This window comes from Carnobacterium sp. AT7 (genome assembly GCF_000171855.1).
Lineage (GTDB): Bacteria > Bacillota > Bacilli > Lactobacillales > Carnobacteriaceae > Carnobacterium_B > Carnobacterium_B jeotgali.
In genome coordinates this window covers 1-57,671 of the sequence record NZ_ABHH01000001.1, presented here as the reverse complement: position 1 = coordinate 57,671, position 57,671 = coordinate 1, and the positions used below count along the sequence as shown (strand labels likewise).

Below are 57,671 nucleotides of genomic sequence, written 5' to 3'. Positions count from 1 at the left end.
TGAAACAATTCAATAAGAAAAACTTCGGTTGGCTCATTTTTATTGCAGCCATCTATATCCTCATTCAAGTAGGAACAGCCACTGGTATTATTAATGCTTTTTATGAAATAACATTGATGACGATTTTGATTAATGTCATTTTAGCAACGGGTTTGAATTTAATTATTGGCTTTTCAGGTCAATTTTCCTTAGGACATGCAGGATTTATGGCTATCGGTGCTTATTGTACCGGAGTTATCAGTATTAAATATCCAACTGTGTTAGGCCTTATGGGAGGACTCTTATTAGGAATCGCTATAGCCAGTCTAGTAGCTTTATTAGTTGGAATCCCTACATTAAGACTAAAAGGGGATTATTTAGCCATCGCTACTTTAGGAGTAGCCGAAATTATCCGGATCGTAATCTTGAATATGAATGATATTACAAATGGAGCGGCTGGGTTAAGCGGCATCCCATTTATTGCAAATTGGCAGATTACGTTTGCTTTTATCGTAATTTCTTTGATTGTGATCATGAATTACATCAAAAGCAGTCCTGGAAGAGCAACGATTTCTATTCGAGAAGATGAAATTGCAGCTGAATCTATGGGAATCAATACAACAAAATATAAAATCATTGCGTTTGTTTTAGGAGCAGCTTCTGCAGCAATAGCAGGTGGATTACATGCTTCTTATTTCAGCGTTATCCGTCCGGCAGATTTTACTTTTATGAAATCTGTTGATATTTTAATCATTGTTGTTTTTGGCGGATTAGGAAGTATGACCGGAAGTGTTGTTGCAGCTATCGTATTAGGCATTTTGAATGTTTATTTGCAGCCTTTTGGACAACTGAGAATGATTATTTATTCAGTTGCTCTAGTTGCAATCATGGTCTTTAGACCTTCTGGATTATTAGGAACAAAAGAATTTACGATCTCTGGATTATTAGATCGTAAAAACAAAAAGAAATCTATGAAAGAGGGTGAAGCAGAATGAGCTTATTAGAAGTTAAACAATTGACCAAAAACTTTGGTGGGCTATCTGCTGTCTCTATGGTAAATATGCAATTGGAAGATAATGAATTAGTGGGGTTGATTGGTCCTAATGGGGCAGGGAAAACCACGCTATTCAACTTATTAACAGGTGTATATGAACCAACTGAAGGAGTTATTGACCTCGAAGTAGACGGCAAGAAAACATCCTTGATCAAGCAAAAAACGTATGCCATCACTTCTATGGGATTAGGTAGAACGTTTCAAAATATTCGTTTATTTAAAGATTTGACTGTATTAGAAAATGTTTTGATTGGGATGCATGAAAAAAATAAAGTCGGCACAATTGCTAGCATCTTTAGAACGCCTGCATATTATGCAGCTGAAGAAAAAATGCGCATTGAAGCTCTTGAATTGTTAAAGCTGTTTAATTTAGAAACAAAAGTAGCTGAGTTAGCAAAAAACTTGCCGTATGGGGAACAAAGACGCTTAGAAATCGTTCGTGCATTGGCCACTAAACCAAAAATCTTATTTTTAGATGAACCGGCGGCCGGAATGAACCCTCAAGAAACAGCTAGTCTGACCTCTTTGATTCGCCAAATCCAAAAAGAATTCAAAATCACGATTTTGTTAATCGAGCACGATATGTCATTAGTTATGGATGTATGTGAACGCATTTACGTATTAGAATATGGCAGAATGATCGCTCATGGAACACCTGATGAGATCAAAACCAATGAAGCCGTTATTAAAGCATATTTAGGTGGTGAGTAGACATGTTAAAAGTAAAAGATCTATCTGTTTATTATGGAGTCATTCAAGCGACTAAAGAAATCAACTTTGAAGTGAATGAAGGTGAAATTGTTTCATTGATTGGTGCTAATGGTGCGGGGAAATCAACGGTTCTAAAAGCGATTTCTGGTTTACATCGTCCAAAATCAGGTGAAATCTTGTTTAAAGACCAACCCATCCAGAAAGAATCAACGCGTAAAATCGTTCAGCTAGGTATTTCTCAAGTTCCGGAAGGACGCCATGTCTTTAAAGGAATGACTGTCATGGAGAATTTAGAAATGGGAGCTTTCCTTAGAAAAGATAAAAGTGAAATACAAAAAGATTTGAAAATGGTATTTGACCGTTTTCCTGTTTTGGAAGAACGTAAAAAACAAGATACGGCCACTCTTTCTGGTGGGGAACAACAAATGGTTGCCATGGGCCGAGCATTGATGTCTAGGCCAAAATTATTGTTACTGGACGAGCCTTCAATGGGATTAGCACCTTTGTTCATTAAAGAAATTTTTAATATCATCCAAATGATCAATAAACAAGGAACGACGGTATTATTGATTGAGCAAAACGCAAAAGTAGCGTTAGAAATTGCGCATCGTGGATATGTTTTAGAAACTGGAAAAGTTGTACAAACCGGTACAGGAAAAGAGCTATTAGCAAGTGACGAAGTGCAAAAAGCATATTTGGGAGGTTAAGAAATGGACGTAAAAAGTTATATGACTGCAACTGTCGTGACCGTTACAGAAGAGACCAAAGTTTTAGAGGCGCTTGATATTATGAAAGAAAATGATTTTCACAGGTTGCCTGTAGTGAGAAATGGACGAATGATTGGGTTAATTACACAAGAAATTATTCAAGAAAATTCCCCTTCTACAGCAACGAGCCTGAGTATCCATGAGATGAACTATTTGTTAACTAAAACTAAAGTTGGCGATATCATGCAAAAAAAGGTTCTTACTATTCAAGCAGATGATTTATTGGAAGAAGCTGCTGCTCGTATGAGAGACCAAGAAATAGGTGTCTTGCCGGTAGTAGAAGAGGAAAATAAAATTGTCGGTATCATTACGGATAAAGATATCTTTAGTGCTTTTATTGACATTATGGGGTACAACAATAAAGGCAGCCGTATTGTGATCGATATTCCAGAAGATCAACCAGGAATTCTGGAAGATATTACTAATATTTTAGCAGAAGCTCAAATCAGTATTCATCAAATAGCTGTTTATCGAAAAGACAATTTCACACAAGTGATTATCCAAATGGATAGTCCAGATACAAGCGCAATTAAAGAAATCTTAACGACAAGTGGCTATACGGTTAGTTCAGCAATTTATAAAGAAGGAAAAAAGCTGAATAGTAGTGGAATAGCGTTGAAATAAAGTTGAAAAAAAGCCAATCAATCCCAAAAATTAGAATTAATTTTTGGGATTGATTGGCTTTTTTCTTAGTGTTAGGATAGGAGTGGACACTAATGAACAATTAAGATTCAAATAAATTTAGAATTTTCTATCCTAAAAGTTGGCTTTCGGTTATAGTAATGAAATAGTTGCTTTTTTATACATAATTGAGAACACAAAATCAAATGAAATAGATAAATAATAAAAGGGGATTTCTAAATGAAAAAAGGGTGGCTGATCGTTGGATTAGCAGTTGTTTTGATAGGTATTGGAGGAGGTGTTTTTTTTATGGGTCAACCAGGAAAAAATGTTCATATATCTGAAAATGGTCTTTCTTATGTAGCAAAGGTTGAGGGGAAAGATTTTTATATTTATCGTTTGTCAAATTAAGTTAGACAGTTCCCACTCATTAATGTAATTTAAAAATACTTCTAACGGTGTCAGATACTGTAAAGATTTTCTTGGGATCTGATTTCTTACTGAAGCGACTGCAGAGACAAAAGATTGATCAACTTGGTTAAAATCCATTTCTTTCGGTAAACCGTCTTTTCGAAGCAGTCCATTAGAATGCTCGTTTAAAGCTCGCTGGGATGGAGTTCCTGGATCAGCAAAGTAAATAGCAACATCATTTAGATTACTAATGGTTTTCCAGTTGGAAAACTCTTTTCCACAATCAAACGTAATGGATTTGAAGAGATTTCTTGGAATACATTGGAACCAGTTGTTTATGGCTTCTTCAACATCTTGTGCTTTACGCCCATTGGGCTTCAAAGTAATAATGGCTTTTGAAATCCGTTCAACCAATGTGATTACAGCACTTTTATGATGAATGCCAACAATAGTGTCTCCTTCTAGATGACCAAACTCGTCTTCAAATTGTGGATAATCCGTTAATCTTTCAGATATATTTCTTTTGAAAGCTTGTTTCCCTCGTTTTTCTTTATGACCGTTTGGTTTACGTTTTCCTTTCATAGGAAGAGTTGTTTGATCAAAGAGCCCTTGTTTGAACTGTCGGTACAAGGTGCGTGAGGAACAAGCGATGAACCTTTCTGCACGACCAATAATCACATCTGGAGTCCATCCTTGAGCAACCATCTTTTGAATATATTCTTGTTGGTCATTGGGTAAGGTAATAGGATGTCTACTGCAGCGCTTCTTATTTTCTTTGTATTGTTTAAAGTAATCAAGAGCCGTGTAACCTTTCCTTAGGAAAGTAACTACGTTATGAATCGTCTGACGTGAACGGCCAATGTAGGTGGCAATTTTCAAAACAGAAATTTTTTGATGGAAATAAGCTTCTATCATTACAAGTTCTTCAGTGGTAAGATGGGTGTAGGTCATTCGTGATCACTCCTATGTTTTCTTTGGTCGGAAATACATTTTGAGTGTACCACGAATGGCTTTTTTATTTGTCTAGCTTAATTTTACAATCGGCGATTTATAAAGATGGTGAATGGAAATCGACATTTTTAACAGGTGTCAACATGGGAGCAGCTAAACCTGGTACATTTTCGGGAGAGCTAGCTATCACAAAAGAAGAGTATCTACGTTGGTTTAAGCAGATGCCTTAAACGCAGGTATTAATACTTCTGTTTTTCCTTTGTTTTGTGCAATTGATGCAGACTGTATAATTGAAAAAGACGCATTATTACGTATTGTTTCGCCTTTTCTTAAACATGAAGAAACAGTTGCAGTTGGTGGAATGGTCCGTATTGCAAATGGAAGTGAAATAAAAAATGGGCAAATCGTTCAAACGAAGATCCCTAGAAAAATGATCGAACGATTCCAAGTGATCGAATACTTTCGAGCTTTTTTAACAAGTCGTATCGGTTGGCAACAATATAACGCATTGATAATTATTTCAGGAGCTTTCGGCTTGTTTAAAAAATCCGCTGTAGTAGATGTTGGAGGATTTGAGAAGACCATTGGTGAGGATATGGAACTGATTCTAAGACTGCATAAGGGGTTTCGTCAGTCTGGTGAACCTTATCATATTGATTTTGCTTCCGATGCGGTGTGTTGGACACAAGCGCCAGATAGTTATAAAGGATTAGAAAGTCAGCGGATAAGATGGCATAGAGGACTGTTTGATTCTTTAAATAGACATAAAGAAATGATTGGTCGACCTAAATATGGAATTATCGGTTTAGCTTCTATGCCATACTTCTTTCTGGTTGAGTTGTTAGGACCTGTTATTGAAATGATTGGCTATATTGTAATGGCTTTTGCCATTTATCTTGGTATTTTCTCTTCATCTGTTATTTTCATCTTTTTGTTAACTTGTTTAATGGGTATCTTATTTTCATACTCCGCTATTTTATTTGAAGAGATATCATATAAACGATATGGTAGTTTAAAAGATATTTTAGTGTTGTTCGCAGTAAGCATTTTGGAACAATTTTATTACCGTCAATTAACTGTATGGTGGAGAGTAAAAGCTTTCTTTAATTACAATAAAGGCAGTAAAAATTGGGGGACAATTGAACGCAAAAATTTTGATTCAGAAAAAGAAAAGCAATAAAATGGAAAAAGTATGTCATTAATGAAGTTCAACTGTTTTAAAGAAAAAGAAACTGTGCCAAGTTAAAAGTGCGGGTAAAAATTGCATTGTGACATAGAAAGCTATGAAGCGAAATTAAACACTTAATAAAGGCGGTTCACTTTAAATAAAATTTTAAAAGTGACAAAAATTTGTCCATATAGAATTTAAATTGGAATAGGTGTGAAAAGACTAAGAATAAGCTACTTATTACTGAAACTAGTCTGGAAACAAGTTGTTTTAAAAACCGTTCAGATAGCTTTTTTAGATTTTTTAAGAAAATATTAATTTTTGCTTGGACAACCTTATAAGAGTTTGTTATTCTAAAGGTACATAGTAATCACATAAGCAGTTAACCTAACAATTTTTTGAATAGCAATTATTTAATTTACATCATTTCATTAAATTGCTTTGGAGGGGTAAGGCTTGCACATAGTTTGGGGTGAATGATTTGGGATAGAAATATCCTGAGTCATTTTTTTGATAAATGGATTAATTAAAAAGCTTAGTTTTTTCTTAATAAGAATTGGGTATACTGAGGTTAAGAAAGAATGGACCAAACAATAAAAAACGTGTGATGGAGGATTTTAAAATGAATCAATTAAAAAAAATGAGTTTAACGGCTTTAACAACAATGAGTTTGATGGGAGCGACAGTAGCGGTCTTGCCGCAATCTGCCAGCGCAACCACAAGTGGAATCGATACAACAGTTGTAGATGAAAAATGGGGAAAACCTACTTTTATCTATGGCGGAGGATTATCTGAAAGCCAAATAACTGAAACAGAAGAGTTATTAAATATTAAAAATCCAGAAAATGTAGCTGTCGGAAGTGTGACAGGTCAAGACTTGATCAATTATTTAGGTGAAGGATCAGGAAATACATCTAGCATGATTTCATCCGTATTGGTACAGAAACAAGACACTGGAGAAGGTGTCGATGTTGAAATTGTCACTCCAGAAAATATCAGTCAAATTACACAAGACCAATATGCAAATGCAGCCATTACTGCAGGAGTAAATGATGTGAAAATCGAAGTAGCAAGTGTCAGCAAGGTTACGGGAGAAAGTGCCTTAACAGGTATTTATAAAGCTTTTGACGTTAATGGGGAAGAATTAGACCAAGAACGTATGGAAGTAGCGCAAGAGGAATTAGAAACAACCAATGAGATTGCACAAGAAAATAATGGAAATGAAGAATTTGATACAGCCAAATTTGATCAAGCAATCATTGATATTAAACAAAGCTTAGCTGATTTGAAAGAACAACAAGGTGAGTTGGCTACAAAGGAAGATGTTGAACGCATTATTAATGAAGCGTTAGAAAAAAATAACTTGAAAAATGCAGTTACGCAAGACCAAATTGATCAATTGATGGCTTTATTTGAAAAATACCAACAAACAAGTGCAATTGATTCTGCTGAAGTAAAAGAACAGTTGAAGAACTTGTCCAATACCGTTCAAGATAAATTTGGCGACGCTCTGCAACAAGCTGAAGATAGTGGATTAGTAGATAAAGTCGGCAACTTCTTTAGCCAAATATGGGATGCTATCGTAGGTCTGTTTAAATAGGGCGTAACAAACCTTAATTCGATGGACTCAGAACCAATTTTCATCTGAGTAAGGGCAACTAGCTTGATTCAACTAACTTAGAATAGAATTCTAATGGAGCTTGGCAAGTCTAAAAGGAAATGAGATTGTTGAACGATCCAGTAAGAGAAACAATAAAAAAATAAAAAGCTAAGGATAAGTCTCTGTAACATAGGACTTAGCCTTGGCTTTTTTTTGCAAATTTATTCGAAATCGTAATGAAGGCCCCATTTGGTTCTCAATGTATCCATAATTTCCATTACATCATGGGTAAGGGTAAGTGAAGGATCTGGGCGATTTGATAAAATTAGATTAGTAATATCGGCTATTTCATAATTCATAGCTTGTTTTGTATCGCCAGCTTCAATCGTTTCTACTGAACCATCTGGACGGGTTAACGTCGCTTTTTCTGCACGTGGGAAATCATTGACTGTGAAAAAACCATTCTCAAATGCAACGATTCCTATTTTAGGCATTTTAGCTCTAAAGGTAAGCGTAATGGCAGCTAGTTCATCATGGTCATTTTTTAATAGAATACCCGATTGCTCATCCACACCTGTTTCGTAAAAATTCATGGTCGTGTGAATTTCATGTGGTTGGCTAGTCAAGAAAAAGCGGGTAAAAGATAAGGCATAAATTCCGATATCCAGTAAAGCCCCACCAGCAAGATCTTTATTGAAAAAGCGGTTTGTTGGATCTTCTTCTTTTAAACTTCCAAAAGAGACTTGGATCATTTTTAATTTACCAAGTGATCCTTCTTGAGCGATTTCTTTTAGCTTATGGTAAAGCGGCATGTGGTAAATAACCATTGCCTCAGATACAATAAGATTTTTTTCTTCAGCTAATTTCATAGCTTGCGCTAACTGATTATTATTCATCGTAATAGCTTTTTCGGATAAAACGTGTTTGCCGTGTTCTAAACTTTTCAAGATCAAATCAGCATGATGGCTATGCGGTGTAGCAATATAAACAACATCAATGGATGGATCAGCTAATAATTCTTCGTATGAGCCATATGATTTTTTGATTCCGTGTGTTTCAGCAAATGCAGCTGCTTTTTTAATATTTCGTGAACCCGCAGCATAAAGTACGGCATTATCAACATTGAATGTTTCAGCAAATTCATTTGCAATTTGTCCTAAACCTAAAATTCCCCAATTTAACTTTTTCATGGAAAGCCTCCTGAAATTTATTTAAACGTTATCAAAGCTATTTTACCATTGAAAAACAGTTGTGGGAACGAGGAAAGTAGTTTGATTTTCTTTTTCTAATAAAAGATAAAAGTATAGGCATACAATTTGAAAGTTAACGTAATAGGTGTAAAATAAAGGTAGCACTTATTTAAAATTATTCATTAATTGGAAGGGGAATGATGAACATGCATGAAGCATTAGTAGAAATTGTTTTAGGAGCTATAAAGGAGCAATACGTTAGCGAAAAAGCTTTTTACACCGCTCAATTAGGCATCACACCACAAAGTTGGGACCGCTGGAAAAAAGGCAACCAAGGACTGAAACCTGAAAATATGGAAAAGATTTCTCGGTTGTTTACTGAATACGAATGGATGCTGGTACAAAAAGTTTGCCGAAACGCTACATTTTTTCCAGAAGTTAAAGCCAATCCCGTTAACGAATATTTAGCTATCAAATTTCATGTAGCACAAAAATGGGTGAACAGCGGTACAGCCGAGCTAGAATTTAAAAAAGAAACCGAAGATCGAATAATGGAACATCACCGCAAACAGAATACAACAATCCTTATCATTGAGAACGGGTATGATTTCTGGAGCTACAAGGACATCATTGAATTGCGTTTACCTGGAATCATCCAACAACAAATAAAAACAGACAAACCAAACCTTTTAGAGTGGTTCAATAAAAATATTCAGGATACGCAATGATCTGAAAGTAAGTTAAGATAGATAATTTATCAGATTATGCTTTAATTAGTTCACTCATGATAAAATCGGTTGGGGTAGGTTATTAGTTACATCTAGCTTGATCTTTAATATACTCTGTTTTAAGAATTCGTTGATTTTGAAACGCTTTCTTTGACCACAGCAATGAAATACTTTATTCTTAAGCTGTTAAATAGATAAAGAAAGAAGGGCTCCGTATGTTAATTGATTCTTATCCGTATTTATTATTTAATGGTAATGCAGAAGAGGCATTGAGCTTTTATGCAAAAGTTTTTAAAGCAGAGATTTTAGATATCAGCAAATTCAAGGATATGCCACAACACCCAGATAACCCCATACTGCCTGATGAAATACAAAATAAAGTGATGAATGCAACATTGCAGCTTACAAATGGAAGTTATTTGATGTTTTCTGATAACCCGCTTGAAGGCGAAGCTGGTTATCAGCAAGGCAATAACATATCTGTCACTTTAGTCTATGAAACAAAAGATGAAACTCGTGAGGTTTTCGACCAATTGAAAGTAGATGGGAAGATATCGATGCCGCTCGAAGAAACATTTTGGAGCCCATTATATGGAAAGGTTGTTGATCAGTTTGGAGTTGAATGGCAGATTTCGACTTTTGTGCCAGGCATGATGGACAAAGCTGAATAAACCGATTGGAAAAGAATTAATATGGATAAAACGTCTAGTAAATGGAAAATGATAGAAAGTTTGTTTGTTTCCTATTGTTTTTTAATACTAGCAAATGATGTAACTAAAAAAGAAGAGAGTGGGACAAAAAGCGTTTAGACCCAAATCTTCTAACGCATACCTTATCGCTAATGCGAATAAATCCGCAAGAGCTATGGCAACGGGAACGAATACGCGCAGTATGGTCATCGACCATCGAGCATTATTCGTGAAGTGGACGTCGGGTCTGTTTTTTTGGAGCACGTTTTAGAATAAACATTCGCATATAGGAAAGAGGCTGGGATTTTTGTCCCAGCCTCTTCTTTTAATTAAATCGTAATTTTTAACTCATGGGGTTTTAACAGATTTGATTTGATCAGAAATGGCTTGAACAAAAGACTCAATAAAGCCGGTAAAACAAGTACTACAAAAAGATACGAAAGTGTAGCAGCGAGTCCTTGAGAAGAGGAGATTCCAAAAATGGCTACTAAAGCACATAGCCCCATGCCCGCAATCTCAGCAGAGGCTTCTAAATTAAAGACTAGAACCCCTAAAGGAGCTAAGATTGTTCCCAACATTAAGGGGAATAACGCAACTTTGGGATGTCTAATGATATTCCCAGTTTGCAGTTTTGGGGTAATAATCAATTGACCTAAAAATGTTCCAGCATCATTATCCTTCAGACTGAGAAAGGCAAAAACAGTAAACTGGACGCTGCATCCAATTAAAGCAGCTGCACCAGCAGAGCCATCAAGTTGCAAAGCGAGAGCAATGGCAGCTGATGAAGCTGGTGACAAAATCAACATACCGAAAACTAAGCCTAAAAGCATTGAAGATAAAAGAGGATAACCAGCGACAGAAGAAGTAATCAATAATGAGACGGAATTTAACATAAAAGCTATAGGCGAAGATAACGTGAAGCCTATTAAACCGCTGATTAGTATACTTGCAAAAGGGACAAGAATCATATTGAAACGCGTTTTATTAAATAAAAAGGTACCAATGATAATTGCAATAGCAATAGCTAACAAGGCTCCAACGGGTTCCCCACTTTTTAAAGTAACTGCACCATTTGTAAAAGCATACGCGCGACCGCCAATAACTCCTGCTGCTGTGGCACTCAGCATAGTTAGAATATCTGTTTTCAAATAATAACTGATCCCAATACCCAGTCCAGGAATCAATAGTGTTTTTGTGACAGCGCCGATAGTAACGAGTGTTGAGAAGCCTATTAGCTCTCCAATGCTTTGGATTAATAGTCCAATACCTAAAGTAACCACAACTGCTGCAGCAATACCTTGAGATGCTTTGTAGAGCTGATCTGTGAATGTGTCTTTTTTCATTTGTAAACCTCCAAAAGATTTCCTGTTAACCTTATTCTCTATTAATGTTATTATAAAGGAGTGAAATCAAAAGTACACTATCTTAAGAATTAAAGATATTTTTTGATGCAATCCAAAATTAGAATGGAGTCTTTAAAATAATGAATAAAAAATTAGCCTTACTATTGATAACAACTGGTATCTTAGGAGGGTGCGAACAATTCAATCAAGAATCTGTCTCACAATCTAGTCAAGCTTCTGAAACCAGTTCTTCCATTGATACTCTAACTCCGGAAGAAAAACAAAAGTTAGCAGAAGAGGCTGAACATCAAGCTATGCTAGATGCTTTACCAGCTGTTTCAACAGAGGATTGGAATTTAGAACTAGTTAACAATTGGACAAAAATAGATGAATCGATTGAAAGACCCTTAAAGGCATTGCCAAATGGATTATTAGTGGATGAACGAATTATTGAAGATTATACGGCTATGACGAATGCTGGGAAAGAAGCTGGTCATGAGATTGTTGCTGTTTCAACTTATCGTTCAGTTGAGTTGCAAAAGACAAATTACAATAATAGGATTCAACAATATTTAGACGAAGGACATTCTCAAGAAGAAGCCGTTAAATTAACAGAAGATTACATTGCTATCCCTGGAGGAAGCGAACACCATACGGGACTTGCTATTGATGTGATGGATACAGAATGGTTGAAAACAGGAAAAGGTCTGATTGCTGAATTTGATACTCAAGAATCTCAACAGTGGTTAGTTGAGCATGCGGCTGAGTATGGTTTTGTCCTCAGATTTCCTAAAGGTAAAGAAGAAGAGACCGGCATTGAATATGAATCATGGCATTTTCGTTATGTTGGAAAAGAAAATGCAGCTTATATGAAAAAATATGATTTGTCTTTAGAAGAATACATTGCTTTATTAGAAGAAGCTGGCAAATAAACTTATTTTTTTACTCCTGTATTTTCATTGAAAGGAAGAAATGTGTGCCACTAAAAAAACAACCAAAAAATCGGTATAAAACAGTGAAACGTATTAAACATCAACGAATAACGCCTAGCTATTTCTTAATGATGCTCTTTGTCATTGTCTTTATCTTTATTGGGACTCTTTATTTCTTAGCACAAGAAACAGCTGAGGTTCAGGTATCTCAAGACGAACCTGTAGAAGAGCAGTTTATTGTCCAAATCGCTGATTACGCCCAAGTGTTGCAAAAAAAATACGGCGTTTTACCGAGTATCAGTATTGCTCAAGCGATACTTGAATCGGATTGGGGTACTAGCGAACTTTCCATAAAAAACAATAATTTTTATGGAATTAAAGGCAGCAGTTCCGAACCGATTGTTACAATGACGACCAAAGAGTTTGTCGATGGTGAATGGATTGAAGTTCACGCAGATTTCAGAAAATATACCACATGGCAAGAATCAATGGAAGACCATTCTGAATTATTCACTAAAGGAACAACTTGGAACGGAAATCAATACGCTAAGGTTTTAGCGTCAAATGATTACAAAGAAGCAGCTTATGCTTTACAAGAAAGTGGCTATGCCACGGATCCTGACTATCCAGAAAAACTAATTCGTTTGATTGAGCAGTATGACTTGAATCAGTATGATCGATAATGAGAAAGGGGTTCTTTCTTTAGAGTGAACCCCGTTTTTATTATCCAATAAGAAATCGCTTTATTTATTGCAGAATGATAGCAATTAAAGCGGACATTCGTTAAAATAAATACTATGAAACTAACTAACGAGGTGAAAATATGGAAGAAAAAAAAGGATCTCCCAGCATCACGACTGATTTAAGAAAGCACTATGTTGCTGTTCCAGAAATTATTGAGACAGCAAGCGGTATTATTATAAACGGAAAAAGATTCCGCTCACTCATCTTTACAACTGATATTGCTATTATTATGAATAACGATGCCGATGCAGTTATCGCAGTCTATCCGTTTTCACCTCATCCTGCTATCATTCAAGGGATTACGACTGTGGCAAGTATGCCTGTTTTAGCTGGAGTAGGCGGTGGCATTACTAACGGGCATCGTTCAGCCAACATTGCTTTATTTGCAGAATCACACGGCTGTATTGGAGTTGTATTAAATTCTCCTACACCAAAAGAAACCTATCAGGAAATTGATCGCTTAGTAGATATTCCAATCATATCAACAGTGGTTTCGGAGTTTTCGGACATTCAAGAAAAATTAGATGCGGGAGCAGATATCTTGAACGTCAGTGGCGCAGCTCGAACAACGCATATTGTGCGTGAAATTCGTAAGAAATTTCCCAAAGTGCCAATTATTGCAACTGGTGGGCCAACAGAGGAAAGCATTAAAGCAACAATTGCGGCTGGTGCTAATGCGATTACATATACACCGCCAAGTAATGGGAAATTATTTAGTGAGTTAATGAAAAAATACCGTAACCAAGAAGAAATGTTGTATGAAGAACAACAAGAAACTGAAGAAGAAAAATAAATTAAAAAGCGGGTGTAAAAAATGAGGAATTCAACGAACAGAAGAGATAAGAAGCTACCTTTATGGGCTATCATTAGTATTGTAGTTGCCTTACTTGCAGTGATAGGTGGAGGCATCTACGGGTATACAGCTTGGGCTGAATCTAGAGATGAAAAAGCAGCTCAAAAAACGGCAGATACATTTATTGCAGCCCTAGAAAAACAAAATTATAAAGTTATGAGTAAAGTGGTTTCTGAAGAATCCTTGACCGCTATTGATTACACAAAAGAATCAATGGCAGAACGCTATGAAACAGTGTATGGCGGTGTAGGAGCTGCAGAATTAAAGGTTTCCGAACTGTCTCTTACACAAGAAAAGGGAGCAGATCACTACACGCTCTCGTATAAGGTGAATATGGAAACAGCTTTAGGGAAACTAGAAGAGAAAAATTACGAAACGACACTCTCTAAAACTGACGATGATTATCAAGTCGATTGGAACACACACCTTATTTTTCCAGATATGGAGCCAACAGATAAAATCTCAATTACAACAACTGTAGGTGAAAGAGGCGATATTTTAGATAAAAATGGTTCACCATTGGCAACGGAAGGTACATCTTGGCAAGCAGGTCTGCAGCCTTCCGCTTTAGGTGAAGGAGAACAAAAGACAACAATTTTAAATAAAATTGCTGAAACATACGACGTTAAAGTAGAAGAACTGGAAAAACTTTTAGAACAAGGATGGGTAACCCCAGATAGTTTTGTACCATTTAAAGGACTGACTCAAGATGCAGAACTGCCACAAATTCCTGGCGTACTTTACCAAGAAACAACGGCTCGTATGTATCCTCTAAATGAAGCAGCTTCACATTTGATAGGCTATGTTGGAGAAGTTTCAGCTGAAGATATCGAAAAAGATCCAACGTTAAGAACGGGAGACGTTATTGGCAAGTCGGGTTTAGAAGCCACTTATGATGACCGGTTAAGAGGTCAAAAAGGTGGACGCATTGAAATCAAAACAAGTGATGGCGAATTAAAAACAGTCTTACAAGAAACGGAAGTTAAAAATGGAGAAGACATCACGTTAACCATTGATACTGACATCCAAAAAGCTGCTTACGACCAACTAACAGGAGAGAGCGGTTCAGCCGTTTTCATGAATCCAACGGACGGAAGTTTGCTAGCCTTAGTTAGCACACCTTCGTATGATGCAAACTTAATGTCAAGCGGCATTAGTTCGGAAGATTATCAAGCATATGTTGATGATCCGAAGAGTCCATTTTTGGCTCGATACGCATCTGGATATGCTCCAGGTTCAACGTTTAAGGTGATTACAGCAGGCATTGGCCTAGATGCTGGGACCATTATTCCTACAGAAACGCAAAAAATTGAGGGATTATCTTGGCAAAAAGATGCTTCTTGGGGAGATTACAAAGTTACCCGCGTGAAAGACAATCCTAGTGTGAATTTGGCAGATGCGTTTGCCTATTCAGATAATATTTATTTTGCACGAGAAGCACTTGAGATGGGTGCAAAAGTGTATCAAGATGGACTAAAAAACTATATATTTGGTGAAGATTTGAAATTGCCAATTGCAATGAACCCTGCGCAGATATCTAATAGTGGCACATTGGATTCAGAAGGCCTTCTGGCAGATACAGCATTTGGTCAAGGAGAATTATTGCTTAATCCTATTCAACAAGCCGCTTCATATACTCCATTTGCGAATGGTGGCAAGCTTGTTTATCCTAAACTGACAGCAGATCAAGAAACAGCCGAGTCTAAGCAAGCAGTTACACCAGAATCAGCAGCAATAATCAAAGAAGATTTAGTTCAAACAGTCGAAAAAGCGTACGGTTCTTCTCACAAATTAGCTGTTATTGATAAACAAATTGCAGCTAAAACGGGTACTGCTGAAACAAAAGAGTCTGAAATAGAAGGTGAAGATGCTGAAACAAACGGATTCTTATTGGCTTTTGATGCTGAAAATAGCAGTTATTTGATGGTAGCAATGATTGAAGGGAAATCTAGTGGTTCGGTGATTGATGCAATGCTTCCAATGCTTGAAAAAATGGACACATTCCAATAAGAATAACTGTTCTGTAAAATCACAGTTGAAAATAGTTTTAAGAAATGGTATATTATTTCTACTTTGTAAAAAATCAGAAAAATTTAAAGGAGACAATGATAAATGAATTCAGACCCCGATAGTCAGTCGATGATAGGACAGATATTAATTATCGTTATATTGACAGCTGTTAATGCATTTTTTGCATCAGCGGAAATGGCATTTGTATCAATAGATCAAGGGAAAATAAGAGAAAAGGCAGCTAAAGGCGATAAAAAGTCGTTGAATATTTTGAAACTGCTAAGCAATTCAGATAACTTTTTAGCTACAATTCAAGTAGCAATAACCTTGGCAGGATTCTTTTCAAGTGCATCAGCAGCAACCAGTTTTGCAACTCGCCTCGAACCTTATCTATCAACTATTCCAGGGGGAGCACAGATAGCAACCGTTGTTGTAACGATCGCACTATCTTATATAACCCTTGTTTTTGGGGAATTATATCCAAAACAAGTTGCTTTACAAAAAGCTGAAGAAGTTGCTCGTGCTACTTCTGGCACCATTCTAGTAGCACAAACAATAACTAAACCTTTTGTAAAATTACTTTCATTCTCAACAAATATTTTAAAGAGACTGACTCCAATCGATTTTACGGAAGAAAAAGAAAAAATGACACGTGATGAATTTCGCGCATATTTAGAACACAGTCAAATTGCGGGTGCAATAGATCCAGATGAGTTCACAATGCTAAAAGGGATCTTATCAATGGATACTAAAATGGCTAGAGAAATCATGGTCCCACGTACAGATACGTTTATGATCGACTATAAAGAAGGTAGCGCAGTGAATATTCCTCAATTATTGGATATTCCTTACTCGCGTGTTCCTGTTTATCTCGAAGATAAAGATAGCATTATAGGAATTGTACATGTGAAGAATTTGTTGAAAGCTTCTCGAACAACTAAAATTGACGATATTGACTTGAAAGATATTTTAAATGAACCTCTATATGTTCCAGAAACCATTCATATTGACGACTTATTGTATGAACTAAGACGAACACGCAATCAGTTAGCGGTATTAAACGATGAATATGGTGGAGTAGTCGGAATTGTGACATTAGAAGACTTACTGGAAGAAATTGTAGGAGATATTGATGATGAGTACGATGAAACGTATAACATGATTGAAAAAGTATCTGAAAGTATTTATTTAGTCGATGGTTCGACTCAATTATCAAAATTCAATGAATATTTCGGAACTGAGATAGAGTCAAATGATGTGGATTCAATTGCTGGTTACTTTATTACACAATACGGAAATATTCCTCAACCAGGTGATAATGCAAATGTTGAATATGAAAACTACTTGCTTAAGTCCAATAAAGTAGAAGGATCACGTCTTGTTAGTCTTTATGTTGAACGATTAAACACAACAAATGATGATGAAGAGAATGAATCTCAAGGAAATTAAAGTTGACCTCCAGAATGGGAAACCTTCTGGAGTTTTTTTGTCGGATAGGACTAGTTTTTCAGATAAGATAAATACTGGAGAACTCTTTAATAAGAAGCACAAGTTATTGTAAAATGCCTTAGATTAGATTTGTTAAAAGCAAAAAAAGGGACCTCGCCTATTTAAGACGCTGTACCTTTTTGCAGTATGAGTAATGATTCGTTATTCTTCTATAGAGAATGATTCAACTGATGGAGCTTCTTCAACCGGTGGTTCAGGTTTTGTTTCTTCCGGAATAGTAGGCTGTTCTGTTGGTATTTCAGGTTCAACAGGTTTTGTGGAGTCAACGGACTCTGGTACTTCTACTGGCGCTGGAGTTGATTCTGCTGGTTTTGGCTTTGTAGACTCTTTTATAGCATCTGTCGGTTGTTTAGGAGTAGTCGTATTGCTTTGATTCTTTTTAGGCGTGCTATTTTTCGTTGGCGATTTTGAGCTCTTGGGCGTGCTGTAACTATCATTTGAGTATGTAGGTGAGTACGTACTAGATTCATATGCAGCAGTATCTTTAGAATCGTCAGCAGCACTATCGCTTTCGACAACTTCTTCAGTTTCTGCTAATTCAGTTGTTTCTTCTTCAATTTCATTTTTTTCATGATGATCGCTTAAGAAAAATAAATCTGAGTTTTTTCGAGAAACATTCCCTTTATTCTCTATGTCAGTTATTTTTGGGCTTTCTTTTGATTCGACAACATCAGACTCAACTTCAACAATCGATGTCTTTGATTCAGTTACAGCAAGACTATTTGACCAAGGTTTCTCTTGGTTCATACCCATACCAATTACTACAATAAGAATAATAACTAAAATGCCCAAATACCAATAGTGTTTAATCAGTTCAAATAAACTTTTATTGCGCATAGTAAACTCCTTTCCTAAATCGCTTTGATTCAATAGTATAACATTCTCAATTGAAATTCTAGTTTATTCAATGAAATCAAAGCGGTTAGTATTTTTTAATGAACTAATTTCGAATGAAGCTAAACCAATTCATAGTGATTAAACGAATTATAATGATCAATGTGTATTAATTGTTCGTTCAAACTCCTTCTTATGCAAATAGCCTGCTAAAATAATTGACCTTTTTAGTCGAAAAGCGTATATTAAATTAGAATGGATGACTATTCAAGGTCTTTTTCTTTGCTTATGAATCAATAAGTAATGAAAGAGCCTTTTAATTTGTACTTAAATATTAAGAAAAAAGGGTGGATTACATGAAAGAATTAGAAGAACGAATTTTAAAGGATGGCAATGTTTTAGAAGGAGAGGTATTAAAAGTTGATAACTTTTTAAACCATCAAATTGACCCTAAACTTATGCAATCTATTGGAAATGAGTTTGCTAAACATTATGCGGATAAAGGCATCACTAGAATTGTAACCATCGAATCTTCAGGAATCGCACCAGCTGTTTTCGCAGGACTGGCTTTAGATGTTCCGGTAGTCTTTGCACGGAAACAAAAAAGTTTAACGTTGACAGATGATTTATACTCTACAGATGTGTATTCCTTTACTAAAAAATCGACAAGTACGATTGTGATTTCAAAGAAATTTCTTGAAAAAACCGATCGTATTTTGTTAATAGATGATTTTTTGGCTAATGGACAAGCCGCAAAAGGGTTAATAAAATTATGTAATGAAGCACAGGCTGAAGTAGTTGGCATCGGTATCGTGATTGAAAAATCTTTTCAAATAGGCCGTGAATTACTTGAAGAAGAAAACTACGACGTCTATTCTTTAGCGCGTATTCGTGCATTTGAAGAAGGGCAAGTAAAATTCGTAGAGGAATAATTTCAATAAAAATACGATGATAAGCTGCTTTAAAAGTAGAACGATTGCTTTTTGAGCAGCTTACAAACTAAAGTGCTGGAGTTACCAGTTGTTTTTCTTGCTATTTGAATAGATTTTGATAATGTTAGACTGAGTATGAAAAAATTAGTTAACGGTCAGGAGAGAAAAAAATGGAAGTTGATGTACCATTTCTATTGTTAATATTTGTTATAAATGTTGTTTACATTTCGTTGAATACAATTCGCTTTATGTTGACTATGAAAGGTTATCGCTTATCGGCCTCACTTGTTTCTATGGTTGAGGTAACGATTTATGTGGTTGGTTTAGGTTTAGTTTTAGATAGTCTAGATAACTATGTTAATCTTGCGGTATATGCCTTGGGATATGGAGTCGGAATCGCGTTAGGAATAAAAATTGAAGAGTTTTTAGCTCTTGGATATATTATGGTTACAGCTATTGTTCCAGATATGGAAACTAAAATGCCTGAAGAATTGCGTGAGTTGGGATACGGTGTAACAGCTAGTCTGGCATTTGGTCGTGAAGGAGATCGAATGTTCTTGGAAATCTTGACACCTAGGAAAACGGAACGCAAATTATATAAACAAATCAGTGAAATTGAACCCAAAACGTTTATTATTTCTTATGAACCTAAGTACATCAATGGCGGTTTTTGGACGAGAAAAGTAAAAAAACGCCGAAAAGAAATTAGAAATGACGAACAAAAATAAGGCTATCCAATTTGGTTGGAAATTCCAGTATAAACACCGAACGAAAGTTTCGAATGTTGTCAATGACAGATGGGCAGATAACTGCTAAACTAAGAATGAGTAGCTGAAAAAATAATACAAATCATTTTAGAAGGTAGTGATAATTTTGTCTAATCTAATTAGTCCAGGGAAAATGATTGGAATCATTGGCGGCGGAGAAATAGCACGCATGATGGCTTTATCTGCTAAAAAGATGGGCTATCGTATCGGAGTGCTGGATCCAGAAAAAGACTCTCCAGCAGCTCAAGTTTCAGATTGGCAAATGATCGCTCAATATGATAACCAAGAAGCATTGATGGATTTTGCTATGAAATGTGATGTGATCACGTACGAATATGATAACATTGATGCAGATGCGATCACAAAAATAAAAAAAACTGTCTCTGTGCCCCAGGGTGCTGAGTTATTATCGATTACGCAAGATCGATTGTTAGAAAAAGCTTACTTAGAAGCGAGCAATATCAATCTTGCTCCTTATGAGACTATCGTTACAATTGAAGATATAAAAGGTGCAATAGATGGAATTGGATTTCCCTGTGTCTTAAAAACAATTAGTGAACGGCATAATGGAAAAGATCGGTTTGTTCTGCAAAGTGAAGAGGATATATTAAAAGCGGCTTATCTGTTAAAAAGAGGAACTTGCGTATTGGAAGCTTGGATTCCATTTGAGCGTGAACTCTCTGTAATGGTCGTTCGTAACCAAGCTAATCAAGTAATCGTGTTTCCGGTAACCGAAAACATCCATCGTGATAGGACCTTACATGAAAGTATTGTACCGGCTCGCGTCAATCATTACGTTGAAGAAGAAATAGAACGAATTGCTCGGACAATGGCTGAAAAACTTGAACTGATAGGTGTTTTAGGAATTGAGATGTTTATCACTTCAAGTGGGACACTTTACGTGAATGAACTTATTCCAAGGCCTCATCACTCAGGCAATTACAGTATGGAAGCTTGTTCTTTGTCACAATATGATGCGCATATTCGTGCAATCTGTGGCTGGCCTTTGCCTGAAATGGAATTGCTTTCTCCAGCAGTTATGACAACTATTTTAACTGAACATGAGGAAGCAGCAAAAGTTCAGATCCAGTTGAAACCGAATTGGAATTTTTATTATTATGGCAAAGACAATGCAAAAAAAGGTCAAAAAATTGGACATATCACAGTATTAACTAAAGATGTAGAAAAAACATTAGCTACAATCGCAGATACTGGAATTTGGAAATAAGGAGTTTATAAAATTATGATAGAACGGTACACAAGGCCGGAAATGGCTGCTATTTGGTCGGATGAAAATCGCTATAACACTTGGTTGGAAGTAGAAATTTTAGCTGCCGAAGCATGGGTTGAACTTGGAGAATTGCCTAAAGAAGATGTGGAGAAAATCCGTGCGAATGCTTCATTTGAAGTGGATCGTATTTTAGAAATAGAAAAAGAAACTAGACATGATGTAGTAGCTTTTACGCGCGCTGTTTCTGAATCATTAGGCGAAGAACGCAAATGGGTTCACTATGGCTTAACCAGTACGGACGTTGTAGACACTGCTTATGGGTACCAATTGAAACAAGTGAATGATGTATTACGCCTAGATTTGCAAAACTTTTTAGAAATCATTGGTGAAAAAGCCAAAGAACATAAAATGACTGTTATGATGGGGCGGACTCACGGTGTACATGCCGAACCAACTACTTTTGGGTTGAAATTAGCTTTATGGTACTCAGAAATGAAACGCAACATTGAACGGTTTGAACATGCAGCAAAAGGCGTTGAAGCTGGAAAAATAAGTGGAGCTGTCGGAACATTTGCGAATGTACCAACTTTTGTTGAAAAATATGTTTGTGAACATTTGGGAACGAGAGCGCAAGAAATTTCAACACAAGTCCTTCCGCGGGATCTACACGCCGAATATGTTGCTACTATGTCTTTAATCGCAACGAGTATTGAAAAATTTGCTACTGAAATCCGGGGGTTGCAAAAATCAGAAACGCGCGAAGTTGAAGAATTTTTTGCAAAAGGTCAAAAAGGATCATCAGCTATGCCGCATAAACGCAATCCCATTGGTTCAGAAAATGTAACGGGCTTAGCTCGTGTAATTAGAGGACACATGATGACAGCTTATGAAAATGTTGCATTGTGGCATGAACGGGATATTTCACATTCATCTGCAGAACGCATAATTCTACCTGATTCAACGATTCTATTAAATTATATGTTAAACCGTTTTGGAACAATTGTTAAAAATCTAACGGTTTTTCCAGAAAATATGAAACGCAATATGGATGCGACGTATGGCTTGATTTATAGCCAACGCGTGCTGCTTAAACTGATTGATAAAGGAATGAGCCGTGAAGCTGCTTATGACCTGATACAACCAAAAACAGCTACTGCGTGGGATGAACAAGTATTGTTCCGTCCATTGCTTGAAAAAGATGAAAACGTAATGGCTGTCTTGTCAAAAGCAGAGTTAGACGATGCATTTGATTACCATTATCACTTAAGAAATGTAGATGAAATTTTCCAAAGAGTAGGCCTAGGCGACTGAAGCATTGGGCCGAATGGAGCGCATAGGTTAGTCGATAAGCCAAATTAAACAAGAAAAGTAGCAAACTAAAGTAGAAAAAGCATAGGGATTTTTATCTTCCTATGCTTTTTCTACACAATTTATTAAAAAACGCGCTCATTTGATTAATGAATTTGTATATTAGTCAAACGGTACATAACAAATGCAGAGCGCTCAGTACATCAAATAACAAAGGATGGGAGGGTGGAAAATGGGAATAGAAAAGTTGAAAGTTGTAATAGCTATGCTGTTATTTGGGTCGATTGGATTGATGGTTAAAAATATCGAACTGACTTCAAGCGAGATTGCGCTGTATCGCGGTTTATTGGGTAGTTTGTTTCTATTGTTTTTTTTGCTTCTAAAGAAAAAGAGCGTCTCGCGTATAGCACTAAAAAGTAATGCAAAAGTACTAGTTATTTCTGGAGCTGCGATTGGCTTAAATTGGATTTTATTATTTGAGGCATACAACTATACAACGATTGCGAACGCAACGTTAAGTTATTATTTTGCTCCAGTGATTGTAATGGTTATTTCGCCTTTTTTCTTAAAAGAAAAATTACTACCAAATAAAGCAATTAGTATATTAATAGCGATGCTGGGAATGTTTTTAGTCGTAGGAATAGGAACACAAACCAGTGGAGAATATACACATTCTGTAGGAATCTTATATGGTTTAGGTGCAGCTGTTTTATATGCAAGCGTCATGATGTTAAATAAATTGGTGAAAGATATGTCAAGTTTGGAAAGTACAATGATTCAATTGATGGTGGCTTCTGTGACATTGGCTCCTTATGTTTTAGTCACGCAAGGGTTCGATCTAGTAGAGATTTCTGTTACATCGATTCCTTATCTACTTGTTTTAGGAATCGTTCATACAGGACTAGCTTATGTCTTATATTTTTCGGCCATGCAATACTTGAAAAGCCAAACAGTCGCTCTTTTGAGTTACATTGATCCGGTTGCTGCAGTCGTGATGTCTGCTCTGTTTTTAGGAGAAAACATGAACGGCGTGCAAATTTTTGGAGGTATGTTAATCCTGAGTTCGACCTTCATTGGAGGATTGAACTGGCCAAATAAAACCTCTTTGGAAATAAAAGAAAAGATAGAGTAAAAAGACAAACAAAATAGTTGTTTGTCTTTTTAGTGGTCTATTCAACTATTGAAGGCCCGCTTGTTAAAGCGGACCTCAGGATGGGGTCTTTACAGTATAGAAAAGTAAAGAAAATAGTTTCTGTTTGGTACTCTTTTAGTATAACAATCTTGTATAAATTTTATGTAAATAGTGAGTAGTGGTTAAGTAAATTTTAGAGTTAATTGAAAAAAATTGGTATGGGTGCTTCAAAAACTTGAAGTCAGGTACGATAAAATCTATAATTGATACAAGTATATTAAAAAAAGTGGATTTCATTCTTCTGGTATAGACAGAAAACAAAAATAATAAAAACAGGCAGGTGAATAAAATTGTCTAAACCAAAAAAACTAGAAGATGCAGCTTACCAATACAGTAAAGATCAGATACTGACCAAACAATGGTTGCCTCAAACGCACATTACAGAAATTGGTCTATCTAAAAAGTTAGGTATCAGCCGGACGCCGATTCGACAAGCCTTTCTGAGATTAGAAGAAGAAGGATACATAGTAATTGAGCAAAACAAAGGGATAAGAATTCGCGAAAATCAAATTTCGCTACAAGGATTTCAAGAACGATTAGAATTTATGGAGTTGATTTTAATTGATTACTTGCATTTTTTGCAAATCAAAGAAATTCAATTTGATACAGACTCTTTGGAAAAGCTAGTGGATCAAATTAGACAGTTGACGGATGTAAAAGAACTAGGGAAATTTTCAGTTGTTGAATTTGAGTATTGGAAAACCTTTTATCGTTATGCTAAAAACAGCTATACAACAGCTTTGTTTTTGGACACGTTCAGAAGTATAAAAGGACAAACGAATGAAGAAATCAACGAATATATGCAACTCAGCCAGCTCACAAAAGTAAAACATTTTAATCAGATAGTCATTTTTTTGAAAAATGGTGAGTATGCTTTAGCCAGAAAAGAAGTGCGTATTTTAATTAATCAACTTAGTTTAATTACAATTCAAGGGATTTAATAACAACTGCAACCTAAGCAGGATAAAAAGAAAAGAGATTCTTTTTTTGGAGAATCTTTTTTCTTTTTTACTTTCTTAATTTGAAACTGTTCATTTACTACTCGAAGACCCTTTATTTGTGGTAATATTATCCTTGAGAAATTATGCGAAATTTAAAGAAATTTTGCTAGACTAGTGAAGTCCGTATCCTATTTTTAGAATAGAAATATAGGATGTTAGATGAGAGAGGATGTAAAAAATTGGTAGCACGAGATAATTTATTAAATGGAATGAATCCAAAACAAAAAGATGCTGTTGTCTGCACGCAAGGCCCGCTTTTGATTATGGCAGGTGCAGGAAGTGGAAAAACACGAGTCTTAACACACCGTATTGCCTACTTAATCGAAGAAAAAAACGTGAATCCATGGAATATTCTAGCGATTACTTTTACAAATAAAGCCGCTAAAGAAATGAAAGAACGGGTAACTCGTCTTATGAAAGAAGGCGGAAGCGATGTTTGGGTCTCTACTTTTCACTCAATGTGTGTCCGTATTTTACGACGCGATATCGATCGCATTGGTTACACGAAAGCCTTTACGATTAGCGATCCGAGTGAACAGCAAACATTGATGAAACGCATTCTAAAAGAACGAAATATCGATCCTAAAAAATACAATCCTAGAGCTATTTTAGGAGAAATCAGCAATGCTAAAAATGAATTGGATACACCAGAAGACTACCGCAAAAGAGCCGGAAGCTTTTTTGAAAAAATCGTGGCAGATTGTTACGATGATTACCAAAGAGAGTTACGTCGCAATCAAGCGGTCGATTTTGACGATTTGATCATGTTGGCAATTCGTTTATTCAAAGAAAGTCCTGAAACATTAGACTATTACCAAAATAAATTTCACTACATCCATGTTGATGAATACCAAGATACGAATGAAGCACAATACACTTTAGTAAATATGTTAGCTGAAAGATTTAAAAATCTTTGCGTTGTTGGGGATGCCGATCAAAGTATCTACGGCTGGCGCGGAGCGAACATGGAAAACATTTTGAATTTTGAAAAAGATTATCCTGATGCAACGACTGTTTTGTTGGAGCAAAATTACCGTTCAACTAAATTTATTTTACAAGCAGCCAATGATGTAATCGGCAATAACTCAAAACGTAAAGTCAAAAAACTTTGGACAGATAATCATGATGGTGAAAAAATTACGTATTATCGTGGACAATCGGAAGGCGACGAATCGCGGTATGTCATTTCTAAAATTCAAGAAGAAATGAAAGCCAATCATTACAATTATGGTGATTTTGCAGTTCTTTACCGGACCAATGCTCAGTCTCGTGTTATTGAGGATAGCTTGTTAAAATCAAATATACCTTATAAAATGGTTGGTGGTCACAAATTCTACGACCGTAAAGAAATTAGAGATGTTTTAGCTTATCTGCGTTTAATCGCCAATCCTGATGACAATATGAGTTTTGAGCGAGTGGTCAATGTCCCTAAACGAGGCATTGGTCCCGGAACAATTGAAAAACTTAGAACTTCTTCCAATCAATACGACTGGTCCCTTTTAGAAACAGCACTAAACGTTTCCATTACACCTATTTCTGGCAAAGCTGCTAATGAGCTTGAGGCATTTGGTTTCATGATGAAAGATTTGCGCCAAATGCAAGAATACGTTCCGGTAACGGAATTAGTCGAAGAAGTTTTAAAACGTAGTGGCTACCAAAAATCATTAGAATTAGAACGCACACTTGAATCTGAAACACGTTTAGAAAATATTCAAGAATTTTTGACGGTAACACAACAATTTGAAAAAGAAAATACGGAAGATAAATCCTTGTTGACGTTTTTAACAGATTTAGCACTGGTTTCTGATTTGGACAATTTAGAAGAAGAACCTCAAAGTGAAGTAACCTTAATGACGCTTCACGCAGCCAAAGGATTAGAGTTCCCAATTGTTTTTCTTATAGGACTAGAAGAAGGAATCTTCCCGTTGTCACGTTCAATGATGGAAGAAGATCAACTAGAAGAAGAACGCCGTTTAGCGTATGTTGGAATTACACGTGCAGAGAAAAAATTATATATTACAAATGCTTACTCACGGGTTTTATATGGCCGTACACAAAGCAACTCGGCTTCTCGTTTCATCAATGAAATTACCGATGAAGTTTTAGAATTAGGCAATCCGCAAACAATGAATACACCATTTAGCCGTTCACCATTCAGTTCAACGACTAGTTCTATGCAACGCAATCAAGCAACAAGAGCAACTAGTCAACCTTATAAGGCTCCAGTAACAAGTAAAATGTCAAGCGGAGCTGACAAATTAGGCTGGAATGTTGGCGATAAAGCTGTTCATAAAAAATGGGGTCTGGGAACAGTTGTCAAAGTTACCGGTGCAGCAAATGACCTCCAACTCGATATCGCCTTTAAAGAACAAGGCATCAAACGCCTACTAGCAGCTTTCGCACCAATCGAAAAACAGCAGGATGCGGAGTGACCCTGAAAGACACACAGTAAAAACAGGGAATCACAGAGAAGATGTTTCATCTTCGGCGGGATTCATCTTTTTTACAAAGTGTCTGGGTCACGTAGCTCAACAACAAGGTGCGGAAAACGACGCTTAGTCTCAATTATAGGATGCGTAACTTCCTGTTTAGATACGCTGTTTAACAAAAAAATGAATAAATCTAAAGTACGAAAGGAATTAGGGGTATGTCCACACAAGACTTTGAATCTGCGAAACAACGGGTTTTCGACTTGCGAACATTATTAGATAAATATAGTTATGAATATTATGTAAAGGATACACCATCTATACCTGATGCAGATTACGATAAGTTGTATCATGAATTAGTAGCTTTGGAGGAAGAATTTCCAGACTTAATCAGCAATGATTCGCCAACACAACGCGTTGGTGGAACAATTTTGCCTGGGTTTGAAAAAGTGGTTCATGAAGTACCAATGTTAAGTCTCGGAAACGCATTTAACGAAGGCGACTTGCTTGATTTTGACCGACGCATCAAAAAGCTAACTGATAAGCCTTTTAGTTACATTTGCGAATTAAAAATCGACGGTTTGGCTGTTTCGTTAAAATATGAGAAGGGCAAATTAGTTCGTGCAGCAACACGTGGAGATGGGACTGTTGGCGAAAATGTGACTCAAAATATTCGTACCGTTAAATCGGTTCCGTTGCGTTTGAAGAATGCCTATTCAATTGAAGTACGTGGCGAATGCTATATGCCCAAAGATTCGTTTATTAAATTGAATCAAGATCGAGAAGAAAATGGCGAAGCTATCTTTGCAAACCCACGCAACGCAGCAGCTGGTGGCTTGCGCAACTTGGATACTAAAGAAACAGCTAAACGAAATTTAAATACTTTTCTATACACAGTTGGCGATTTTGGTGAACTAACGGCTATCAGCCAAGAAGATGCCCTCCACCAACTAGACGAATTAGGTCTTCGTACTAATCAAGACCGCAGAGTGTTCCAAACGATTGAAGAAGTGTGGGCCTACACGCAAGAATTTCAAGAGAAAAGAACTGCTTTGCCCTATGAAATCGATGGAATTGTAATCAAAGTAAATGAATTTGACGTGCAAAAAGAAGTTGGGTTCACTGTTAAAGCGCCTAGATGGGCTATTGCTTACAAGTTTCCAGCAGAAGAAGCTCATACAGTAATACGCGATATTGAGTGGTCAGTTGGCCGTACGGGTGTTGTGACGCCAACGGCTATCATGGATCCTGTTCAATTAGCGGGTACCACTGTCCAAAGAGCAAGTCTCCATAATGAAGATTTGATTCATGAGCGAGATATTCGTTTGCTAGATACCGTTGTTGTGCATAAAGCAGGCGACATTATTCCAGAAGTCACTCGTGTTGTTTTGGATGAACGTCCGGAAGAAAGTCAGCCCTATCTGATTCCTACCCATTGTCCAGCTTGTGACAGCGAATTGATCCATTTGGAAGAAGAAGTCGCATTGCGTTGCATGAATCCAAAATGTCCAGCACAAATTACAGAAGGATTGTCTCATTTTGTTTCTCGAAATGCGATGAATATTGACGGATTAGGTATCAAAGTATTGCTGCAAATGTTTGAAAAAGAGATGGTCCATGATGTAGCCGATTTGTATACATTAACGTTTAATCAATTGGTTACTTTAGATAAAATTAAAGAGAAATCAGCTAATAATTTATTGACGGCTATTGATGCTAGTCGCAGCAATTCGTTAGAAAGACTGTTATTTGGCCTGGGAATTCGTCATGTTGGAGCCAAGGCTGCCAAATTAATTGCTGAACGCTTTGAAACGATTGAAGCTGTACAACAAGCTGAAAAAGAAGCTATCATAGCGATTGAAGGCATTGGAGAAATCATTGCTGACAGTGTGGTTGCTTACTTTAGTTTGCCAGAAGTAACGGAACTGATTCAGGAATTGAAAAACAGCCAAGTCAACATGACTTATTTGGGCAAGAAAAAAGAAGAAGTCGCAACAGTTGATTCTTATTTCAATGGGAAAACGATTGTATTAACAGGAAAACTCACTCATTTTACCCGTGAAGAAGCCAAAGAACGAATTGAGAATCTTGGTGGAAATGTGACTGGGAGCGTTTCTAAGAAAACCGATTTGGTTGTTGCGGGTGAAGAAGCTGGCAGCAAATTAGATAAAGCTGAATCGCTGAATATTCTTGTCTGGGATGAAGATCAGTTGCTGAAAGCATTAGAAGGAGAGGAATAAGTAAATGAACAAAAAAGCAATCGCCTTAATGGCTGTTTGTGCATTTCTGTTAAGTGCTTGCCAAACGGAAGACCCGAATACCAAAGAAAAAGAAACGGTTGGTAAAGAAATAGAAACAACAAGCCAATTATCAAATGATTACTACAGTGCGATCATTACGGATGGTGCCTACCAAACTAGTTTAAATAGAGGAATAACATTAGGTTTAAATTCAAACGTGAATTTAAAGGCTTTTGAAACTGGATTAATGGATTTGTCGCAAAAACACTACGCAACAGATACTTATTACTTTCAGGAAGGCCAATACATCGACGCGGATACTACCAGTAAGTGGCTAAGTCGTGTAAGTGAAGAAAATCCAGAAGGGTTAAATCCAGAAGACAATGGAGATGTGGAACCAGATGGACGAAATCCCATTTATTTAGATTCATTGTTGGAGCAAGATTATATGATTAAAAAAGGTGATGGATTTGAATTAGGTGGAATCTCTATCGGTTTGGCTATGAATAGTGTCGATTACTACACAAAAAAAGAGTTCGGATCAGAATTTGAAACAAAAATCTCAAAAGAAGAATTATTAGCTGAAGGGCAAAAAATGGCTGATAAAATAGTCCAACGATTAAGAAAAACTGAAGGCATTGGAAATATTCCAATCGTCGTGGGTATATTTGAACAATCAACGAAAGACAATTTAGCTGGCGGTGTATACATTTCAGAAGCAATTAGTGAAGAAGGGTCAACTAGTTTAAAAGATTGGAAGTCAATCAATCAAAAGAAACTTATTTTCCCGACTAGTGGAGAGGAAAGCAATGAGTTATCTAGTTTCCAAAATTTCAAAGCAGAGATTGAAAACTTCTTCCCCAACTTAAGTGGAGTAACAGCAGAAGCACTTTATACAGACAATCAAATTATGAGTATGAAAGTATCTATCAACACACAATTTTATGGAGAAAGTGAAATAATTGCCTTAACTCAACATGTTGCGGAGAAAGCCTCCTCATTCCTATTGCCAAATATTCCAATTGAAATCACGATAGATTCAATAAATGGAACCGAAGCCTTCCTATCCAGAGAAGCAGGGGAAACCGAATTTTACTCACACGTATTTGATTAGGATGCGAAACGACCTCGATAGACACGCAGTAAAAACAAGGAATCACAGAGAGGATGTCCCATCCACGAAGAGAGTACGCTTTTTCCGAAAGCCTGTCGAACGCAGCTCAACTTAAAGATACGGAGTTTGTTGAAAAAAGGCAGCGAGAAAATATTCTCGCTGCCTTTTTTTTTCAATAATAGAGCCAAATTGGTCTATCTTAAGGTGTAAAATAAGTTTCATAGTGAAATAGATTTTCTAGATTAAGGTAAGGAAAAATAAAATACTATTAGACAAACAAAAAAAGTCCTGTTATGATAACGTTATATAAGCGCTTACACAAAATGATGAATTTTGTGGAGGGATAGAAGTGAATTTAGATTGGATAAAAGTGCGTTCGTTATTGACGCCCGATAGAATAGCTTTGGTCGACCCGATAAAAAACAGCGAGTGGACATACAAAGAGGTAAATGTTCGCGCTGAGAACTTAGCACATTACTTGAAGAAAAATGGTGTGACAAAAGGAGACAGAGTCGCACTCTATGCTCCAAATGATATTAGCTACTTTGATGTTTTGCTTGCAAGTATAAAAATAGGCGCTATTTTTATTCCATTGAATTGGCGTCTTAAACCAATCGAAATTAAAAAAGTAGTGGAAGACGCACAGCCTAAAGTCATTTTACATGCTAGTCAAATTAGCAAACGCTTGTCTCTCGTAGACGCTGCTTTGCTGTCGCTTGATGTAGACAGTAAAGAGTACAATGAAATTTGTGAACATCCAAATCATGTACCATTTCTTTCTGAATCGATAGAGCTAGAGTCGCCAGTTATGCTAATTTATACTACTGGAACGACCGGTGACCCAAAAGGTGCAATCATTACACATAATGGCATGGTTAATAATTCAATGAATACAATTATCAGTTGGAATATTACGCATGAGGATATCACGATAGCTAGCGCTCCAATGTTTCACATAGCTGGAATTTCCGGTATGATTATCCCGCTGATGTTGATTGGTGGAAAGGTCATTATCGATCGGTACTTTGATGGAACAAACACAAATGAAATGATCAAACAATATAAGCCTACCATGCTGTTTATGGTCCCAACGATGTATTATGGATTGATTAGCGCAACGAATTTCCATAAAGACAACTTAGCAAGTGTGCATACATTTGTGGCTGGAGGTTCTCCACCGCTCAAAGAAGTGGTCAATTATTTTGTGAGTGAAAAATTGCCTCTGATTAACTCTTATGGATTGACAGAAGTTGGTCCTAATAATTTCAAATTAATGAGTGAGACGGCTTTGCAGCACCCATTTAGTATTGGATACCCAAGCTTCTTCGTTGAGGCGAAAATCGTAAATGATCAGGACGAAGAAGTGGAGCAAGGACAAATTGGTGAGCTGTTACTGGCTGGCCAGCATACTTTTGCGGGTTATTGGCAGAAACAAGAAGAAACAGCTAAAGCTTTTTTGGGAGACTTTGTCAGAACAGGCGACTTAGCCAAAAAGGATGAAAATGGACTTTTTTATATTGTTGATCGAAAAAAAGAAATGATCATTACTGGTGGAGAAAATGTATTGCCTTCTGAAGTGGAAAGAGTGTTAAATGCTCATCCTGCTGTGAAGGACTCTGTCGTCGTAGGATATGAACACCCAAGATACGGTCAATCTGTTGGAGCAGCAATCATTTTTAAGGATAAAGAACGAAGTGAAGCAGAGTTAGATCAATATATGACGGATAATTTAGCAGGATATAAAACACCAAAACACTATCTTTTTGTAGATGTTTTTCCAACTAATTCGGTCGGGAAAACAGACAAAAAAGAAATTATTCGGCTATTAAATGAATGGACAACAGTAAAAACGATTAACTAAAAAAAGAATGAAGAGTATCAAAGTAAGGTGCATCTAATTTTCAATAAGATGCTAACCACTAATCTTTGAGTGCTCTTTTTTTTGTGGAAAAAATTAACGTCCAACATTTTGGGTAATTCAATTTTGTTTAAAGCACTTAAATCGGTTGTCTAGTAATTTATTCAACTAAATTTAAAATTAGTTAGTGTACAGAAACCCTTGATAAGACTACCCTTTCAAGCTGTTATTAAAAATGCTAATGTTTGGTATTACGAATTGTAATTAGAAAAATCAAAGGATGGCTATTACAATAACAATGTAAGCGCTTATATAATAAATAATAGGGAGTGTCAGAAGATGGAAAATAGAGAACAAGTATTAAAGGAAATGTACCCAGAGGATATTTTGAAATTTTCAGAAAAATTGACAGATGGAGAAATTGAAGTGTTACAACGCGTACGTAAAGCGGTAAACGAACACTTGAAACCAGTCATCAATGATTACTGGAAAAGAGGCGAATTTCCAACTGAAGAATTCAAACATGTAGCAAAAACCGGACTAATAAGTGATCCTGTATTGTTTGAGAATCAACCGAACCGATTTACGTGGGGAAATACGTACTTCTTATTCTTGGCATATGATTTGTACAAGTTTGATGCTTCGATTGCCACATTCTTTGGCGTACATGCTGGACTTGGCTATTTTTCTTTCTTATTAGGCGGCAGCCCAGAACAACAAATGAGATGGTTGCCAAAACTTCAAAATTTTGAATTACAAACGTGTTTTGCTTTAACTGAACCTGAACATGGATCTGATACAGCTGCAGGATTAGCAACTACTGCACGTCGTGAAGGAGACAAATGGATCATCAATGGAGAAAAACGTTGGATTGGTGGAGCTAGTTCAGCTGATTTGATTCCAGTATATGCGAGAGATTTAGAAGACAACAAAGTGAAATGTTTCATCGTAGAAAAAGGACAAAAAGGGTTAAGCGTAGATGATATTGATGACAAAATCGCTTTAAGAATCGTTCAAAACGGAAACATTCATTTGGACAATGTGGAAGTGTTGGAAAGCAACCGTCTACAAAATATCAACGGATTCAAAGATGTAGCTAAAATATTGTATGCCACACGTGCTGGAGTAGCTTATGCTGGTGCCGGAATGATGGCTGGATCTTTAGCAGCAGCTCTTGAATACACAACAACTCGAGTTCAATTTGGTAAACCAATCGCAAGTTTCCAACTGGTTCAAGAAAAATTAGCAAGAATGCAAGGAAATGCGGTCACTGCATTAGCTTTGAGTGCTCGGATTGCTGAACTACAAGAAAGAGGCGAGTACAGTGAAATCAATGCTTCTCTTGCCAAGATGAACAACTCTTTACGCTTAAGAGAAACGGCTGCACTGGGACGTGAAGTTTGTGGTGGAAACGGGATCACTCTTGAACGAAATGTCGCAAGATTTTTCTGTGATGCAGAAGCTATCTACTCTTATGAAGGTACTCATGAAATGAATTCATTGATTATGGGACGCAAATTAACAGGGATATCTGCTTTCGTTTAATTGAACAAACTGAGAAGATTGGAAGGTGTAAAGAATGTCTTTTAAAGATGACTATCAAGCAAAAATAAAAAGCTTAGCTGAAGCTGCTGCACAAATTCAAAGCAATGAAAGAATCATGTCAAACCCAGTTGCTGCGATGCCAATTTCATTAATCACTGCTATAACAAAGCGATACAAAGAATACGAAAATGTTACTTTGTACTCGGCATTTGTGATTCACCCATTTGATTTCTTTACTAACCCAGAAGTTGCTGAAAAAATTAGATACCATTCTTTCTTTATGGGACCACTAGAACGTCAGTTGGTTTCATACGGAACCTTTTCTGTAGATCCAGTCAACTTTTCTAACTTGAACTTGTTGATTGAACAACGCATAAAACCAACGACATTTGTTACGACGGTTTCTGAAATGGATGAAGAGGGTTACTTCAACTATGGGCCAATGGGAGTTACCATTGGTGAGGTCAGCAGCAAGGTAGCTCAAAAAGTTATTATCCAAGTAAATAAAAATGTACCAAAGGTCAATGGGACTCACAATAAAATTCATATTGATGACGTGGATATCATTGTTGAACAAGATGAACAGTTACTTGAAATTCCAGAGACGCCTTCTAGCAATATTGATAAAAAAATTGCTGAATGTATCGTTCCACATGTAAAAGATGGTTCAACCATTCAAATCGGATTTGGTGGTTTGGCAAATGCTGTAAGTTATGGATTAGATAGCAAAAAAGATTTAGCTGTTCATACTGAAATGATTACAGAATCTATGGTGTATTTGACTGAAAAAGGCGTAATTACTGGACCAATCCGAGGCGGTTTTGCGATGGGGACACGTAAATTATATGATTTCAGTGGAGACAATGATCAAATTAGTATTGAACCATTGCACTTAGTCAATGATCCTTCTAGAATTGCTCAAATTGATAACTTTGTTTCAGTTAACGGATGTTTGATGGCTGATTTAACTGGGCAAGTCGTTTCAGAAGGAGCCGGTACACGATTCATCAGTTCAGTTGGAGGAGCAAATGACTTTGTACGTGGAGCAACCAAATCTAAAGGCGGTCAAAGCTTTATCTGCTTGGCTTCTACAAATAAAAATGAAAAAACCGGTGAAGTGACCTCGAATATCATGATGTCATTCCCACCAGCAACTCCGGTAACCGTTCCGCGCGCTGACGTTCAGTACATTGTGACTGAGCATGGAATCGCTGATATGTTCAATAGAAGTATTGAAGATCGTGTTGAACAAATGATTTCAATCGCAGATCCAGAATTCAGAGATGAATTAAGAACACAAGCCATTACTGCAGGATTCATTAGAAAATAAGTCGTTATCATTAACTTTAGTTTTGGAGGTATTGGAATGAATATAAAAAAAGCAACAGTCTTAGGCGCGGGAACAATGGGCGCTCAAATTGCAGCCTTACTAGTTAACGCGGGTTTGAAAGTTAAGCTTTTAGATATTGTATTGGATAAAGAAGATAAAAATAAATTGAGTAAAGGGGCATACGATAGAATTACTCACCCTAAAAAAAGTATGTTATACGATGCTAAATGGAGTAAAAATCTAACATATGGCAACTTTGAAGATGACTTAAAAGTAGGTGACAACTCAGATATCTTTATTGAAGCCGTTACTGAAAAATTGGATATTAAACATGGACTATGGCAAAAAGTATCTCAAATTGCGAAAGAAGATGCGATTCTTGCTACCAATACGTCTAGTATTCCAATCGGTGCTATTGCAAAACCACTTCCAGCAGAAGCAAAAACAAGATTTGTAGGCGTTCATTTCTTCAATCCACCGCGTTACATGAAGCTAGTTGAGATTATTCCTCATAAAGCAACTAATCCTGTTGTAGTAGAGAATTTGAAAACTTTTATTTCCACCGTTTTAGGTAAAGGGGCTGTTGATGCCAACGATGTGAGTGGATTTGTTGCTAATAGAATTGGAACTTATTCTGCTTCTGATATTGCGTATCGCGCAGAACAACTTGGTTTATCTATCACTGAGGTCGATGCTCTTACAGGACAAGTACTTGGACGTCCTAAGACAGGAACCTTCAGATTGTTAGACATGGTAGGAATCGATATTGGTTACTTTGTAACAAAAACAATGATGGCTAATCCAGAAGAAGCTGCCTACTTCAAAATGCCCAAATTGGTTGAGAAGATGGTTGCACTGGGCAATTTAGGAGATAAAACGAAACAAGGTTTCTACAAAAAAGACGGTCGAAAACGCTTGGTATTTGATGTAGAAAGTGAAACGTATGTTGAACCCAAACCAGTTGAATTAGCTATTTTAAATGAATTTGGTCGTGATTTGACAAAAAATTTAACAACAATTTTTGAATCTGAAGATAAAGTCGGCATTTTCTTATGGGAAACGCTACGTAACTTGATGTATTACTCAGCCATCAATGTTCCCAAAGCAACGAATGACTACATCAATATAGACCGTGCTATGGTCTGGGGCTACAACTGGAAAGTTGGACCGTTCCAATTGTGGGATATGATGGGGCTAGATAGAGTAAAAGACAGAATGGCAAAAGAATTAGGCGAATTGCCAGAATGGATTAAGGAGCGCAATGAACCTTTCTACCAAAAAGGTCAAAGCATCAGTCCAGCGTCTAAGCCAGAAGATTTTGCTCATAAACAAGTATGGAAAACAGAAGATTCAGAACTGTTCGCAACTGAAGACAACTTCTTAATGCTAGCAATGAGAACACCAAACAATACAATTACTATTGAATTCGAAGGCGATATTGTTAAAGCTGTTGATGTATTGGAAAACGAAGATTACAAAGGGTTACTGCTTTACTCAGATGGCCCACAATTTAGTGTTGGTGCAAATCTATATTACATGAAAATGGCTATTGACCAAAATATGGTTGACACTGAAACCCGTAATGGATCTGAACTATTCCATGAAGCCGTTAGACGCATGAAATTTGCAGCTAAGCCAATTGTGACAGCTGTAAAAGGAAGAGCACTTGGTGGCGGAGCAGAATTAGTGATGGCTTCACCATTTGTAGTGGCTGCTGCTGAATCATATATTGGATTAGTCGAACCAGGTGTTGGTTTGATTCCTGGAGGTGGAGGTTTAGCTGAACTAGCTGACCGCGTGTACCGTCAGGATGTATCAAGAGCCGATAAATTGCGTCAATTGGGCGACATTTTGACGAAAGTTTCAATGGGACATGTAACGATGAGTGCTTATGAAGCCCAAAAAATTGGATTCTTGAAAGAAACCGATATGATTATTCAAAATGAAGAGCTTGTATTTGAAGCAGCATTGCAGATGTTAAAACTGAAAGCAGCTTACAATTATATTCCAAACAACTTAGTTGAATACGAAGTGCTTGGAAGCGACTTTAAAGCTGTTGCAGCTGCACAAATTGATTCGCTCGTTGATGGACATTTTGCTTCTAAATATGATGGAGTCGTCACGGCAGCTATCGCAGATGTATTAGCAGGTGGAAATGTTCCTTTAGGGACTAAAGCCAATCAAAAATGGCTTCAAAAACTCTCAGAAGACAACTTTGTCACATTGAGTAAGAATGAAAAAACGTATGAACGCATCGTATACATGCTAGAGAAAAAGAGACCATTAAGAAATTAAACTTATACTATGGAGAAAAAGTAGGATGATTTTTCCGAGTACGCAGAAAGGATTGGAGTATAATGCAAGAAGCTTATATCGTAGCATATGGAAGATCAGCTGTAGCAAGAGGTAAAAAAGATGGGGCTTATTTTTACGATAGACCTGAAGATATTGCTGCACAAGTTTTAAAAGGCGTTATTGAAAAAGTAGAAGGTGACTTTGATCCTGCTTTGATTGAAGATGTCATTGTGGGGTGTTCAACGCCAGAAGGTCTCCAAGGAAACAATATTGCACGTACCATCGCTCTTAGAAGTGGACTTTCCACAAAAGTAGGTGGACAAACAGTAAACCGATTCTGTTCTTCAGGGCTTCAAACCATTGCTACTGCAGCAAATGCAATTATGGCAGGTCAAGCAGATGTATTGGCAGCAGGTGGGATTGAATTCATGAGTTCTACTCAAATGGGTGGAAGCGAACCGACAAATAGCCCGTATTTACAAGAAAACGGACCAAAGATCGGTATCCCAATGGGCATGACAGCTGAAAATATTGCTGAAAAATACCATGTGTCAAGAGAAGAGCAAGATCAATTTGGTGTAGAAAGTCATCAAAAAGCCTATAAAGCTCAAACAGAAGGCCGCTTTGAAGAAGAAATTATTCCAGTAGAAATTCACCGTGTGAAAACGACTGGTGATGAAGTTGAAGTGACGACTGAACTATTTGATCAAGATGAAGGCATTCGTCCAAATACAACTAAAGAAGTTTTAGGCAAATTGCGTACTGTTTTTAAAGCAGACGGTAGCGTAACAGCAGGTACGTCTTCTCAAGTTAGTGATGGAGCTGGGTTTGTGATTCTAATGTCTGGTGACAAAGTCAAAGAATTGGGCATCAAACCCATTGCGCGTTTCGTTTCCTTTAATATTGCGGGTGTTGACCCTAAATATATGGGAATTGGTCCAGTCTACGCAGTACCTAAAGCTTTAGAATTAGCGGGCTTGAAATTGGATGATATCGACTTGATTGAATTCAACGAAGCGTTCGCAGCTCAAGCGATTGCTTCAATGAATGAACTAGGCATGAACCGTGACATCGTGAATGTTAACGGCGGTGGAATTGCATTAGGACATCCATTAGGTGCAACGGGAGCGATTTTGACCGCCAAACTATTGGGTGAAATGGCAAAACGTCCTGAGACCAAATATGGTATGGTTACTATGTGTATTGGAATGGGAATGGGAGCAGCAGGAATTTTTGAATATTTGAGGTAAAATTGATTTAAATAAAAATTGAGTGTTTTTACTCCCACATTAATTAAGAATTCTTAATGTGGGAGTATTTAATTTGATGTATAATTAAGTTGTACAGGTGACTCGTTCACTCACTTATATACGAATTTTTGTGAGGAGGAGAATATGAAATTAGATATTGCACAACTTAATTATTTCATTGCTATCGTAGATGCAAATTTAAATCTGACATTAGCAGCACAAAATATTCATGTTACACAATCAGCATTGAGTCAGTTTATCATTAACTTTGAAAAAGAAGAAAGTTTGCAGCTTTTCCATCGAAAAAATGGCCGGTTGACTGGACTAACGACTAGTGGAGAAAAACTGTATGATCAAGCTTTAGAAATTGTTGGGAAACATGAAAATCTCCATGAAATGTTGCGGCAAGAAGCTCAAATTCAAGAAGGAATAGTTCGTCTTGGCATATCGACTATTATCCTGCGTCTTTTTTTCACCAAGTTTATTCCCGAATTTATGATGACGAATCCAGGAATCAAGATTGAAATTATTGAAGCAAACAACGATGAACTCGTAACAATGCTGAATGAGAATCGCATTCATGCTGCTGTTTTGGTTGACTCAACTAAATTGCATAAAGACAAATTTGAAAAACATGTATTGGCATTGTCTGAAATAACAGCTTTTATGCACCCAAATCATCCATTGGCTAAAGAAGAGAAGTTGAATTGGAGGATGTTGGACAATCAATATGTGGCCACCTTTAATAAAGGTTTTGCGACTCATACAATGGTGATGGATAAATTGAAAAAAATGAAGTCTCATGCAAAAGTATTGATTACCTCTGATTCATGGGATTATATGGTCGAAGCGACGACGCGCACGACTCTGATAGCGTTACTCCCGACTGCCAGTTTTAAAAAGTATTACAATTACTTAGACAATATTGGGGTAGTAGAAAAACACTTTCATGATCCCATTGATTACACACCTGTAGTCTGTTTCCCGGTAAAGAAAAAATACAATCCAATCGAAAAATTTGTTTATGATTCTTTTACTAAGGAATTTTCAAGATGAGAACAGGAGCGTTGAATGTGAATATCATTAATTCTTGCACAGAAGATCTCAAAGGGTACCTCGGTCAAGAAATAGCGAAAGACACGATTGCTCGTCCATATACCTCTGAGGATTTTCGAAAATGGGAACATTATTTTAAAGAAAAAGGATTGTATAAAGAAATTGCTGAAAAGGAAATCGCTGAAGAAACAATACCAGCATTAGGCGAATTTATTTACACTCTTTCACAGTACTTTCCTACTTTAGCGTGCTATTTTATGAGTAAAATTTTATTTGGAATCCTAACCTTAAAATTTTCTACGACGGATAGACAAAAAGAAATGTACTTAGCTAAACTAATAGAAGGAAATTTATTTGCGACTTTTGCCAGTAAAGAACTAGAATCGGGTTTTGAACTCAAAAGAATGCAAACGGTTGCACGTAGGAAAAAGGAGCGTTGGGTAATTAATGGAGTAAAAGAAGACGTTGTCTGTACTGAGGACGCTGATCTTTTTCTTATGCTTGGGAAGATTGATGTTCCTTTTCAAGCAGAAGACCAGTATGGGCTGTTTTTATTAGAAAAGAATATGCGCGGTATTACGGTTAATTATGATGAAAGTAAAAAAAGCGAAAGTCCTTTACGTACGGCTACTCTTACGATGAAAAATTTAACGGTGGGAGAAGATCAATTTTTAGGCAGTCTACAAAACCAATACAAAGTATTCAATCAAGTTCTTGATTTTTGGAATCTTTTATTAGCCTCATTGTTGTTGGGTAGTACACGAGCTGTATTTGATCAAGGACTTGAGCACGCGCTAGAAACGAATCGTTTCGGACAACGTTTCATGGATGCACCTTACATCCGACAACAATTTGCTCAATATAAAACGGAATTAGAAGTCACTGAACATTATTTTTTCTTCATACTTCAGCAAGCAGAACTTCAAACAATAGAAGTAACCCAATTAAAATTTAAAGCTATGGCAGTGTCAGAAGAAATAATTAACGGTATCCTTGGTATCTTTGGATTTGCCACACTACCAACTGATAATGTTTTGAGGAGATACAAGAGTATTTCTGAAGCAGCAAATTCCGTGGGTGAATCACCTGATTTTTATTTGAAAAAAATTAGTAAGCAATGGACAAAATTACCATCATGAAAGTAGGTTATTTTTATGGATCAAACTTATGAAAAAAGAAAAAATGAAAACCAATCCTTTTTAAAGGCACTTGGCGGAAAGTTGGAACATATTGAGACAGGAAAAGCTGTCCTTTCTTTGAAGAGAGAAGAATGGTTGACGCAACATTTAGGATACTTTCACGGCGGAGTGGTTACGACGTTGGCTGATTCGGCCGGAGGAGCAGCAGCAGTCACGATTGTACCGGAAAATTACCAAGTTGTGACTTCTGAGTTGACCATGCATTTCCTTCGACCAGCAGTTGCAGATGAACTAATTGCCACAGCCCAAGTAATCAAGCCTGGAAAGCAGTTAATTATTGTCGAAGCATCTGTCACAGACAAAGCAACTGGAAAGCTCATTGCTAAAGCAACCGGTACATGGGTTCCAGTCAAAATAGAAGACGCTATGTTTAAGAAATAGAGGTACATGCGAGATTAAAAAATTAACACAATAAAACAAAAAATGCGGCTAGGATAATATTCCCTAGCCACATTTTTTTTACATCAATTCATGAACAAAAAATGACGTTACTTCTCGCATTGTGTTTGTTTTTACCAAATGAACTTCGTCTTCGTCTGTAAAGTAGATATTTGACAGATTTTTTTGTTCCTCTGCAAAATCAGCAACATGTTGGTACGGTACAATTTGGTCTTGTTTTCCATGCCAAATGAATAAAGGTCGGCCTTGCAAAGTTTCAGGGCGTAGCGATAAATCATAATTTGGGATCCAGTTCAATAAGTCATAATAGTCTTGTGGCAAGTAGCGCTTTAATTTTGCAGCATGCTCCACAATTCGTTCTTGGTAAGCCAGTAATTTGGGCGAACCCATCACACAAGCTGCTGCTTTAATTTCAGGATGATGGGTCAATAAGGCACATGTCGTAATGCCGCCCATCGATGTTCCACCAACCCCAATCACGTCATCCACAAATCCGATTTTACGAAAATAATCAATAATAAAACCGAATTCAAATAAATTCGTTTGAATACTTTGCCAAAAAGTTAAAGAAGGAATTTTTGAAACGGGCTGTTTTCTCGCTCCGTGATTCATAGCATCAGGCAACAAAACGCGGAATCCTTGCTGGGCTAAATAGCGTGCTTGCGTCAAATTTAATTCTTTTGATGATTGCCAGCCATGATAATAAACAATCAGCGGCAATAGATCATTTCGCTTCTTCCTTGGGACGACTTCCAATAACGGTATAGTTCCTAGTGTTCTTTTACGAATGGTTATTTCCAATTTATCCACCTCGCAGCTATCATATCAAACTAGTAGGATTAAGTGAATAGATTAGCACAGGTCATATTTTTTTGTTTTTTAATAAATAGACTTTCATTTATTTTTAAGCAAAGTAAATTCAACGTACAGCAGATAAGTGGTTTATGGTATTATAGTAAGGGAGTTTGAACTAAGATAAATTATTCAAAGAAAGCGAGTGAACAAACCGATGGCTATTACTGAAGAGGACGTAAAACACGTCGCAAAATTAGCAAAACTAGAAATTAGCGATAAAGGCATTGCTCAGTTTACAAAACAAATGGATGCAATCATAGATATGGTTGAACAATTAGATGAACTAGATACTGAAAATGTACCGGTAACAGTTCATGGTTTACGTACTTACAACGTGATGCGTGAGGACAAAGCCGTTCCAGGAACAGACCGCGAATTGCTGTTTAAAAACGTTAAAACTGAAAAAGATGGCTTAATTAAAGTTCCTGCAATAATGGAAAATGGGGAGGCAGGCGCATAATATGAATATCACTAACTATACAGTCGAAGAATTGCATGACATGCTTGTCAAAAAAGAAGTGACAGCTCAAGAAGTAGTTAAAGCTGTATTTGCTCGCATTAATGAAACAGAAGAAAAAATTGGTGCGTTTATTACATTAACAGAAGAAGAAGCTCTTGAACAAGCACGCAAAGTAGATGAAGAAGGCATTGATTCAACAAATGTGCTTTCAGGTATACCGATTGGAATCAAAGACAACATCATCACAGATGGTACACGTACGACCGCGGCTAGTAAGATTTTGGAAGATTTTATTCCAATTTATGACGCGACGGTTACGAAAAAAATAAAAGAAGCAACTATGATTCCAGTTGGGAAATTGAATATGGATGAATTTGCGATGGGCGGAAGTACTGAAACGTCTTATTACAAAAAAACACGTAATCCTTGGAATCTTGATAAAGTCCCTGGTGGTTCTTCAGGCGGCTCTGCTGCCGCAGTTGCAGCTGGTCAAATACCAGTGTCTTTAGGTACGGATACGGGTGGATCAATCCGTCAACCAGCAGCCTTTACTGGTATCGTTGGGATGAAACCAACTTATGGCCGTGTATCACGTTTTGGATTGATTGCTTTTGGATCAAGTTTAGACCAAATTGGACCATTTACGCGTACAGTTAAAGATAACGCATTAGTTCTGAATGCTATTAGCGGACATGATGCGAATGACTCTATGAGTTATGAAGGAGCTGTTCCAGATTTCACTGCGGGTATTGAAGCAGGCGTTAAAGGAATGAAAATTGGTGTTCCAACAGAATACTTGAATGAAAAAGGCTTAGAAGTAGGCGTTAAAGAAGCGGTTCTTAAAGCTATCGAAACGTTCAAATCATTAGGGGCAATTGTTGAAGAAGTTAGCTTACCGCATTCAAAATACGGTGTGCCAGCTTACTATATCATCGCGTCTTCAGAGGCTTCGTCAAACTTGCAACGGTTTGACGGCGTTCGCTATGGGTACCGTTCAACAGAAGCTAAAACACTTGAAGAAGTTTTCGTTAAATCACGTACAGAAGGTTTTGGAATGGAAGTTAAACGCCGTATCATGCTTGGAACATTCTCATTAAGTTCAGGGTTTTATGACGCTCACTTTAAAAAAGCTGGACAAACCAGAACGTTGATCAGACAAGACTTTGATAATGTGTTTAAAGAGTATGATTTGATTTTAGGACCAACAACACCGACTACAGCCTTTGGAATCGGTGAGCAAATTGATGATCCAATTGCGATGTACCTAAGCGATATCTTAACAGTACCAGTTAATTTAGCAGGCGTACCAGCTATTTCTATTCCTTGTGGTTTTTCAAATGACCTGCCAGTTGGTTTGCAATTGATTGGGAAACATTTCGATGAACAAACAATTTATAAAGCAGCTTATGCCTTTGAACAAGCGACTGATTTCCATAAAGAAAAACCAAATTTGTAGGAGGAGAGAATCGATATGAACTTTGAAACAGTAATCGGACTTGAAGTCCACGTAGAATTAAAAACCGACTCAAAAATGTTCTCACCTGCTCCAGCTCATTTTGGTGCAGAACCGAACACAAATACAAACGTTATCGACTGGGGTTATCCAGGAGTTTTACCCGTTATCAATAAAGGCGCGATTGAATTTGGAATGAAAGCTGCTTTAGCGTTAAACTGTGAAATCTCAACGGATACCAAATTCGACCGTAAAAACTATTTTTACCCGGATAATCCAAAAGCTTATCAAATCTCGCAATTTGACCAACCGATTGGACATGACGGCTGGATTGAAGTTGAAGTTGAAGGTAAGAAAAAGAAAATCCGTATCGAACGCGTTCATTTGGAAGAAGATGCTGGGAAAAACACTCACGGGACAGATGGCTATTCTTACGTGGACTTAAACCGTCAAGGAACACCATTGATTGAAATTGTATCAGAAGCCGATATGCGCTCACCTGAAGAAGCCTACGCCTATTTAGAAGCAATCAAGCAAATTATTCAATACACAGGCGTTAGTGATGTGAAAATGGAAGAAGGTTCAATGCGTTGTGATGCAAATATTTCAATTCGTCCAATTGGGCAAGAAAAATTTGGGACAAAAACAGAATTGAAAAACTTGAATTCATTTAACTTTGTTCGTCGCGGATTAGCTTTTGAAGAAAAACGCCAAGAAAAAGTTCTTTTATCTGGCGGAGTGATTCAACAAGAAACTAGACGGTACGATGAAGCGACTGGAGACACTCTTTTGATGCGTGTCAAAGAAGGTTCAAGCGATTACCGTTATTTCCCAGAACCGGATCTACCAAATATTGTCATTGATCAAAAATGGATTGATCGTGTGAAAGAAACAATTCCAGAAATGCCGAAAGATCGCCGTATTCGGTACATCAGTGAACTGGGATTGCCGGAATATGATGCAATGGTTTTAACTGCGACAAAAGAAATGTCTGATTTCTTTGAAGGTACACTAGCCAATGGAGCAGATGCAAAACAAGCTTCTAACTGGTTAATGGGTGAAGTTTCAGCTTACTTGAACAGTGAAAAACTTGAATTGCATGATACTCAATTAACAACTGAAAACTTAGCTGGCATGATCAATTTGATTGCCGATGGAACCATCAGTTCGAAAATAGCGAAGAAAGTATTCCGCGAATTGATTCTAAAAGGTGGAGACGCTCAAGGAGTCGTTGAAGCTAATGGATGGGTACAATTAAGCGATCCAGCTAAACTGTTACCGATTATCAATGATATCTTAGATAAAAATGAACAATCCATTGAAGATTTTAAAAATGGAAAAGACCGTGCTGTCGGTTTCTTAGTTGGACAAATCATGAAAGCCACTAAAGGACAAGCTAACCCAGGAGTCGTCAACAAGTTATTGAATGATGAATTGAGCAAACGCTAAAAATTGGAGTGATAGTAAAGGAGTAATTTTATGCGAGCAAGAGTGATTTATAATCCCACTTCGGGTCGTGAAATGGTGAAAAAAAATCTAGTCGAAATCTTACAAGTTTATGAAGATGCAGGATACGAAACGAGTGCATATGCGACAACACCGAAACCGCATTCTGCTCAATTTGAAGCTGAAAGAGCTGCAAAAGCTGGCTTTGATTTGATAGTGGCAGCAGGCGGAGACGGAACAATTAATGAAGTCGTAAACGGAATAGCTGGATTGGACAAAAGACCAAAGTTGGCTATCATCCCTGCTGGAACAACAAATGATTACGCTAGAGCTTTACACATTCCGAGAAACAATTTAGTAGAAGCTGCAAAAATTATTCAAAAAGATCAATCGTTCTTCATGGATGTGGGCGAAGCTGTAATGGGAGAAAATTTGTCTTACTTCATAAACATCGGCGGCGGTGGCATGCTGACCGAATTAACGTACGATGTTCCGTCACAATTAAAATCAGTCTTTGGGTACTTAGCCTACTTTGTTAAAGGCGCGGAAATGTTGCCACGGATTAAACCAATCCCCATGCATATTGAATACGATGATGGCATATTTGAAGGAGAAGCTACCATGTTTTTAGTAGCTTTGACCAATTCCATCGGTGGATTTGAACAGATTGCCCCAGATGCTTTATTGGATGATGGGAAATTCACACTTATTATCGTAAAAACATCTAATTTGGCAGATATGATGTATTTAGTAGCTCAAGTCTTAAATGGCGGAAAGCATATTACGAATTCAAAAATCATTTACAAAAAAACAAGCAAAATAGTTGCCCGTTCCGGCGACTTCTCTAAAATGATGATCAACTTGGATGGCGAATACGGTGGCGATGCACCGGTTACGTTTACAAACTTGCATCAACACATTGAAATCATTGCATCCACAGCTGATCTCCAAAAAGCAGTGGAACAAAAAGATGCAGCTGCTGAAGATGTAGAAGATGCTTTTATCAAAGAGGTTGAAGAATTGACCAACAGCGATATTAATGGAGACGGTGAAGTTTATTCGTCAAAAAAAGAAGCAAATGAGAAATAAAGAAAAAACTTTGAATTAAAACAGCTTTTCTTGTATAATTGTAAGTCAGTACTCTATTTCGAAATTGTGAGAACTGGAAGAAACCTTTTCAGATAGCTAAAAAGGTTCTATTATTAGGTAGATTAGACTCATTAGATAACAACGTATTTTATTCCCATCCTGTTTTAGCCGGTCGAGTCAGGAACACTCCCAGTTAAGTGGATGATAGAAAGTATCAAATATCTGGCGTACTAACTGACGAAGAATAGTCAATTGCAGATTATTCAAACATAAGACACTAAACAAGGTCATTGAAGGGAGATTTTTTTATGAAAATAGATAAAGTAGTACCAGTTAAAAAGAATGAAAAACACACCGTTAAAATTGAAGACTTAACACATGAGGGTATGGGGGTAGCAAGAATCCAAGGCTATTCATTATTTATTGAAAATGCTTTACCTGGTGAACAAGTTGAAGTGAAAATTCACAAAACTGGGAAATCTTTTGGTTATGCAAAAGTAATGAACCGTTTGAACTCAAGTGAAGACCGTGTAGTCATTCAAGATGAAAATTATACGCGTGTAGGGATTACGCCGTTGCAACACATGAGATACCCAGCACAATTAAACTTTAAAAAACAACAAGTTATGAACAGTATGCAACGTATTGCAAAATTACCAGAAGTACCGGTATATGACACGATTGGGATGGCTAATCCATCAGGTTACCGTAACAAAGCGCAAATACCCGTACGTAAAATCAACGATAAATTGACAACGGGCTTTTTCCGTAAAAATAGTCATGAAGTCATTCCAATGGAAAACTTCTACATCCAAGATCCTAAAATTGATGAAACGATTATTGCAGTCCGTGATATCATGCGTGAATATGGTGTTAAACCATACAACGAAAATGAAAACACTGGGAACTTGCGTCACATTATCGTTCGTCGTGGTTATTACACTGGGGAAATTATGATTGTATTAGTAACGAGAACAGCTAAATTGTTCCCAACAAGCAAAATCATTCCAGATATTATTGAAGCCATTCCAGAAGTTGTCAGCATTGTACAAAACGTTAACCCTAAACATACGAACGTAATTATGGGTGATGATGCTATTGTTTTATATGGCGAAGACAAATACAAAGACACATTGTTAGGTAACACGTTTGAGATTTCTCATCGTTCATTCTACCAAGTGAATCCACAACAAACAGAAAAATTGTATCAAACCGTTTTAGATTTCGCTGAATTAACAGGTGAAGAAACCGTTATTGATGCTTATAGTGGAATTGGTACGATTGCATTAACATTAGCTAAAAATGCTAAACATGTTTATGGAATTGAAATAATTGAGCCAGCAGTAGTAAATGCTAAAGCAAATGCGGAACTAAACAATATTGAAAATGTAACATTTGAAGCAGGTGCTGCTGAAGAAGTTATGGTTCAATGGAGTGAAGAAGGACGCACAGCTGACTTATTAGTTGTTGACCCTCCTCGTAAAGGTCTTGAAAAAGAATTTACTGAAGCCGTTATTGCAATGAAACCAACAAAAATGGTTTACGTGAGTTGTAACCCAGCAACATTAGCACGTGACTTAGCTTTACTTACAGAAGGCGGATATACAGTTAAAAAAGTTCAACCTGTAGATCTTTTCCCTCAAACCACTCATGTGGAAAGTGTTGCATTACTAGTTCGTGACTAAATATTAAATTGCTGAACACTCCATTCTAACGAATGGGGTGTTTTTTTCTTACTAAATCTTTTTAATGATTTAATAGGAATTTTTTATGGAATAGACGGATTTGCTAGTAAGTTTTAAACATCAAGCTATTTATTGTGAATGGAAATCAAATGATTTATACTATTTATAATGAATACAAAATGATTGAGAGGATAGTCTTATGGATAAATATTTGTTTATAAAAGATCAATTTGAACAAATTGAAGATAAAGCTAAGGCTGAATCGATGGAAAAGTATATGAGAAATCAGTTTCGTTTTTATGGTGTACCATCTCCAATAAGAAAAGAAGTTTATAAATCATTTATCAAAGAAGAGAAAATGACTAAGACTATTGACTGGAATTTTCTTGATAAATGTTATGAAGATGAGCATAGAGAGTTGCACTATTTGGTGTTGGATTATTTGATTGCTTTGAATAATTATCTTACTTATGAGGATATACCCAAAATAACGAACTATATTAAAGTAAAACAATGGTGGGATACGATTGATTTTTTTAATAAGATTATTGGAAATATAGGTCTTAGAAATAGCAGGGTCGACAGTTTAATGTTGGAATGGTCTGAAGATGAAGACTTTTGGGTAAGAAGATTGGCAATCAACCATCAACTTGGCAGAAAAGAAAAAACAAAAACAGAATTGTTAGAAGAGATTATTACGAACAATTTTGGAAGCGATGAGTTCTTTATCAATAAGGCAATTGGCTGGAGCTTGCGAGATTATTCCAAAGTAAATCCTGAATGGGTAAGAAGCTTCATTAACAAGCACTCTGGTGAAATGAGTAACCTAAGCATAAGAGAAGCAAGCAAGTATATCTGAACAACTCATTCTAAAGGATGGGTTGTTTTTACTTTATAAGGTCAGAAAAGAGTTTAAATAATATTGAAGGTTAGAGAATACTCTAGTTAGATTACTAGACATAAAAACATCAATAAAGGATTTCTAAAATAGTTAGTCAATTTTGATGAAAAACAATTTAACTTTAAAAAGGCTACAAACGTTGCTACAGCAAAGGCGCAACTGATGGTTGCTAACGTGTAAACGAATAAGTGCTTTTTATATTCAGCAATTTCATAGATAATTTTGTAAGAGGGAATTTTTATAATTGTTTATGGAGGAGTTTAAGGTGAAAAGAATAACAAAATCTCAAGGGTATCAAATTTCAGCTACTTTAATTTTTGGTATCGCAATTTTTGAAGTATTAACCCAAAAAATTGGATTAGGATATATATTAATCCTGATTGGCTATTGCCTACTTCGCAAATCAGATTTGTAGAAATAAAGGCTCATTCAAAATTTAATAAACGGTCAAAAAAATAAGATGCATAATGGTTATCTGAAATATAGGTAATAAGAAAACTGTCAGCTAGGAGAGAGTAGCATATGATTAATCAACTAAGGAAAAAGGGAATAGCTAGCTCTATTAGTATGGATGGGAATACTATTTTTTTGTATTAATGATTAGTGAACAGTATTAAAATTTTAATCAGGTTCGAGTACTTCTGATTCTTTTTTGTTGGATAGGAAGTTGGTCTACAAAATAGTTTATTTACTAAGAAGAAAAAAATAGATGGTGAAGAAATTAGACGAATTGAAAAAAAAAAAAGAAATTTATAGTTGGTTTATTACTAAGACTAATTTTATAATGAGAGTATACTAATATAGAGGTGTAAAATGATTGAAGAATTTGTAGATTCTATACTATTAATTTTAAGAGTGATCTTGTCTCTTCTGTTAACGACTATTACGCAAAGTCATATGCCACAATTAGATTTTTTAACCGTAGGCCCTGATATTTATTCTTGGAGCTATTTTTTAATACTTTATTGTGGTTACTTTTTTATTGTGTCTAAAGTGATTTCATATCTTTATGATATAGATTGAAATTATTTTGATAGCAGCACTAGTGCAAACAAAATTTCTAGGAGGGAACTCATGAGAAAACCCCATGCTCTAAAAAAGGGAGACAAAGTAGCCGTAATAAGCCTTTCAAGCGGGATTCTAGGTGAAGAATCCTGTGCCCACCAACTTAATTTAGGAACAAAACGGTTAGAAGAATTAGGGTTAGAAGCTGTTTTTATGACAAATACACTTAAAGGAACAGAGTATCTAAGAGATCATCCAGAGGCGCGAGCCCAAGATCTTAAAGACGCTTTTCAAGATACAACGATTAAAGGGATAATAGCAGCGATTGGAGGCGACGATACCTACCGTTTACTGCCGTACCTATTTGAAGATACAGCGTTTATACATAATGTTCAAGAAAATTCAAAATTATTTACTGGCTTTTCTGATTCGACGATCAACCATTTGATGTTTTACAAATTAGGAATGGTTTCCTTTTACGGACCTAGTTTTATTACAGACATCGCAGAATTGGCTACTGAATTATTGCCTTATACAAAAAAGACTTTACAAAGTTATTTAAAAGGTCATGAACAAAAAGAAATCTATTCAAGCCCATTCTGGTATGAAGAGCGGAGTGATTTCTCCAAAAAAGCCTTAGGAAAACAGCGTGTGCAACATACTGAAAAGCATGGCTATGAGGTTTTACAAGGAACTGGAGTCTTTTCAGGTTCATTGCTGGGTGGGTGCATAGAAAGTTTCTGTGATCTATTAGTTGGAGAACGGTATCCAGATGAAGCAGAAATTTGTAAAAAATATCAACTCTTTCCTTCAATAAATGAATGGAAAGGAAAAATTTTATTTCTAGAAACCAGTGAAGAAAAACCGACTCCTGGTGTATTAAAGAAGATGTTGGAAACCTTAAAAGAAAACGGGATTTTTTCTGTCATCAACGGATTGATCATTGGTAAACCACAAGATGAAGCTTACTACGAAGAGTATAAGAATATCTATCTAAATGTAATAGACGATGAAAAGTTGCCAATTTTGTATAATGTTAATTTCGGTCATGCTTATCCAAGATGTGCATTGCCTTATGGAATAAAAGCAACTCTGAATCTAAATGAAAAAACCATTCTACTAGACGAGCCTTATTTTCAAAAAAACTAAGAACTCAACTAAACAATTAACAGATGCACTACTAAATGGGTATTGAGGCATTTATTGTCTTGATTCCTATTTTTTTAGGCTGCATTTCATTTGAAAGTAATGTGCACGTTACAGTGGAGGGGGCATTGGGCTCCACTGTAACATGGAAAAGCGTTGCACGAACAAGTGACGAGTTAAATTGTTGTCACTGTATCATGGAAGTAGGTTGCATGTTACAGTGAAGCAGAAAAACCAGCTCACTCTATCAAGCAATCCCAAAAAAAGACCGTAAAAAACCGTTTAGTTAATTAATTTTGCACATTGACAAGCTAAGGGGTTGTACCGTATTCTATAGCTATAAAACATAAGAAGAAGTTGCGATACAGAAGAAGTAGAAGGAGCAAGAGGATGCGGTTAGATAAATTATTATTTGAAACAGGGTTTGGTTCACGCCGTACAGTCAAACGACTACTCAAAAGCAAGCAAGTTCAAGTGAACGGCCAGACGATTATGGTGGATAGTCTTAATGTAGATCCGCAATTGCAAGAAGTGACCGTTGCTGGAGTACCTATCGATTACCAGCCACATGTCTATTATATGTTGCATAAGCCAGCAGGCGTGGTTAGTGCAGTGTCCGATGCGGTGAATCAGACAGTTATTGATTTAATTGAACCTTCACAACGCGTGCCAGGTTTATTTCCAGTGGGACGTTTAGATAAAGACACAGAAGGATTGCTTCTGTTGACCAATAATGGACAATTGGGTTATCAATTGTTGATTCCAAAAAAAGAAGTGACTAAATGCTATGAAGTCGTGGTCAATGAACGAGTAACAGATGACGACCAATTAGCCTTCACGGCGGGCATTGTTTTTGACGGAGGTGTCATATGCAAGCCAGCTCAGTTGACCATTCTTAGTCAAAGTGACACTGAAAGCAGAGTGTTATTGGAAATTAGCGAAGGCAAATTTCATCAAGTGAAAAAGATGTTTTTATCTGTTGGGAAAAAAGTTATTTACCTGAAACGACTTTCAATGGGTCCTTTGCAGTTAGATAAAACATTGTCGCTGGGATCTTACCGTCCCTTACATGCAGAAGAGTTAGTAGCTCTAAAACCATATTTTAAATAATACATTGAGACTAACGGTGCGAAGTAAAGGAGACTAACTATGATTATCTTGGGTATGAAAGTATCATTTCTCATTTACAACTCTTATTCGTTAAAAGATAAACGCAGTGTAATAAAGAGCATTATTAAAAAATCTCAAAATAAGTTCAATGTCAGTATTTCTGAAGTTGAAGCTCAAGATACGTTGAACCAAGGTGTATTGGGAATAGCTGTAGTGAGCAACAATCGTAAGTTGAGCCAACAAATATTGGATCAAGTAATCCAAGAGATTGAAGACAACGGAGAAGTTGAAATCCATTCCATTGAACGAATAGAACTCTGAGGATAGTACGATAAAATTTTACAAATAATGTCCGTATGTTACATAAACCCCATTTAAGTTCTATAAATTTACGCATACGGAACGTGCTTAATCCAATTGTAACTACCATGAGGATTAACAATAATTGATGAGTTTAGTAGAAATATTTGAACAATCAAAAAGAGGAACAAAGGAATCTAACCGTCCTTTGTTCCTCTTTTAATTTTAGTCCTCTTCCATAGGAAAGGGCGTTTCAGCTCGAACATTTAAATACTCATCACGGAAAGGGTGATCCGACTCACTTTGCCATGGTTTGACATGACCGCTATAGTGAATCAAAGCGGGTTCATTACGAGCTTCTGTGTATTCTAGGTTCCCAATTTTAGTTGGGTGTTTTTTTTCTTTCGTGATAATGTAGGCTTGTGCATTCCATCTAGGATGAAGAACCAACCAGCGGTCATGCAAAATAGCATTCAGCGCATCTTGGTCGTGGAATCTTAACTCATCTGAATTTTCAGTAGCAAATTTTAGCACTTGCTCAGATATCTTTTCTGCGCGCCACTTTTCAACATCAATAATCATCATACCAGAATTAAAATAAGTATTTGACTCAGCGTCAATTTCCATTGCATCTAATCGGGCATGGAAACCAGCATCTTCAACGGCTGCTAATAAGTTGTCACCTAAATCGATGTTCCAAATATTTTCAATATCTTCCTTAGCAATGATATCGCAATCCAAATAAATAGCTCGTTTAATAACGGTATGTTTAAGGTAGTTAGGAATCGCAATTCTGAAGTAAGCCGTTTTAGGAATACGGTCGCTTTCTACCATATCTTCAAATTTGAGCGTATCAATTTGCAAATAGCTTATCGAAGCATTGTATTCATTTATCATGCGGTTTAGAGCATCTTTAGAGGTCAAAGATATATTGTCGTCGATCACATAAAAGTTGATCTTTGTTTCGTCTTTTTTTGTTTTTAAAATCGATAAAAATAATGTCGCTAAATGAGGCACAAATCCGTCATCTGTAGCTGAAACAATTGTAATATCTTGATCAATCATAGTGTTTTCTCCTTTATAAGCACAGAACTAATGGGTTCTTTTGTGCCAGTTAATAGGTAATGAGTGATTTAAGCATAAGCTTTTGCTGCCAAATAATCAAACAAAACGCCTAGCTTATGGTAATAGACCAAGGAAATATGCAAAACAGCTGTTTGGTAAAAGAGCAATATTACGAGTATACTGATAATGAATAAATTATCCAAACAAAGGAGGTGTGAGAAATGACGGTTGGAGTGCAAGCGATATATATGAATTTACCGGTTAAGGATCTTACGAAATCGATTGCTTTTTTTAGTGCACTTGGATTTGAGTTCGATGAAAATTTCAAAGATGACAAAGGTGCGAGCTTAATTATTAATGAATCAATTTTTGTGATGCTGTTAACAGAAGCATTTTTTACGAGTTTTACCCATCTGGGAATAGCCGATACTTCAAAGGAAAATGAAGTGATTATTGCTATCCAAGTGGAATCAAAAGAAGTAGTTGATGAATTATTGACCAAAGCTATTAACAATGGAGCAGTAGACAAAACAACTAAATTAAGTGACGAAGAAGAAGCTATGATGTACTATCGCCGTTTTAAAGATCTAGACGGACATCTATGGGAAGTCATGTATGCAGATATGAGTGGAATGCAAGCTTAAGTATCAAATGAAGAGGCATAAGAAGTTAAATCTCTTATGTCTTTTTTGCCGATTTTACGAATGGATTGAAATACGGTAGAATAGGACTAAACGGTAATGAAAGAGTTACTTGATAATTACAGCTTTAACGAATGGACCATCGCCACATATGGCTGATGATGTGACACTCAACTTACCCGATTAACTTGTTTCTTCTATTATAAGTAAAGCTATAAGTAAAGCGGTTTCCTCTAAAATGAATAAAGACTTAAAAAATAATGATTCTCTCTTTTTAAGACAAATGAAAAAGACGCAAAAAATTTATGGAACAGATCCTCTCCAACATTTGGTTTCAGTCTGTGCTAACTATTTTACTCAATCGTTGACTGTTGAAGAGGCACTAAAACTGAAAAAAACAGCACAATAAATAAAAAGGAAGACGAATGAGGGGGCTTTAAAATGGCTGAAAATAAACTGCAAGAAACAGCAGGAAATGTTTCAAAATTTGTAGAAGAAATTGAAGACGAGAAGAAGCGTCAAGATGCACATCAGTTGATTCAATTATTTAGTGCAGAGACAGGTTATGAACCTAAAATGTGGGGAGCGAACATTATTGGTTTTGGTCGCTATCATTACAAATATGCAAGCGGTCATGAAGGGGATGCTGCTCCAATTGGCTTTTCCCCTAGAAAAGCGCAAATCAGTATTTATCTTTCTCAACCAGAAGACGAAATAAGAGAAGAAAAGCTTAGCCGATTAGGTAAGCATAAAATGGGAAAAGGTTGTTTGTACATTAAAAAAGTTTCTGACATTGATCCAGCTGTATTGAAAGAGTTAGTACAAGACAGCGTTAACTACATTAAAAAAACTTATCCTGATTCAAAATAAGGGTTAGCATAAAAAAAGTTGTTTGGTAAATTTAAGAAGATAAGGTGAGAGAAAATTGACAAAATTAATGATTGATACAACGTGTGATCAAAACTTAGAAATGGAGCAGCAGTATGATTTTGATGTTATTCCTCTGAGCATAACGTTAGAAAATCAAACGTATTTGGATGGTGAGGAAATAACAGTAGACGCAGTTTACGAAGCGATGCGCTCAGGAGTAGTGCCAAAAACGTCTCAAATTTCGTATGAATCTCTTACGAAAGCAGTAGATAAAAATATTCTAAAAAATGAAGATATGATTTATCTGACTTTTTCATCAGAAATGTCTGGAACGTATCAATTTGCTTACCAGATCATTGAAGAATACAAAAAGACTAACCCCGAGCGGAAAATTGCGTTAATCGATTCAAGAGGTGGAGCTGGCGGAGGAGCTTTGATTGCGCTGCAGGCTTTAAAAATGATTGAAGCTGGTGAATCATTTGAAAAAGTTGTTAGCCAAATGGAATGGAATATCGAGCATGTCCACTATAAATTCACCTTAAGAGAATTAGATTGGCTGGTTAAAGGCGGACGTGTGAACAAAACGGCTGGCTACGTAGGAACAGCGCTGAATATCAAACCTTATTTAACAATCAAAGATGGCTTTATACAATTGAGCAAACTCGTTCGTGGGGAGAAAAAGCTCTACAAGAAACTAATTGACGATGTGAAACAAGGGGCCGACAACTTTAAAGATCAAACCATTGGCATTAGTCATGGCGATGATGAAGAAACAGCTAGGAAAGTTGAAGCAATGATTAAAAAAGCACTACCAGATTGCCAAACGCAAGTATTTAGAATTGGTGCAGTGCTTGGAACGCACATTGGAATCGGCGGTATTGGTGTCTTTTACTTTGATGAACGCCCAGAATGGTATCAAAACTAAAAATAGTTCACTCTTTTCGGATTGCACGATAGAGTGAACTGTTTTTTTTGCGTCACTGTATCGTGCAGTCGGGTTCCATGATACAGTGAGACCACGTTCATGCGTCACTTGTTTGTGCAAGACCTGTGCAGGATACAGTGAAACCAAATTTTCTCTCCACTGTACCATGCAAACTGCCGGTCGGCTTCAGCGACATAGCTAACTATACAAAAAAAGACTCGAGACAACTTGAAGAAGTTATCTCGAGTCTTTTTGTATGATTAAAGCGGGTGTTGAGTTGTTTTGAACTGACTTTTTAAAAAGATAAAGGTAACTACAAACGCCAATCCCTCAGCAAGCGGAACAGATACATAAATCCCATTAAGTTCGAAAATAGGAGACAGGATTAAAATTAAAGGAATCAAAAAGATGATTTGGCGGGCTAAATTTAAAAAGCTGGCCAATCGCACTTTTCCGACAGCTTGAAAGTAACTAGCCCAAACAATTTGGATACCAACTAGTGGGAAAGCAGCGGTCCATATGCGAATAGCGTTGACACCTAAGTCAACAACGGCTGTTTCTTGGTTAAATAAGGTAATGACAAATTCAGGATAAAATTGAAAAACCAAGAAACCAATAGTACTGATGATTCCACCAATAATGCTGGCTATTTTCAACGCTTCTTTTACACGGTCGGTTCGATCCGCACCTGTATTGTAACTGATAATTGGTTGCAGACCTTGAATCAACCCAGAAACCATCATAATAATGATAGTTGTTGCACTGGTGATAATTCCCGCAACGGATATGGCGATATCTCCGCCATATGCAACTAAACTGGCATTGATGACAATATTCAGTACACTATTAGCAATTTGAAGTAAGAATGCTGGTATGCCAGTAGTTAAAATGTCTTTTACATAAGCTGCCTTTAGTTTCATATTTTGAATGGCCAATTGAACATTGGCTTTAGGTCCTAAGAAATAAGCAAGTTGCCAAGTCATCGAAAGAAATTGACCACCAATTGTTGCATAAGCAGCTCCTTTCATACCCCAACCCATTTGTACGATAAAGATGTAATCAAAAATGATATTAAATCCAGCACCAATCATCATACTGATCATGGAGTTGCGTGGATTTCCATCTGCTCTTGAAAAATTGTTCAAGGCCATCGCGACACTTTGGAAGACAGCACCATATAAAATGACGCTTAGGTAATCTGTAGCATAAGGCAGAACAGCACTGCTGGCACCTAGGATACGTAAGATAGGTTCGATAAAAACGTTCCCTAAAATCATAAAGAGCAGTCCAGCCATGATAGCTAATGTTACTCCGTTTCCTAAAAAGAATTTAGCTTTTTCATTTTCTTTTTTACCCAGACTAATGGAGAAACGAGTCGATCCTCCAACACCTACCATTAAGGCAAATGCCAGTAAGACTAATGTCACCGGGTATGTAATAGAAACAGCAGCTAATCCCATAGAACCTAATTCCGGATCAT

At 36.6% G+C, this 57,671-nt stretch carries 54 protein-coding genes (1 of these 54 running past the window's edge); 47 read left to right on the top strand and 7 right to left on the bottom strand.

The window, feature by feature from the left end:
* From CAT7_RS00255 to CAT7_RS12230, 5 genes are all read left to right on the top strand, one after another.
* Positions 1-974, top strand: the 3' portion of a protein-coding gene (locus CAT7_RS00255; RefSeq protein ID WP_007720638.1) for a branched-chain amino acid ABC transporter permease. It extends 1 nt beyond the left edge of the window; the window shows 974 of its 975 coding nt (coding positions 2-975); its start codon straddles the left edge of the window (only 2 of its three bases are visible, at positions 1-2); the stop codon is at positions 972-974.
* A complete protein-coding gene (locus CAT7_RS00250; RefSeq protein ID WP_007720637.1) occupies positions 971-1,744 on the top strand; it encodes an ABC transporter ATP-binding protein in 774 nt (257 codons plus the stop codon). The genes CAT7_RS00255 and CAT7_RS00250 overlap by 4 nt, the downstream gene beginning before the upstream one ends.
* Positions 1,745-1,746: 2 nt before the next feature.
* On the top strand, positions 1,747-2,451 hold the full coding sequence (locus tag CAT7_RS00245; RefSeq protein ID WP_007720636.1) for an ABC transporter ATP-binding protein: 705 nt from the start codon (positions 1,747-1,749) through the stop codon (positions 2,449-2,451).
* A gap of 3 nt (positions 2,452-2,454) precedes the next feature.
* Positions 2,455-3,135, top strand: a complete 681-nt coding sequence (locus tag CAT7_RS00240; RefSeq protein ID WP_007720635.1) for a CBS and ACT domain-containing protein — start codon at positions 2,455-2,457, stop codon at positions 3,133-3,135.
* 237 nt (positions 3,136-3,372) lie between these two features.
* The gene (locus CAT7_RS12230; RefSeq protein ID WP_007720634.1) at positions 3,373-3,543 is read left to right on the top strand and encodes a hypothetical protein; all 171 of its coding nucleotides are present in this window, start codon (positions 3,373-3,375) and stop codon (positions 3,541-3,543) included.
* Here CAT7_RS12230 and CAT7_RS00235 read toward each other — a convergent pair.
* The gene (locus CAT7_RS00235) at positions 3,535-4,494 is read right to left on the bottom strand and encodes an IS30 family transposase (RefSeq protein ID WP_007720633.1); all 960 of its coding nucleotides are present in this window, start codon (positions 4,492-4,494) and stop codon (positions 3,535-3,537) included. The genes CAT7_RS12230 and CAT7_RS00235 overlap by 9 nt on opposite strands.
* A gap of 44 nt (positions 4,495-4,538) precedes the next feature.
* Between CAT7_RS00235 and CAT7_RS00230 the strand changes: the two genes are divergently transcribed.
* The 3 genes from CAT7_RS00230 to CAT7_RS00220 all read left to right on the top strand — a co-directional run bounded on the left by CAT7_RS00230 (position 4,539) and on the right by CAT7_RS00220 (position 7,262).
* Positions 4,539-4,724 carry a hypothetical protein gene (locus tag CAT7_RS00230; RefSeq protein WP_007720632.1) on the top strand — a complete coding sequence of 62 codons (186 nt, stop codon included), beginning with the start codon at positions 4,539-4,541 and terminating at the stop codon, positions 4,722-4,724.
* 29 nt (positions 4,725-4,753) lie between these two features.
* Positions 4,754-5,674, top strand: a complete 921-nt coding sequence (locus CAT7_RS00225) for a glycosyltransferase family 2 protein (RefSeq protein WP_007720631.1) — start codon at positions 4,754-4,756, stop codon at positions 5,672-5,674.
* A 610-nt stretch (positions 5,675-6,284) separates the two neighbouring features.
* On the top strand, positions 6,285-7,262 hold the full coding sequence (locus CAT7_RS00220; RefSeq protein WP_007720630.1) for a DUF1002 domain-containing protein: 978 nt from the start codon (positions 6,285-6,287) through the stop codon (positions 7,260-7,262).
* 221 nt (positions 7,263-7,483) lie between these two features.
* Here the strand turns inward: CAT7_RS00220 and CAT7_RS00215 are convergent, their stop codons facing one another.
* On the bottom strand, positions 7,484-8,452 hold the full coding sequence (locus CAT7_RS00215; RefSeq protein ID WP_007720629.1) for a Gfo/Idh/MocA family protein: 969 nt from the start codon (positions 8,450-8,452) through the stop codon (positions 7,484-7,486).
* Positions 8,453-8,658: 206 nt separating this feature from the next.
* On the opposite strand from CAT7_RS00215, the gene CAT7_RS00210 reads away from it, so the two are divergent.
* The gene (locus CAT7_RS00210) at positions 8,659-9,180 is read left to right on the top strand and encodes a hypothetical protein (RefSeq protein ID WP_007720628.1); all 522 of its coding nucleotides are present in this window, start codon (positions 8,659-8,661) and stop codon (positions 9,178-9,180) included.
* A gap of 215 nt (positions 9,181-9,395) precedes the next feature.
* Positions 9,396-9,851 (top strand): VOC family protein, encoded by a 456-nt coding sequence (locus tag CAT7_RS00205; RefSeq protein ID WP_007720627.1) that lies wholly within the window; start codon positions 9,396-9,398, stop codon positions 9,849-9,851.
* A 347-nt stretch (positions 9,852-10,198) separates the two neighbouring features.
* On the opposite strand, the gene CAT7_RS00200 is transcribed toward CAT7_RS00205, so the two are convergent.
* The gene (locus CAT7_RS00200; RefSeq protein WP_007720626.1) at positions 10,199-11,212 is read right to left on the bottom strand and encodes a PTS sugar transporter subunit IIC; all 1,014 of its coding nucleotides are present in this window, start codon (positions 11,210-11,212) and stop codon (positions 10,199-10,201) included.
* A gap of 140 nt (positions 11,213-11,352) precedes the next feature.
* Here CAT7_RS00200 and CAT7_RS00195 point away from each other — a divergent pair, with 140 nt between their 5' ends.
* From CAT7_RS00195 to CAT7_RS00175, 5 genes are all read left to right on the top strand, one after another.
* Positions 11,353-12,144, top strand: coding sequence for a M15 family metallopeptidase (locus CAT7_RS00195; RefSeq protein ID WP_007720625.1), 792 nt, complete (start codon positions 11,353-11,355; stop codon positions 12,142-12,144).
* 44 nt (positions 12,145-12,188) lie between these two features.
* Entirely contained in the window at positions 12,189-12,827 is a 639-nt protein-coding gene (locus CAT7_RS00190) for a glycoside hydrolase family 73 protein (protein ID WP_007720624.1), read from the top strand.
* A gap of 140 nt (positions 12,828-12,967) precedes the next feature.
* Positions 12,968-13,681, top strand: coding sequence for a hypothetical protein (locus CAT7_RS00185; protein ID WP_007720623.1), 714 nt, complete (start codon positions 12,968-12,970; stop codon positions 13,679-13,681).
* 21 nt (positions 13,682-13,702) lie between these two features.
* A complete protein-coding gene (gene pbp4 / locus CAT7_RS00180) occupies positions 13,703-15,751 on the top strand; it encodes a penicillin-binding protein PBP4(5) (protein WP_007720622.1) in 2,049 nt (682 codons plus the stop codon).
* Positions 15,752-15,853: 102 nt separating this feature from the next.
* Positions 15,854-17,200, top strand: coding sequence for a hemolysin family protein (locus CAT7_RS00175; RefSeq protein WP_007720621.1), 1,347 nt, complete (start codon positions 15,854-15,856; stop codon positions 17,198-17,200).
* A 201-nt stretch (positions 17,201-17,401) separates the two neighbouring features.
* On the opposite strand, the gene CAT7_RS00170 is transcribed toward CAT7_RS00175, so the two are convergent.
* Complete coding sequence (locus tag CAT7_RS00170; RefSeq protein WP_007720620.1) at positions 17,402-18,097, bottom strand: hypothetical protein; 696 nt, start codon at positions 18,095-18,097, stop codon at positions 17,402-17,404.
* A gap of 353 nt (positions 18,098-18,450) precedes the next feature.
* Here CAT7_RS00170 and CAT7_RS00165 point away from each other — a divergent pair, with 353 nt between their 5' ends.
* The 17 genes from CAT7_RS00165 (at position 18,451) to CAT7_RS00085 (ending at position 41,222) form a co-directional block, all read left to right on the top strand.
* On the top strand, positions 18,451-19,026 hold the full coding sequence (locus CAT7_RS00165) for a xanthine phosphoribosyltransferase (protein WP_007720619.1): 576 nt from the start codon (positions 18,451-18,453) through the stop codon (positions 19,024-19,026).
* 170 nt (positions 19,027-19,196) lie between these two features.
* Positions 19,197-19,754: a DUF2179 domain-containing protein gene (locus CAT7_RS00160; protein ID WP_007720618.1), complete on the top strand. Its 558-nt coding sequence runs from the start codon at positions 19,197-19,199 to the stop codon at positions 19,752-19,754.
* 145 nt (positions 19,755-19,899) lie between these two features.
* Complete coding sequence (gene purK, locus CAT7_RS00155; protein ID WP_007720617.1) at positions 19,900-21,021, top strand: 5-(carboxyamino)imidazole ribonucleotide synthase; 1,122 nt, start codon at positions 19,900-19,902, stop codon at positions 21,019-21,021.
* A 15-nt stretch (positions 21,022-21,036) separates the two neighbouring features.
* Positions 21,037-22,335 (top strand): adenylosuccinate lyase, encoded by a 1,299-nt coding sequence (gene purB / locus CAT7_RS00150; RefSeq protein WP_007720615.1) that lies wholly within the window; start codon positions 21,037-21,039, stop codon positions 22,333-22,335.
* Between the two features lie 229 nt (positions 22,336-22,564).
* On the top strand, positions 22,565-23,464 hold the full coding sequence (locus tag CAT7_RS00145) for a DMT family transporter (protein ID WP_007720613.1): 900 nt from the start codon (positions 22,565-22,567) through the stop codon (positions 23,462-23,464).
* Positions 23,465-23,814: 350 nt separating this feature from the next.
* On the top strand, positions 23,815-24,465 hold the full coding sequence (locus tag CAT7_RS00140; RefSeq protein ID WP_007720611.1) for a GntR family transcriptional regulator: 651 nt from the start codon (positions 23,815-23,817) through the stop codon (positions 24,463-24,465).
* A 239-nt stretch (positions 24,466-24,704) separates the two neighbouring features.
* The gene (gene pcrA, locus CAT7_RS00135) at positions 24,705-26,957 is read left to right on the top strand and encodes a DNA helicase PcrA (RefSeq protein WP_007720608.1); all 2,253 of its coding nucleotides are present in this window, start codon (positions 24,705-24,707) and stop codon (positions 26,955-26,957) included.
* Between the two features lie 215 nt (positions 26,958-27,172).
* On the top strand, positions 27,173-29,194 hold the full coding sequence (ligA, locus tag CAT7_RS00130; RefSeq protein ID WP_007720606.1) for an NAD-dependent DNA ligase LigA: 2,022 nt from the start codon (positions 27,173-27,175) through the stop codon (positions 29,192-29,194).
* A gap of 4 nt (positions 29,195-29,198) precedes the next feature.
* A complete protein-coding gene (locus tag CAT7_RS00125) occupies positions 29,199-30,308 on the top strand; it encodes a CamS family sex pheromone protein (RefSeq protein WP_007720602.1) in 1,110 nt (369 codons plus the stop codon).
* Positions 30,309-30,657: 349 nt separating this feature from the next.
* Positions 30,658-32,169 carry a long-chain-fatty-acid--CoA ligase FadD gene (gene fadD / locus CAT7_RS00120; protein ID WP_007720597.1) on the top strand — a complete coding sequence of 504 codons (1,512 nt, stop codon included), beginning with the start codon at positions 30,658-30,660 and terminating at the stop codon, positions 32,167-32,169.
* A gap of 336 nt (positions 32,170-32,505) precedes the next feature.
* On the top strand, positions 32,506-33,711 hold the full coding sequence (gene fadE, locus CAT7_RS00115; protein ID WP_007720595.1) for an acyl-CoA dehydrogenase FadE: 1,206 nt from the start codon (positions 32,506-32,508) through the stop codon (positions 33,709-33,711).
* Between the two features lie 34 nt (positions 33,712-33,745).
* On the top strand, positions 33,746-35,041 hold the full coding sequence (locus CAT7_RS00110) for an acetyl-CoA hydrolase/transferase family protein (RefSeq protein WP_007720590.1): 1,296 nt from the start codon (positions 33,746-33,748) through the stop codon (positions 35,039-35,041).
* Positions 35,042-35,077: 36 nt separating this feature from the next.
* Positions 35,078-37,336, top strand: coding sequence for a 3-hydroxyacyl-CoA dehydrogenase/crotonase FadB (fadB, locus tag CAT7_RS00105; protein ID WP_007720587.1), 2,259 nt, complete (start codon positions 35,078-35,080; stop codon positions 37,334-37,336).
* A gap of 62 nt (positions 37,337-37,398) precedes the next feature.
* On the top strand, positions 37,399-38,586 hold the full coding sequence (locus CAT7_RS00100) for a thiolase family protein (protein ID WP_007720584.1): 1,188 nt from the start codon (positions 37,399-37,401) through the stop codon (positions 38,584-38,586).
* Between the two features lie 144 nt (positions 38,587-38,730).
* Positions 38,731-39,642 carry a LysR family transcriptional regulator gene (locus CAT7_RS00095; protein WP_007720581.1) on the top strand — a complete coding sequence of 304 codons (912 nt, stop codon included), beginning with the start codon at positions 38,731-38,733 and terminating at the stop codon, positions 39,640-39,642.
* A gap of 17 nt (positions 39,643-39,659) precedes the next feature.
* On the top strand, positions 39,660-40,781 hold the full coding sequence (locus CAT7_RS00090) for an acyl-CoA dehydrogenase family protein (RefSeq protein WP_232208094.1): 1,122 nt from the start codon (positions 39,660-39,662) through the stop codon (positions 40,779-40,781).
* A gap of 15 nt (positions 40,782-40,796) precedes the next feature.
* Positions 40,797-41,222, top strand: coding sequence for a PaaI family thioesterase (locus tag CAT7_RS00085; protein ID WP_007720576.1), 426 nt, complete (start codon positions 40,797-40,799; stop codon positions 41,220-41,222).
* 78 nt (positions 41,223-41,300) lie between these two features.
* Here the strand turns inward: CAT7_RS00085 and CAT7_RS00080 are convergent, their stop codons facing one another.
* Positions 41,301-42,041: an alpha/beta fold hydrolase gene (locus tag CAT7_RS00080; RefSeq protein WP_007720574.1), complete on the bottom strand. Its 741-nt coding sequence runs from the start codon at positions 42,039-42,041 to the stop codon at positions 41,301-41,303.
* A 208-nt stretch (positions 42,042-42,249) separates the two neighbouring features.
* Here CAT7_RS00080 and gatC point away from each other — a divergent pair, with 208 nt between their 5' ends.
* From gatC to CAT7_RS00030, 11 genes are all read left to right on the top strand, one after another.
* Entirely contained in the window at positions 42,250-42,555 is a 306-nt protein-coding gene (gene gatC, locus CAT7_RS00075) for an Asp-tRNA(Asn)/Glu-tRNA(Gln) amidotransferase subunit GatC (protein WP_007720571.1), read from the top strand.
* Position 42,556: 1 nt separating this feature from the next.
* Complete coding sequence (gatA, locus tag CAT7_RS00070) at positions 42,557-44,011, top strand: Asp-tRNA(Asn)/Glu-tRNA(Gln) amidotransferase subunit GatA (RefSeq protein ID WP_007720567.1); 1,455 nt, start codon at positions 42,557-42,559, stop codon at positions 44,009-44,011.
* 15 nt (positions 44,012-44,026) lie between these two features.
* On the top strand, positions 44,027-45,457 hold the full coding sequence (gene gatB, locus CAT7_RS00065) for an Asp-tRNA(Asn)/Glu-tRNA(Gln) amidotransferase subunit GatB (RefSeq protein ID WP_007720564.1): 1,431 nt from the start codon (positions 44,027-44,029) through the stop codon (positions 45,455-45,457).
* 30 nt (positions 45,458-45,487) lie between these two features.
* Positions 45,488-46,543, top strand: a complete 1,056-nt coding sequence (locus CAT7_RS00060; RefSeq protein ID WP_007720562.1) for a diacylglycerol kinase — start codon at positions 45,488-45,490, stop codon at positions 46,541-46,543.
* Between the two features lie 308 nt (positions 46,544-46,851).
* Positions 46,852-48,228, top strand: a complete 1,377-nt coding sequence (gene rlmD, locus CAT7_RS00055; protein WP_007720561.1) for a 23S rRNA (uracil(1939)-C(5))-methyltransferase RlmD — start codon at positions 46,852-46,854, stop codon at positions 48,226-48,228.
* 199 nt (positions 48,229-48,427) lie between these two features.
* Positions 48,428-49,087, top strand: coding sequence for a DNA alkylation repair protein (locus CAT7_RS00050; protein WP_007720559.1), 660 nt, complete (start codon positions 48,428-48,430; stop codon positions 49,085-49,087).
* Positions 49,088-49,394: 307 nt separating this feature from the next.
* Positions 49,395-49,544, top strand: a complete 150-nt coding sequence (locus CAT7_RS12345) for a hypothetical protein (protein ID WP_007720557.1) — start codon at positions 49,395-49,397, stop codon at positions 49,542-49,544.
* A 398-nt stretch (positions 49,545-49,942) separates the two neighbouring features.
* Positions 49,943-50,152 (top strand): hypothetical protein, encoded by a 210-nt coding sequence (locus CAT7_RS00045; RefSeq protein WP_007720554.1) that lies wholly within the window; start codon positions 49,943-49,945, stop codon positions 50,150-50,152.
* Positions 50,153-50,203: 51 nt separating this feature from the next.
* Positions 50,204-51,283: a S66 family peptidase gene (locus tag CAT7_RS00040; RefSeq protein ID WP_007720550.1), complete on the top strand. Its 1,080-nt coding sequence runs from the start codon at positions 50,204-50,206 to the stop codon at positions 51,281-51,283.
* A 387-nt stretch (positions 51,284-51,670) separates the two neighbouring features.
* Complete coding sequence (locus CAT7_RS00035; RefSeq protein ID WP_007720547.1) at positions 51,671-52,390, top strand: pseudouridine synthase; 720 nt, start codon at positions 51,671-51,673, stop codon at positions 52,388-52,390.
* A 39-nt stretch (positions 52,391-52,429) separates the two neighbouring features.
* Complete coding sequence (locus CAT7_RS00030; RefSeq protein WP_007720544.1) at positions 52,430-52,711, top strand: DUF503 domain-containing protein; 282 nt, start codon at positions 52,430-52,432, stop codon at positions 52,709-52,711.
* 204 nt (positions 52,712-52,915) lie between these two features.
* On the opposite strand, the gene CAT7_RS00025 is transcribed toward CAT7_RS00030, so the two are convergent.
* On the bottom strand, positions 52,916-53,755 hold the full coding sequence (locus CAT7_RS00025; RefSeq protein WP_007720541.1) for a glycosyltransferase family 8 protein: 840 nt from the start codon (positions 53,753-53,755) through the stop codon (positions 52,916-52,918).
* A gap of 221 nt (positions 53,756-53,976) precedes the next feature.
* Here CAT7_RS00025 and CAT7_RS00020 point away from each other — a divergent pair, with 221 nt between their 5' ends.
* The 4 genes from CAT7_RS00020 to CAT7_RS00010 all read left to right on the top strand — a co-directional run bounded on the left by CAT7_RS00020 (position 53,977) and on the right by CAT7_RS00010 (position 56,191).
* A complete protein-coding gene (locus CAT7_RS00020) occupies positions 53,977-54,399 on the top strand; it encodes a VOC family protein (protein ID WP_007720539.1) in 423 nt (140 codons plus the stop codon).
* 235 nt (positions 54,400-54,634) lie between these two features.
* Positions 54,635-54,805: a hypothetical protein gene (locus CAT7_RS12225; protein WP_007720535.1), complete on the top strand. Its 171-nt coding sequence runs from the start codon at positions 54,635-54,637 to the stop codon at positions 54,803-54,805.
* A 32-nt stretch (positions 54,806-54,837) separates the two neighbouring features.
* Positions 54,838-55,266 carry a DUF1801 domain-containing protein gene (locus tag CAT7_RS00015; protein WP_007720527.1) on the top strand — a complete coding sequence of 143 codons (429 nt, stop codon included), beginning with the start codon at positions 54,838-54,840 and terminating at the stop codon, positions 55,264-55,266.
* Positions 55,267-55,321: 55 nt separating this feature from the next.
* Positions 55,322-56,191: a DegV family protein gene (locus CAT7_RS00010; protein WP_007720524.1), complete on the top strand. Its 870-nt coding sequence runs from the start codon at positions 55,322-55,324 to the stop codon at positions 56,189-56,191.
* Positions 56,192-56,451: 260 nt separating this feature from the next.
* Here CAT7_RS00010 and CAT7_RS00005 read toward each other — a convergent pair.
* On the bottom strand, positions 56,452-57,671 hold a 1,220-nt coding region (locus CAT7_RS00005), incomplete at its 5' end, for an MATE family efflux transporter (RefSeq protein WP_007720520.1).

Coding starts and splice junctions, on each gene's coding strand:
- purB (WP_007720615.1), top strand. CDS start 21,037: ATGATAGAACGGTACACAAGGCCGGAAATGGCTGCTATTTGGTCGGAT.
- CAT7_RS00205 (WP_007720627.1), top strand. CDS start 9,396: ATGTTAATTGATTCTTATCCGTATTTATTATTTAATGGTAATGCAGAA.
- CAT7_RS00250 (WP_007720637.1), top strand. CDS start 971: ATGAGCTTATTAGAAGTTAAACAATTGACCAAAAACTTTGGTGGGCTA.
- CAT7_RS00045 (WP_007720554.1), top strand. CDS start 49,943: ATGATTGAAGAATTTGTAGATTCTATACTATTAATTTTAAGAGTGATC.
- CAT7_RS00200 (WP_007720626.1), bottom strand. CDS start 11,212: ATGAAAAAAGACACATTCACAGATCAGCTCTACAAAGCATCTCAAGGT.
- CAT7_RS00160 (WP_007720618.1), top strand. CDS start 19,197: ATGGAAGTTGATGTACCATTTCTATTGTTAATATTTGTTATAAATGTT.
- CAT7_RS00165 (WP_007720619.1), top strand. CDS start 18,451: ATGAAAGAATTAGAAGAACGAATTTTAAAGGATGGCAATGTTTTAGAA.
- pbp4 (WP_007720622.1), top strand. CDS start 13,703: ATGAGGAATTCAACGAACAGAAGAGATAAGAAGCTACCTTTATGGGCT.
- CAT7_RS00240 (WP_007720635.1), top strand. CDS start 2,455: ATGGACGTAAAAAGTTATATGACTGCAACTGTCGTGACCGTTACAGAA.
- CAT7_RS00040 (WP_007720550.1), top strand. CDS start 50,204: ATGAGAAAACCCCATGCTCTAAAAAAGGGAGACAAAGTAGCCGTAATA.
- CAT7_RS00220 (WP_007720630.1), top strand. CDS start 6,285: ATGAATCAATTAAAAAAAATGAGTTTAACGGCTTTAACAACAATGAGT.
- CAT7_RS00060 (WP_007720562.1), top strand. CDS start 45,488: ATGCGAGCAAGAGTGATTTATAATCCCACTTCGGGTCGTGAAATGGTG.
- CAT7_RS12225 (WP_007720535.1), top strand. CDS start 54,635: ATGAATAAAGACTTAAAAAATAATGATTCTCTCTTTTTAAGACAAATG.
- gatA (WP_007720567.1), top strand. CDS start 42,557: ATGAATATCACTAACTATACAGTCGAAGAATTGCATGACATGCTTGTC.
- CAT7_RS00035 (WP_007720547.1), top strand. CDS start 51,671: ATGCGGTTAGATAAATTATTATTTGAAACAGGGTTTGGTTCACGCCGT.
- CAT7_RS00085 (WP_007720576.1), top strand. CDS start 40,797: ATGGATCAAACTTATGAAAAAAGAAAAAATGAAAACCAATCCTTTTTA.
- CAT7_RS00110 (WP_007720590.1), top strand. CDS start 33,746: ATGTCTTTTAAAGATGACTATCAAGCAAAAATAAAAAGCTTAGCTGAA.
- CAT7_RS00145 (WP_007720613.1), top strand. CDS start 22,565: ATGGGAATAGAAAAGTTGAAAGTTGTAATAGCTATGCTGTTATTTGGG.
- fadB (WP_007720587.1), top strand. CDS start 35,078: ATGAATATAAAAAAAGCAACAGTCTTAGGCGCGGGAACAATGGGCGCT.
- CAT7_RS00020 (WP_007720539.1), top strand. CDS start 53,977: ATGACGGTTGGAGTGCAAGCGATATATATGAATTTACCGGTTAAGGAT.
- rlmD (WP_007720561.1), top strand. CDS start 46,852: ATGAAAATAGATAAAGTAGTACCAGTTAAAAAGAATGAAAAACACACC.
- ligA (WP_007720606.1), top strand. CDS start 27,173: ATGTCCACACAAGACTTTGAATCTGCGAAACAACGGGTTTTCGACTTG.
- CAT7_RS00095 (WP_007720581.1), top strand. CDS start 38,731: ATGAAATTAGATATTGCACAACTTAATTATTTCATTGCTATCGTAGAT.
- CAT7_RS00235 (WP_007720633.1), bottom strand. CDS start 4,494: ATGACCTACACCCATCTTACCACTGAAGAACTTGTAATGATAGAAGCT.
- CAT7_RS00175 (WP_007720621.1), top strand. CDS start 15,854: ATGAATTCAGACCCCGATAGTCAGTCGATGATAGGACAGATATTAATT.
- fadE (WP_007720595.1), top strand. CDS start 32,506: ATGGAAAATAGAGAACAAGTATTAAAGGAAATGTACCCAGAGGATATT.
- CAT7_RS00245 (WP_007720636.1), top strand. CDS start 1,747: ATGTTAAAAGTAAAAGATCTATCTGTTTATTATGGAGTCATTCAAGCG.
- CAT7_RS00100 (WP_007720584.1), top strand. CDS start 37,399: ATGCAAGAAGCTTATATCGTAGCATATGGAAGATCAGCTGTAGCAAGA.
- CAT7_RS00185 (WP_007720623.1), top strand. CDS start 12,968: ATGGAAGAAAAAAAAGGATCTCCCAGCATCACGACTGATTTAAGAAAG.
- CAT7_RS00030 (WP_007720544.1), top strand. CDS start 52,430: ATGATTATCTTGGGTATGAAAGTATCATTTCTCATTTACAACTCTTAT.
- gatC (WP_007720571.1), top strand. CDS start 42,250: ATGGCTATTACTGAAGAGGACGTAAAACACGTCGCAAAATTAGCAAAA.
- CAT7_RS12230 (WP_007720634.1), top strand. CDS start 3,373: ATGAAAAAAGGGTGGCTGATCGTTGGATTAGCAGTTGTTTTGATAGGT.
- CAT7_RS00195 (WP_007720625.1), top strand. CDS start 11,353: ATGAATAAAAAATTAGCCTTACTATTGATAACAACTGGTATCTTAGGA.
- CAT7_RS00015 (WP_007720527.1), top strand. CDS start 54,838: ATGGCTGAAAATAAACTGCAAGAAACAGCAGGAAATGTTTCAAAATTT.
- CAT7_RS00170 (WP_007720620.1), bottom strand. CDS start 18,097: ATGCGCAATAAAAGTTTATTTGAACTGATTAAACACTATTGGTATTTG.
- CAT7_RS00210 (WP_007720628.1), top strand. CDS start 8,659: ATGCATGAAGCATTAGTAGAAATTGTTTTAGGAGCTATAAAGGAGCAA.
- CAT7_RS00050 (WP_007720559.1), top strand. CDS start 48,428: ATGGATAAATATTTGTTTATAAAAGATCAATTTGAACAAATTGAAGAT.
- CAT7_RS00125 (WP_007720602.1), top strand. CDS start 29,199: ATGAACAAAAAAGCAATCGCCTTAATGGCTGTTTGTGCATTTCTGTTA.
- CAT7_RS00215 (WP_007720629.1), bottom strand. CDS start 8,452: ATGAAAAAGTTAAATTGGGGAATTTTAGGTTTAGGACAAATTGCAAAT.
- gatB (WP_007720564.1), top strand. CDS start 44,027: ATGAACTTTGAAACAGTAATCGGACTTGAAGTCCACGTAGAATTAAAA.
- CAT7_RS00025 (WP_007720541.1), bottom strand. CDS start 53,755: ATGATTGATCAAGATATTACAATTGTTTCAGCTACAGATGACGGATTT.